The sequence below is a fragment of the bacterium genome (assembly GCA_035691305.1).
GTDB lineage: Bacteria > Sysuimicrobiota > Sysuimicrobiia > Sysuimicrobiales > Segetimicrobiaceae > DASSJF01.
In genome coordinates this window covers 1-55,966 of sequence record DASSJF010000009.1, presented here as the reverse complement: position 1 = coordinate 55,966, position 55,966 = coordinate 1, and the positions used below count along the sequence as shown (strand labels likewise).

The 55,966-nt window shown below is 70.2% G+C and carries 50 protein-coding genes and 1 riboswitch; of the genes, 16 read left to right on the top strand and 34 right to left on the bottom strand.

All coding sequences use genetic code 11. From position 1 onward, the window contains the following. Together VFL28_01835 and sufC are read right to left on the bottom strand one after the other, a co-directional pair. Positions 1–333 (bottom strand): Fe-S cluster assembly protein SufB (locus tag VFL28_01835; GenBank protein HET7263380.1); only part of this gene is annotated, 333 nt, incomplete at its 3' end. Positions 334–347: 14 nt separating this feature from the next. Further along, on the bottom strand, positions 348–1,184 hold the full coding sequence (sufC, locus tag VFL28_01830; GenBank protein ID HET7263379.1) for a Fe-S cluster assembly ATPase SufC: 837 nt from the start codon (positions 1,182–1,184) through the stop codon (positions 348–350). A 281-nt stretch (positions 1,185–1,465) separates the two neighbouring features. On the opposite strand from sufC, the gene VFL28_01825 reads away from it, so the two are divergent. After that, complete coding sequence (locus VFL28_01825) at positions 1,466–2,305, top strand: cyclase family protein (GenBank protein HET7263378.1); 840 nt, start codon at positions 1,466–1,468, stop codon at positions 2,303–2,305. 4 nt (positions 2,306–2,309) lie between these two features. Here the strand turns inward: VFL28_01825 and pyrE are convergent, their stop codons facing one another. The 9 genes from pyrE to nagA all read right to left on the bottom strand — a co-directional run bounded on the left by pyrE (position 2,310) and on the right by nagA (position 11,187). Then, the gene (pyrE, locus tag VFL28_01820; protein ID HET7263377.1) at positions 2,310–2,846 is read right to left on the bottom strand and encodes an orotate phosphoribosyltransferase; all 537 of its coding nucleotides are present in this window, start codon (positions 2,844–2,846) and stop codon (positions 2,310–2,312) included. Further along, positions 2,843–3,454, bottom strand: coding sequence for a TetR/AcrR family transcriptional regulator (locus VFL28_01815; GenBank protein HET7263376.1), 612 nt, complete (start codon positions 3,452–3,454; stop codon positions 2,843–2,845). Before VFL28_01815 ends, pyrE begins: the two co-directional genes overlap by 4 nt. A 99-nt stretch (positions 3,455–3,553) precedes the next feature. Continuing rightward, positions 3,554–3,898 (bottom strand): metallopeptidase family protein, encoded by a 345-nt coding sequence (locus VFL28_01810; protein ID HET7263375.1) that lies wholly within the window; start codon positions 3,896–3,898, stop codon positions 3,554–3,556. Between the two features lie 8 nt (positions 3,899–3,906). Further along, a complete protein-coding gene (locus tag VFL28_01805; GenBank protein ID HET7263374.1) occupies positions 3,907–4,179 on the bottom strand; it encodes a NifU N-terminal domain-containing protein in 273 nt (90 codons plus the stop codon). Positions 4,180–4,181: 2 nt separating this feature from the next. Then, positions 4,182–5,849 carry a Stk1 family PASTA domain-containing Ser/Thr kinase gene (gene pknB, locus VFL28_01800; protein HET7263373.1) on the bottom strand — a complete coding sequence of 556 codons (1,668 nt, stop codon included), beginning with the start codon at positions 5,847–5,849 and terminating at the stop codon, positions 4,182–4,184. Beyond that, complete coding sequence (locus VFL28_01795) at positions 5,846–6,745, bottom strand: nucleotidyltransferase domain-containing protein (protein ID HET7263372.1); 900 nt, start codon at positions 6,743–6,745, stop codon at positions 5,846–5,848. Before VFL28_01795 ends, pknB begins: the two co-directional genes overlap by 4 nt. Positions 6,746–6,838: 93 nt before the next feature. Then, positions 6,839–8,287 carry a 4-hydroxyphenylacetate 3-hydroxylase N-terminal domain-containing protein gene (locus VFL28_01790; protein HET7263371.1) on the bottom strand — a complete coding sequence of 483 codons (1,449 nt, stop codon included), beginning with the start codon at positions 8,285–8,287 and terminating at the stop codon, positions 6,839–6,841. Further along, positions 8,274–9,899, bottom strand: coding sequence for a long-chain-fatty-acid--CoA ligase (locus VFL28_01785; protein ID HET7263370.1), 1,626 nt, complete (start codon positions 9,897–9,899; stop codon positions 8,274–8,276). The genes VFL28_01790 and VFL28_01785 overlap by 14 nt, the downstream gene beginning before the upstream one ends. A 142-nt stretch (positions 9,900–10,041) precedes the next feature. Further along, on the bottom strand, positions 10,042–11,187 hold the full coding sequence (gene nagA, locus VFL28_01780) for an N-acetylglucosamine-6-phosphate deacetylase (GenBank protein ID HET7263369.1): 1,146 nt from the start codon (positions 11,185–11,187) through the stop codon (positions 10,042–10,044). A gap of 209 nt (positions 11,188–11,396) precedes the next feature. Here nagA and VFL28_01775 point away from each other — a divergent pair, with 209 nt between their 5' ends. Genes VFL28_01775 through VFL28_01735 form a run of 9 tightly spaced genes read left to right on the top strand, consistent with a single transcriptional unit; the run spans position 11,397 to position 20,392 of the window. Further along, positions 11,397–11,873 (top strand): GNAT family N-acetyltransferase, encoded by a 477-nt coding sequence (locus VFL28_01775; protein ID HET7263368.1) that lies wholly within the window; start codon positions 11,397–11,399, stop codon positions 11,871–11,873. Between the two features lie 51 nt (positions 11,874–11,924). Next, on the top strand, positions 11,925–13,448 hold the full coding sequence (locus VFL28_01770) for an ABC transporter substrate-binding protein (protein ID HET7263367.1): 1,524 nt from the start codon (positions 11,925–11,927) through the stop codon (positions 13,446–13,448). 37 nt (positions 13,449–13,485) lie between these two features. Further along, positions 13,486–14,436, top strand: a complete 951-nt coding sequence (locus VFL28_01765) for an ABC transporter permease (protein HET7263366.1) — start codon at positions 13,486–13,488, stop codon at positions 14,434–14,436. After that, complete coding sequence (locus tag VFL28_01760) at positions 14,433–15,335, top strand: ABC transporter permease (GenBank protein ID HET7263365.1); 903 nt, start codon at positions 14,433–14,435, stop codon at positions 15,333–15,335. The genes VFL28_01765 and VFL28_01760 overlap by 4 nt, the downstream gene beginning before the upstream one ends. A 30-nt stretch (positions 15,336–15,365) precedes the next feature. Beyond that, a complete protein-coding gene (murQ, locus tag VFL28_01755; protein ID HET7263364.1) occupies positions 15,366–16,265 on the top strand; it encodes an N-acetylmuramic acid 6-phosphate etherase in 900 nt (299 codons plus the stop codon). Further along, complete coding sequence (locus VFL28_01750; GenBank protein HET7263363.1) at positions 16,265–17,479, top strand: anhydro-N-acetylmuramic acid kinase; 1,215 nt, start codon at positions 16,265–16,267, stop codon at positions 17,477–17,479. Before murQ ends, VFL28_01750 begins: the two co-directional genes overlap by 1 nt. A gap of 28 nt (positions 17,480–17,507) precedes the next feature. Further along, positions 17,508–18,629, top strand: a complete 1,122-nt coding sequence (locus VFL28_01745; protein HET7263362.1) for a serine hydrolase — start codon at positions 17,508–17,510, stop codon at positions 18,627–18,629. 50 nt (positions 18,630–18,679) lie between these two features. Continuing rightward, positions 18,680–19,690 (top strand): BadF/BadG/BcrA/BcrD ATPase family protein, encoded by a 1,011-nt coding sequence (locus VFL28_01740; GenBank protein HET7263361.1) that lies wholly within the window; start codon positions 18,680–18,682, stop codon positions 19,688–19,690. Positions 19,691–19,702: 12 nt separating this feature from the next. Then, entirely contained in the window at positions 19,703–20,392 is a 690-nt protein-coding gene (locus tag VFL28_01735; GenBank protein HET7263360.1) for a putative N-acetylmannosamine-6-phosphate 2-epimerase, read from the top strand. Between the two features lie 21 nt (positions 20,393–20,413). On the opposite strand, the gene VFL28_01730 is transcribed toward VFL28_01735, so the two are convergent. From VFL28_01730 to VFL28_01670, 13 genes are all read right to left on the bottom strand, one after another. Beyond that, positions 20,414–21,328: a CehA/McbA family metallohydrolase gene (locus tag VFL28_01730; protein ID HET7263359.1), complete on the bottom strand. Its 915-nt coding sequence runs from the start codon at positions 21,326–21,328 to the stop codon at positions 20,414–20,416. Beyond that, entirely contained in the window at positions 21,325–22,839 is a 1,515-nt protein-coding gene (gene glpK, locus VFL28_01725) for a glycerol kinase GlpK (protein HET7263358.1), read from the bottom strand. Before glpK ends, VFL28_01730 begins: the two co-directional genes overlap by 4 nt. Positions 22,840–22,851: 12 nt before the next feature. Beyond that, positions 22,852–24,201, bottom strand: a complete 1,350-nt coding sequence (locus tag VFL28_01720; protein ID HET7263357.1) for an ABC transporter substrate-binding protein — start codon at positions 24,199–24,201, stop codon at positions 22,852–22,854. A gap of 41 nt (positions 24,202–24,242) precedes the next feature. Then, a complete protein-coding gene (locus tag VFL28_01715; GenBank protein HET7263356.1) occupies positions 24,243–25,052 on the bottom strand; it encodes a carbohydrate ABC transporter permease in 810 nt (269 codons plus the stop codon). Further along, positions 25,049–25,933 carry a sugar ABC transporter permease gene (locus VFL28_01710; GenBank protein ID HET7263355.1) on the bottom strand — a complete coding sequence of 295 codons (885 nt, stop codon included), beginning with the start codon at positions 25,931–25,933 and terminating at the stop codon, positions 25,049–25,051. Before VFL28_01710 ends, VFL28_01715 begins: the two co-directional genes overlap by 4 nt. Then, the gene (locus VFL28_01705) at positions 25,930–26,697 is read right to left on the bottom strand and encodes a glycerophosphodiester phosphodiesterase family protein (protein ID HET7263354.1); all 768 of its coding nucleotides are present in this window, start codon (positions 26,695–26,697) and stop codon (positions 25,930–25,932) included. The genes VFL28_01710 and VFL28_01705 overlap by 4 nt, the downstream gene beginning before the upstream one ends. Before the next feature lie 80 nt (positions 26,698–26,777). Further along, on the bottom strand, positions 26,778–28,910 hold the full coding sequence (locus VFL28_01700; protein ID HET7263353.1) for a S9 family peptidase: 2,133 nt from the start codon (positions 28,908–28,910) through the stop codon (positions 26,778–26,780). 17 nt (positions 28,911–28,927) lie between these two features. After that, positions 28,928–31,060: a transglycosylase SLT domain-containing protein gene (locus VFL28_01695; GenBank protein ID HET7263352.1), complete on the bottom strand. Its 2,133-nt coding sequence runs from the start codon at positions 31,058–31,060 to the stop codon at positions 28,928–28,930. Between the two features lie 147 nt (positions 31,061–31,207). Beyond that, positions 31,208–33,457: a phosphodiester glycosidase family protein gene (locus VFL28_01690; GenBank protein ID HET7263351.1), complete on the bottom strand. Its 2,250-nt coding sequence runs from the start codon at positions 33,455–33,457 to the stop codon at positions 31,208–31,210. Between the two features lie 139 nt (positions 33,458–33,596). Continuing rightward, positions 33,597–35,000: a DUF4340 domain-containing protein gene (locus tag VFL28_01685; protein ID HET7263350.1), complete on the bottom strand. Its 1,404-nt coding sequence runs from the start codon at positions 34,998–35,000 to the stop codon at positions 33,597–33,599. After that, positions 34,997–36,448 (bottom strand): GldG family protein, encoded by a 1,452-nt coding sequence (locus tag VFL28_01680; protein HET7263349.1) that lies wholly within the window; start codon positions 36,446–36,448, stop codon positions 34,997–34,999. Before VFL28_01680 ends, VFL28_01685 begins: the two co-directional genes overlap by 4 nt. A 4-nt stretch (positions 36,449–36,452) precedes the next feature. Next, positions 36,453–37,214, bottom strand: coding sequence for an ABC transporter permease subunit (locus VFL28_01675; GenBank protein HET7263348.1), 762 nt, complete (start codon positions 37,212–37,214; stop codon positions 36,453–36,455). Beyond that, positions 37,211–38,176 carry an ABC transporter ATP-binding protein gene (locus tag VFL28_01670; GenBank protein HET7263347.1) on the bottom strand — a complete coding sequence of 322 codons (966 nt, stop codon included), beginning with the start codon at positions 38,174–38,176 and terminating at the stop codon, positions 37,211–37,213. Before VFL28_01670 ends, VFL28_01675 begins: the two co-directional genes overlap by 4 nt. 114 nt (positions 38,177–38,290) lie before the next feature. On the opposite strand from VFL28_01670, the gene VFL28_01665 reads away from it, so the two are divergent. Together VFL28_01665 and VFL28_01660 are read left to right on the top strand one after the other, a co-directional pair. Beyond that, complete coding sequence (locus tag VFL28_01665; GenBank protein ID HET7263346.1) at positions 38,291–39,880, top strand: alpha amylase family protein; 1,590 nt, start codon at positions 38,291–38,293, stop codon at positions 39,878–39,880. A 401-nt stretch (positions 39,881–40,281) separates the two neighbouring features. Beyond that, positions 40,282–40,836, top strand: a complete 555-nt coding sequence (locus VFL28_01660; protein HET7263345.1) for a manganese efflux pump — start codon at positions 40,282–40,284, stop codon at positions 40,834–40,836. A 57-nt stretch (positions 40,837–40,893) separates the two neighbouring features. Here VFL28_01660 and VFL28_01655 read toward each other — a convergent pair whose 3' ends face one another. From VFL28_01655 to VFL28_01640, 4 genes are all read right to left on the bottom strand, one after another. Beyond that, positions 40,894–41,307 (bottom strand): type II toxin-antitoxin system death-on-curing family toxin, encoded by a 414-nt coding sequence (locus VFL28_01655; protein ID HET7263344.1) that lies wholly within the window; start codon positions 41,305–41,307, stop codon positions 40,894–40,896. Between the two features lie 616 nt (positions 41,308–41,923). Further along, positions 41,924–42,127, bottom strand: coding sequence for a cold-shock protein (locus tag VFL28_01650; protein ID HET7263343.1), 204 nt, complete (start codon positions 42,125–42,127; stop codon positions 41,924–41,926). A 54-nt stretch (positions 42,128–42,181) separates the two neighbouring features. Next, on the bottom strand, positions 42,182–43,315 hold the full coding sequence (locus VFL28_01645; protein ID HET7263342.1) for an FAD-dependent oxidoreductase: 1,134 nt from the start codon (positions 43,313–43,315) through the stop codon (positions 42,182–42,184). Beyond that, positions 43,308–44,588: an FAD-dependent oxidoreductase gene (locus VFL28_01640; GenBank protein ID HET7263341.1), complete on the bottom strand. Its 1,281-nt coding sequence runs from the start codon at positions 44,586–44,588 to the stop codon at positions 43,308–43,310. The genes VFL28_01645 and VFL28_01640 overlap by 8 nt, the downstream gene beginning before the upstream one ends. Before the next feature lie 178 nt (positions 44,589–44,766). Between VFL28_01640 and VFL28_01635 the strand changes: the two genes are divergently transcribed. Beyond that, positions 44,767–45,204, top strand: coding sequence for a phage holin family protein (locus tag VFL28_01635; GenBank protein ID HET7263340.1), 438 nt, complete (start codon positions 44,767–44,769; stop codon positions 45,202–45,204). Beyond that, entirely contained in the window at positions 45,171–45,398 is a 228-nt protein-coding gene (locus VFL28_01630) for a hypothetical protein (protein HET7263339.1), read from the top strand. The genes VFL28_01635 and VFL28_01630 overlap by 34 nt, the downstream gene beginning before the upstream one ends. Before the next feature lie 22 nt (positions 45,399–45,420). Here VFL28_01630 and VFL28_01625 read toward each other — a convergent pair whose 3' ends face one another. The 4 genes from VFL28_01625 to VFL28_01610 form a co-directional block, all read right to left on the bottom strand. Next, positions 45,421–46,374: a sugar kinase gene (locus VFL28_01625; GenBank protein HET7263338.1), complete on the bottom strand. Its 954-nt coding sequence runs from the start codon at positions 46,372–46,374 to the stop codon at positions 45,421–45,423. Positions 46,375–46,389: 15 nt separating this feature from the next. Next, positions 46,390–47,034, bottom strand: coding sequence for a bifunctional 4-hydroxy-2-oxoglutarate aldolase/2-dehydro-3-deoxy-phosphogluconate aldolase (locus tag VFL28_01620; protein HET7263337.1), 645 nt, complete (start codon positions 47,032–47,034; stop codon positions 46,390–46,392). Positions 47,035–47,055: 21 nt separating this feature from the next. Continuing rightward, positions 47,056–48,153 carry a sensor domain-containing diguanylate cyclase gene (locus VFL28_01615; protein ID HET7263336.1) on the bottom strand — a complete coding sequence of 366 codons (1,098 nt, stop codon included), beginning with the start codon at positions 48,151–48,153 and terminating at the stop codon, positions 47,056–47,058. A 207-nt stretch (positions 48,154–48,360) separates the two neighbouring features. Then, positions 48,361–48,828, bottom strand: a complete 468-nt coding sequence (locus tag VFL28_01610; protein HET7263335.1) for a GNAT family N-acetyltransferase — start codon at positions 48,826–48,828, stop codon at positions 48,361–48,363. 125 nt (positions 48,829–48,953) lie between these two features. Between VFL28_01610 and VFL28_01605 the strand changes: the two genes are divergently transcribed. Then, positions 48,954–50,765 (top strand): diguanylate cyclase, encoded by a 1,812-nt coding sequence (locus VFL28_01605; protein ID HET7263334.1) that lies wholly within the window; start codon positions 48,954–48,956, stop codon positions 50,763–50,765. 123 nt (positions 50,766–50,888) lie between these two features. Next, complete coding sequence (locus VFL28_01600) at positions 50,889–53,198, top strand: PAS domain S-box protein (GenBank protein ID HET7263333.1); 2,310 nt, start codon at positions 50,889–50,891, stop codon at positions 53,196–53,198. Between the two features lie 170 nt (positions 53,199–53,368). Then, a riboswitch (cyclic di-GMP riboswitch) is annotated at positions 53,369–53,455 on the top strand. A gap of 409 nt (positions 53,456–53,864) precedes the next feature. Here VFL28_01600 and VFL28_01595 read toward each other — a convergent pair. Next, positions 53,865–54,242 (bottom strand): cupin domain-containing protein, encoded by a 378-nt coding sequence (locus VFL28_01595; GenBank protein HET7263332.1) that lies wholly within the window; start codon positions 54,240–54,242, stop codon positions 53,865–53,867. A gap of 135 nt (positions 54,243–54,377) precedes the next feature. After that, positions 54,378–55,385: a plastocyanin/azurin family copper-binding protein gene (locus tag VFL28_01590; protein ID HET7263331.1), complete on the bottom strand. Its 1,008-nt coding sequence runs from the start codon at positions 55,383–55,385 to the stop codon at positions 54,378–54,380. Positions 55,386–55,966: the final 581 nt, after the last annotated feature.

The following is a 55,966-nucleotide window of genomic DNA, read 5'->3' as shown; positions in this document are numbered from 1 at the left end:
GATGCCGAGGCGGTCGAAGGTCTTCTTGATGTTCTCGGGCACCTCGTCCCAGGTCCGGCCCTGGTTCTCCGCGGGCTTCACGTAGTAATAGATGTCGTTGAAGTCGATCTCACCGACGTTGCCGCCCCACGTCGGGTTCGGTCTCTTCTCGAAGATGCCGAGCGAGTGGAGGCGGAACGCCCGCATCCAGTCGGGCTCGCTCTTCATGTGGGAGATCATCTCCACGATCTCGCGATCCAGGCCCTTGCGGGACTTGAACGCGTACTGCTCCGGGTCGTGGAATCCATACTTGTACTGGTCGAGATCGATGCCCAGCGGGTTGGTAACGGCCATCGCCTCTCTCCTTTCTAGTGCTTCACCCAGAAGACCTTACCGGCGCTGCGAACCTCGCCCTCACCGGCGACTTCCGCGGCGACTTTCTCGTACTGCGCGCGAATCCCGTCGTATCCGATCTGGTCGAGCTCCTCGGCCAGCCCCTCGGTCCCGGACGTCACGATCCGCCCGTCGAACATCACGTGCACGCGCGTCGGCCGGATGTACTTGAGGATCCGGGGGTAGTGCGTGATGACGAGCACACCCATCGTCTTGCCGGACAGCTCGTACATGCGGTTCACGCCGGCGGCCACGATCTTCACCGCGTCGACGTCGAGGCCGGAGTCGGTCTCGTCCATGATCGCGATCTCCGGCTCGAGCATCGCCATCTGGAGAATCTCCGCGCGCTTCTTCTCGCCGCCGCTGAAGCCTTCGTTGACGTAGCGGCCGAGGATCGTCGGGTCGACCTGCAGCTCCTCGACCTTCGCCTTGACGAGCTTCTGGAACTCGGCGAGGCCCATCAGCTTGTCCTTGTCCATCCCGCGCCGCGCGCTCACCGCGGTGCGGAGGAAGGACGCCATCGTCACGCCGGGAATGCTCACCGGATACTGGAACGCGATGAAGAGCCCCCTGCGGGCGCGCTCGTCGGGGGGGATCGCCAGAAGGTCTTCGCCCTTGTAGAGGACCTCGCCGCGCTGGACTTGATAGAACGGATTGCCCATCAGGACGTTGGCCAGCGTGCTTTTGCCTGAACCGTTGGGGCCCATCAGCGCGTGAATCTCGCCCGATCCGACGGTCAGCGACGAGCCCTTCAGAATGACCTTGTCTTCAACCTGCGCCCACAGATCCTTGATAACGAGCTCGGTGCTCAACGGCCCCCTCCGGCCGGCAACCCCGCCTTTATAGGCCGGGGCGGAGGTGCCGGGATTCTCGACTAGTTTAGTCATCTTTCCACTGCCTACTATACTACGGCCGGGTGCCAATTTCCAGGGCCGGCGGGAACGGTCGCGCGGCATCCCCTCGGGGCCCGTCGAAATAGCTCCTCTCGGGCGGCCCCGCCGGCCCTCCAAACGGGCACCCCGCCGCGGCCCGCCCGGAACCGGGCGGGCCCGCGGCGAACGTGCAGTCAATGCTCGGTCGGGAGGTGGAATCAATGCCGCGGCACGAGGACGTCGAGGCGTTGGTTGGGGCGGTCACGAAACGCAAGATCTACGACCTGGAACAGCCGCGGACGGCGGCGATGCCCGTCCACGAGGCGCACCGGCCGGGCTACATTTATCAGCTGCACCGGCGGCACGAGGACACCTACGACCCCGAGCGGTTCGGACCGCGCAGCGGCGCATCCGGCATGCTGGTCATGATGGAACACACCGGCACGCACATCGACGCGCTGTCGCATCAGGCGGCCGACCTGTGCCTCTTCGGCGGCGTCAAGCTCACCCCGAAGATCGAGAACTCCCGCGGGTTCAAGATGCACGGCGTCGAGACGATGCAACCGATCGTCGCGCGCGGCGTGCTGCTCGACGTCTGCGCCGCCCTCGCGCACAAACTCGGGGAAGATCCGCTGCCGGCGCACTACCGGATCACCGGCGACGACCTCGAAGCGGCGGCGCACCGCGCCGGGGTCAACGTGCGGCCGGGCGACGCCCTGCTCGTACGGACCGGCTACGGCAAGATCTGGGATGATGCGCCGAGATATCTCGCCGCCGCCGGCGTGGGCCGCAGCGGCAGCGAATGGGCGGCGGACCACAAGGTCGCCTGCGCCGCCTGTGACAACATGACTTGGGACGAGACCGAGGAGCGGGACCCGAAGACCGGCGGCCAGTTGTTCGCGCACCTGCATCTCATCGCGCGCTGCGGCATTCCGATCATCGAGAACCTCAACCTCGAAGAGCTCAGCCGCGACGGATGTGCGACGTTTCTCTTCGTCTGCGCGCCGCTCAAGTTCGTCGGCGCGACGGGCTCGCCGGTGCGGCCGATCGCCATCGCCTGACGCGCTACGGCTTCCACTCCGCCAGGTCGTAGAGCGCGTCGAACCGGAAGCCGGCGCCCTCCACGCCCTCGCGCCCTCCCTCGTGCCGGTCGATGACGGCGAGAATCGCAAGGACCTTGGCCCCGGCTTCTTCCACCGTCCGGGCCGCGCGCACCGACTGCGCCCCCGTCGTCACCACGTCCTCGAGGACGACGGCGCGGTCACCCGCTTCGACGCGCCCTTCGATCGTCTTGGCGGTGCCGTACTCCTTGGCGCCGGGCCGCACGATCGCAAACGGCAGCCCGGTCTCGAGCGCAACCGCCGTGGCGAGCGGCACGCCGCCGAGCGCCGGTCCGATGAGGCGGGTCGTGCCCGCGGGCAGCATCCCGGCGAGCAGGCGCGAGATCTCTCGCAGCAGCTCAGGATCGGTTTCGAACAGGTACTTGTCGATGTAGTACGAGCTGCGGCGGCCCGAACTCAGCACGAACTCGCCGTGAAGAAACGCCGCCCGGGCGAGGCGCGTCCAGGTCCGGGCGCGCGCGTCTGGTTCATCCGCCCTCACGGCGCCGCCGACGGCGTGGGCACGAGACCGACGCTGTTCAGCAGCAGACGGGTCAGCGGCGCGATGACGTCCTCGAGCGGCGCGGGCCGGCCGGTGTTCAGCCAGCGCACGACCACCTCGCCGATCGCGCCGATCCAGACGTACGCGGCCAGTTCGGTGTCCTGGGGGTCGATGCGGCCGTCCTGCACGGCCCGGTCCAGGTACCCGCGCAGGATTTCCACCAGCATGCCTTTGAGCGCGATGCGCTTTCCCTGAAACTCGGCGCCCGCCATCGGCCAGTCGAGCAACACGATGCGCGCGAGCGCGCGGTGAACCTGGAAGCTGCGCACGAGGGTCGCGATCGCCGCCTCGACCTGGGCGACAAGTCCGCGCCCGTGCTGAACGGCCAGTTGCATCTCTTGGGCCAGCGTGGACACGTAGTCCTCGACGAGAGAAAAGAAGATTTGTTCTTTGCTCTCGAAGTAAAAATAAACGGCACCCTTGGAGGTGCCGGAAGCCTTGACTATGTCGTCGACGACCGACCCGTGGAACCCCTTACTGGCGAACACCTGAGCGGCTGAATCGAGTATTTTCCGGCGAGTATCTTCTCGTTGCTGCGTTTTACTCAATCGCTCTACGGCTGACGCCAATTTTTCCTCCCAGACTGACTGGTCAGTCTCCCCACGGCAGTATACACCCTCCCCCCGCTCTGTCAACTCCGTCTCGCCTCATTCTTCCATCTCCTCGTCGCTGAGCCCGAAGTGGTGACCGACCTCGTGGATGACGGTCTTGCGAACCTCGTCGATGATCTCGGCGTCGCTTCGGCAGATCGCCTCGATGTTCTGCTGGTAGATCACGACGATCTCGGGGAGCTCGTACGGCGCCATCGGCGACTGCTCCAACTCGCTCGCGCCCTGGTACAGGCCGAGGATGTCGCCGCCGAGTTCCGCGGCGATCTCGCGCGACGGTCGCGCTTCGACCATCACCGCGACGTTGCGGAGCCGTTCGGCAAAACGGGGGGGCAATCCGTCGAGGGCCTGCGCGACCAGACGCTCGAATGCGGCGCGGCGCACGACCCGGTTCAGGCGAGGTGCTGCCGGATCAGCGACTCGGCGCGCGGTACGACCGCGTCCCAGTCGGCGCCTTCGGTGCGGGTCACCGTGATGAAGTCGTTGAGGAAGAACACCTGCCGCACCCCGGCGATGCCGAGCAGCTCGCGCGCGAGCGGCACCGCCGCGGTCGCGGCGTCGGTGAAGGTCTGACTGCGGCCTTCGGTCACGCGCCGGTTCACGACGAACTTGAGCGCGTTGACGTTAGGCGTCGGCTGCACCGTCACCGTTAGCGGAGCGTCCATGCTCACCCCCCGTGCTCGTGATCGCCGGGATCCTTCGGCCCTTTGTTCTGCCCCGGCGGTCCAAACGGGAGCGAAAACGGCGGCGCGCCCTGGCTCACGAGCACGTCGACGCCGCCGTTGGACGCGAGCTGCGCCCCCGGCAGCTGGAACTGGTAGATGATGCGGCCGGACGTCACCTGGTCGTCGAAGGTGTAACTGACTTGGCCGAGCCGGAGGCCGACGTGCTCGAGGATGCTCTCCGCCTGTTGGATCGTCTGTCCGCGCAGGTCGGGGACGAGCCCCGATCCCTCGCTCACGGTCAGGCTGATAACGGTGCCCTTCGCCACGTCCGTGCCGGGCGCCGGATCCTGCGTCAGCACGACCCCGAAGGGCGCCGTGGGATCCTGCCGCTTGGCCGCGACGAGCAGGCCGAGCCGAAGCTTCTGCGCGGTGCCACCCGCGTCGGCCACGGTCCGGCCGATCAGGTTCGGGGTGGAGACATGCGCGGCGATCCACGCGGTGCGGTAGGCCGCGGCCAGAATCGTCAGGCCGAACGCGACGCAGATCGCCGCGACGGCAGCCCGTGCCGCGACCACTCTCGAAGGGGCCCGTCCGGGCAGCCGCATCTGCGCGGTATCGGACGAAGCGTCCGGACGATGCGTCGGAGCCGCGGGAAGTGCGGAGGTGCCCGCCACTTCCCCGGCGGTCGGTAGCGCCACGGTGGCGCCGTCCGCCGAGGCCCAACCCGCCGGCGCGTCTATCCGGGTCGTCACGTCGACCGGCGCCGCGACGGCGTCCAGCAGCGCGATCCGCTCCGAGGATCCTCGCGCGCCGCCCGCCGCGCCCGCGGCGACTTCCGCCGCCGCGGGCGGCGCCGCAAGCAGCCGATGCAATTCCTGCGCCAGCACGGCGGCGTCGGGATAGCGGTCCGCCGGGGTTTTGGCCAGCAAGCGCTCGACGACCGATGCCGTCTGCGGCGACACGTCGGGCCGCACGTCGCGGACGTTCGGTGGCGCCTCGTTCAGGTGTTTGAGCGCCACCGCCACCGGCGCTTCGCCGGAGAACAGCGGGCGGCCGGTGAGCATCTCGTAGAGGACGACGCCCAACGCATACTGGTCGGACGCGGGGCTCGCGGCGTCGCCCCGTGCCTGCTCCGGCGAGAGATACGGCGCCGACCCCATCACGGTCCCGGTGCGGGTCAGCGACGTCGTGTCGAGCGAGAGCGCGATGCCGAAGTCGGCCACCTTTACGTGGCCGTCCTCCGTGAGCAGAATGTTGTGCGGCTTGACGTCGCGATGCACGACGTGCCGGCGGTGAGCGTAGGCGAGCGCGTCGGCCGCCTCGGCGGCGATCGCGAGCGCGTCCGCTTCCGGGAGCGGGCCGTCGCGCTGCAGGCGCTCGCGGAGCGTCCCCCCGCCCACGTACTCCATGGCGATGAACTGCCGAAGCCCGTCCTGGCCCCAACCGTAGACGCGCACGATGCGCGGGTGCGTGAGCCCGCCGGCCGAGGCGGCCTCGTGGCGGAACCGGCGGCGGAACGCCTCGTCGTGCGCGAGAACGTCGGCGAGCACCTTGACCGCGCACGGCCGGCGGGTTTCGCGGTCCCACGCGCGGTAGACCGCCGCCATGCCGCCGCTCCCGAGCGGCTGCTGCAGCTCGTAGCGCCCGTCGAGGACGTCCGGCGCCGTCAATGCAGCCGCTGCGTCGCGACGAGTCCGGGCAACTCGGTGGCCCACGAGGCGCGCCTGGCAAACGCGATCACGGGCGGCAGGTAGCCGCGGATCAGGGTGATGACCCGCTCCGGCGACGCGAGGCCGCTGCCCGTGAGGAGGGTCCAGCGCGTCTCCAGCATCGCCGCGAGATGGAGCGACAGCTCGGTGGAGATCATCCCGATGTCGGCGAGCGGCAGAAAGACCTCCCACCGCCGCGACGGCCGCGGGATCGCGTACGTCATCAGCATCGCCTTCGCGATCCCGGTCGCCGCGCCGCTCGCGTTGCTGAAGACGCCGACGAGCTGGGCAACCCGCTCCGCGTCCCGGGCCGCGGCGTCGACGTCGCGGGTGAACATCTCGAGAATCGGCACCGAGGTCAGCACGCGCGCGAGCCGCCAGCCGATCCGGATCGGATCGAGCGCGCGGGCCGTCTGGCCGCCGGTACGGACGGGCTCGTCCGCGGACGCGCCGAACCCGCGCGCCTTGACGATCGTCTCGTGCGCCTCCTCGAGCAGCCGCGGCCGCTCCTGGTCGAGACGCGCCGCCATCTGCCGGCCGAATGCGTCGCGCGCCCCCGGGTCGTTGTCGGCGAGCACGCGGCCCCACGTCAGCACTTCGTAGACGACCGGGAGGATGTGCGAATTAAGCCCAAACGGCATGAGCACGCCCGGCGCGTCGCCGAGGGGGTTGCCGGTACCGAGCCCCTCGAGATACTCCGTCGCGGCGTCGGCGTCGAGGTCCTCGCGAAACACCAGTCCCACCTCGATGTCCGAGTCGGGCCAAGTGCGCTCGATCGCCGGCTGGCCGTACAGGTACGCCGCGACGACCTCTTCTTCGCCCCCAAAGAAGCGCGCGAGGTTCTCGTACGCGTTCATTCAGGGCCTGCTCCGTCCGCCCGCCGCATCACTAGTAAGATACCACGGTCTGCCCGCCGTCCCGCGGGGGAGCGGCCGCCGGCGCCGCGCGCGTCATGACGTCGCGGGCGCCACGCCCGCGGCGGCGGCGGCCAGGCGCTTGACCCGCTCGATTTCGGCGTCCTGCAGGACGGTCAGCTTCTGCGTCTCGAGAGAGCCCTCCGCGTGGATCGCAAGCACCTCGAGGTAGCCCCCGAGGTCGGACGCCACGAGATCGCGGAGCAGGTTGATCACCCGAAGCCGCTCGCCGGCGCCGACGCCCGCGCGCCCGCCGAGCGCGCGGTCGAAGAGGCGCCGCACCTCCGGCCGCGCCCAGTCCTCTTCCATCGGGCCCGTCACAAGGAGGCCGCCGGCCAAGTCCTGCACATCGCGGACCGCGTCGTGGTAGCCGCGCGCGAAGTAGTACTTCGCGGCGTTGGTAAGCGCCACGTCCGGCACCGCGACGCCGTCGACGTCGCGGGCGCCCACCGCCGCGGCCGTGCCGATCCCCCGCGTCGTCTGCAGGTACAGGGTCAGGCGCGCCAGCTTCTCGCGCACGTGCGCGGCGCCGAGCAGCCCGTGGTAGTCGGCGATCAGCGCCGCGCCGCCGAGCAGCAGCTCGAGCAGCGGAATCTTGTACGACACCGCGGTGAACCGGTGAAACTCGACGAACGTCCGCGCGAGCGCGCCCGCGGCCCGCCACTCGCCGCAGAGAAAGACGCGGTCCCACGGCACCAGGACGTCGTCGAAGATGGTGAGCGATTCCGTCATACTGTAGCGGCTGCTGAGCGGGTTGTCGAACTCGCTCGTGGCCCCGAAGCCGCGCGCGCTGGCGATCATCGTCAGGCCGGGCGTGTCGGCCGGCACCGCGAAGGCCACCGCGTAGTCGGCGTCGGCCTCGCTCATCGCGCGCGTCGGCACGACGACGATCTCGTTGGCGAAAACGGCGTTGGTGGTGTGCGCCTTCACGCCGCGGACGACGATCCCGTCGGGAGTCTCGCGGACACGCCGCACGTAGGCGTCGGACTCCGGCTGCTCGGCCGGCCGTCGCGCCCGGTCGCCCTTCGCGTCGGTCTGCGCGACCGCCATCGCGAGGTCGCCGTCGCGGCAGTGCTCGTAAAAGGCGCGGACCCGCCCGGCGTACCGGGTCCCCGCCTCCCGGTCGAGGCGGCCGGCCACGATCATCATCGCGAACATCGCGTCCGTGCCGATCTCCTTGATCAGCGGGACGAACGAACGCGCCTCCCGCGTCACGTGTTCGATCAGGTCGCGGCGCCGCAGCAGGTCGTCCGCCGCGCGCGGGATCGCGAAGTAACGGCTCATCGGCTCGCCGTCCGGCGCCGGCGCGGTGAGCAGCGCGTCGCCCGGCCGCGCGTGTGCGAGGCGAAAGTCGATCGCGACGTGCCGCGCGCCGCGGCCGAGGTGCGGGTGGCGCGTCACGTCTTCGACCTGCTCGCCGCGGTAGACGACGCGGCGGCCGTCCCGCAGGCTGGCCAGAAACTCGTCGGCGCTACGCAGAGGCATCGCGGCCTCCTCCGGCCGAGGCGGCGCGCGCCCGCAGCTGGTACTTCTGAATCTTGCCGGTCGCGGTCTTGGGCAGCGCGTCCATGAAGTCGACCGTTTTCGGCGCCTTGAAGTGCGCGAGCCGCTCGCGGCAGAACGCGATCAACTCCTCGGCCGTGGCGCGCTTCCCGGTCCGGAGGACCACGCACGCGCGCGGAACTTCCCCCCACTTCGGATCGGCGCCCGCGACGACCGCCGCTTCGAGCACCGCGGGGTGCTGGTACAGCACGCCTTCCACCTCCACCGACGAGATGTTCTCGCCGCCGCTGATGATCAGATCTTTCTTGCGGTCCACGATCTGCGCGTAGCCGTCCGGATGCACGACGGCGAGGTCGCCGGTGTGAAACCAGCCGCCCGCCGTCGCCGCCGTGGTCGCCTCGGGGTCGCGGTAGTAGCCGGGAGTGACGGTCGGTCCGCGGACGACGATCTCGCCGATCTCCGCGCCGTCGCGCGCGACGTCGGTGAGGTCCTCGCGGACGACGCGCACGAGGCCGGCCGCCACCTGGCCGATCCCCTGGCGGGCCTTGAGCGCGGCGCGCTCCGCGAGCGGCAGGCCGTTCCAGGCGCCCCGCCATTCGCAGACGGTGAGCCACGGGCCGGTCTCGGTGAGACCGTAGACGTGGACGATCTCGAAGCCGAGCTCTTCTTCGCACCGCTTGATGAGCGCCGCCGGCGGCGGCGCGCCGCCGACGTACCAGCGCACCCGCTGCCGGGGGCGCCAGCCTTGGCTCGCCGGATCGCCGCCGAGCATGACGAGCACGGTCGGCGCGGCGAAGGCGATCGTGACGCCCTCCGCGTCGATCAGGTGGACGATCGCCGGCGGATCGACGCGGGGCAGGCAGACGTGGCGCGCCCCGGCGGCCGCGACCGCCCACACCCCGCCCCAGCCGTTCACGTGGAACATCGGCAGCGTATGGAGATACACGTCGTCGACGCCGAGGCGGGCGTGGACCAGCACGTCGAGCACGTTGATCGCGGTCATCCGGTGCGTCATGACGACGCCCTTGGAATGACCGGACGTCCCGCTCGTATAGTTGATGCTGATCGGCGCGTTCTCGTCGAGCGCGTCGACCGCGTCGAAGAGCCGGCCGGCCCATCCGGCCGGGGCGCCGGCGATCAGCTCCTCCACGGCCGAGCCGGTCGCGCCCTCCGGGCCCGCGGGCGGCCCGCCGGCCAAAGTCACCACCCCCAGATCGAGCGCGCCCCGCAGCCCGTCGGCGAGAGCGGCGAAGGCCGGATCCGCGAGCAGCACCCGGCAGCCCGCGTGTTCGACGATATACCGGTAGTCGGCGGCGCTGAGCCGGGTGTTCATCGGCACAAGCACGCCACCGGCGAGCGGCACCGCCGTATAGCACTCGAGCGCGTGGTGGGTGTTTGGGGCGAGCACCCCGGCGCGGTCCCCCGGGCGGAGGCCCAGCGTGCGGAGCGCCGCGGCGAGCCGCACGCAGCGATCCGCGAACGCCGCGTACGTGTACCGCTCCGCGGCGTCGACGACCGCGAGGCGGTCTCCGTAAACGTCGGCGGCGCGGCGGAAAAACTGCAGCGGCGAAAGCGGCGCAGGGCCTGCGGGCACGTGGGCCGTGTTCTGCGGTGCCGGAAGCGCCCCCTGCCCGGGTGCGGCCGGCGGCGGGCCCGGCGTACGGCCCGAAATCCGGGCGTGTCGCTTCCTTAGAGATCAGAGCCTCGGCCGCCCGTCAAATGCGGAGCCCGCCGGCTCAGGCGGCGCGCCGGTAGGCGATCTCGCCCCGCGCAATCGTCAACAGCACCTCGCCGTCGCGACCAAGCACGACGAGGTCGGCGTCCGCCCCGGGTGCGATGCGCCCCTTCCGGCGGTGGAGGCCGAGCACCCTGGCCGGATTGAGGGAAGCGGCCTGCACCGCGTCGCGGCGGCTGACGCCGGCCGCCGCGGCGAAATTCTGCACCCCCCGGTGCAGCTGCAGCACGCTGCCGGCGATCGTGCCGTCGGCGAGCCGGGGCACGCCGTCTTTCATCTCGACCGTCTGCTCCCCCAACGTGAACGCGCCGCGTCCCATCCCCGCCGCGGCGATCGCGTCCGTGACGAGCACGATCCGGCCCATCCCCGCCGCGCGCGCGGCGAGCGACAGAATCGCCGGATGCACGTGGGCGTAGTCGGCGATCAGGCCGAGCGCGATCGACGGCGTGACGAGCGCGCCGCCGGCCGCGCCAGGCTCCCGGTGGTGGATCCCCCGCATCGCGTTGAAGAGGTGGGTCGCCATGCGCACGCCCCATCGCGCGGCCGCCTGGACGTCGTCGAACGCGGCATCCGTGTGTCCGATCGCGACGACGACGCCCTGCGCGGCGAGCATGCGTACCACCGCTTCGGCGCCCTCGAGCTCGGGCGCGAGCGTAAACAGACGCAGCGCGCCGTCGAGGCGCCGGACCGTCTCGGCGGCCTCGTCCGCGTCGGGCGCGCGCAGCGCGTGCGCAGGATGCGCGCCGCGGCGCAAGGGATTGAGGTACGGCCCCTCCATGTGAATCCCGAGGATCTCGGGGCCCGGGGCCGCGCGGCGCATCGCGATGGCCGCCGCTTCGCCGGCCCGCCGCATCTCGTCGAGCGGCGCGGTGATGATCGTCGGAAGATACGCGGTCACGCCGGTCGCCGCGAGGTACCGGCCGAGCGTCTCGTACGCCGGCGCGCCCGCCCGCAGGCAGTCGATCCCGGCGCCGCCGTTGACCTGCAGGTCGATCAGGCCGGGGACCAGCGTGGCATCCGGAAACGACAGCGCCCCGGCCGGCGCAGGCTCCGCGGAGACGCGTGCAATGCGGCCGTCTTCGATGGCGACAACGCCCGGGGTCAGATCGCGGTCGGCGGCGAGCACCGTCCCGGCGGACACGATCATCGCCGTGTGCTTCCGGCCCGCGTGGAACCGCTCCTGCGGCGGGCGTCCGCGTGAAGCATCATCGGGCCGCGTCCGATCCGCAATAGGGATTCCCTCCGATCGGAGGGCGCCGTCCGGTCCGCGACCCTAAACGCGGCGCGCCCCGCGGCGCCCGCACGCAGGCTGTGCCCGCCGTAACGCAGAAGGGTTACGGCGGGGATGGTTTCGTGATGGTTCGATCGCTGCGCGCAGAAGACGTGGAAGCATGCGCGGCCGTCATGTCCGGTCTTCCGCTGTGGCGCGAGTATGGGGTGACGATCCGGGAGGCGCGCGCGACGTTCACCGCCGCGCTCGGAGGCGCGGCGCAGGTCCAGGTGGCCGACGACGGCGGGCGGGTCGTGGGGTTCGTGGAGTACCTCGTACACGGGACGTTTGGACACAGCGGCTATGTCTGGGCGGTCGGCGTCGCTGCGGACGCGCAGGGGCGCGGCGTCGGCGGGCGGCTGATGGACGCCGCCGAGGCGAAGATCTTCGAGGCCGGGCCGAACGTGTTCTTGCTCGTCAGCGCTGCCAACGCGGGCGCCCAGCGGTTCTACGAGCGCCGCGGCTACCGGCGCATCGGCGAGATCCCCGATTACCTCCGGCCGGGGGTGACGGAGATTCTCTATCGCAAGACGCAGGGCCCGATCCGCGCGACCCATGCCTGAACTGCCCGGCGATCGGGAAGCGGGTGGCGTGCCACACTGTGGGGGTGCGGTATGAACGCGAAACGGCTCGGCTGGCTGCTTTTGGCGCTCGTGGTGGCGCTGTCGGTCCCGGTTCTGGGGGCCGGCGCGGCGCCCGCCAAGGTGACGCTCACGTTCGGGGTGGACCAGGAGGTCGTCGGCCTGGACCCCAACAAGGTCACGGCGTTTTCGTCGTTCCGGCGGATCGATCTGCTCTACAATAAGCTCGTCACGTACGACGCCGGGCTGCACGTCGTCGGCGATCTCGCCGAGTCGTGGGACAACCCCGACGCCCGCACCTACGTCTTCCATCTGCGACACGGCGTGCAGTTCCACGACGGCGCGGAGATGACGAGCGCGGACGTCGTGTACACGCTGAACCGGATCCTCGATCCGAAGACGGCGTCGCCGGGCCGCTCCTACATCGACGTGATCGACGGCGTGACGGCGCCGGACAAGTACACGGTGCGGATCCACCTGCAGTATCCGCTCGCGTCGCTGCTCTCCGGCCTGGCGTCCGGCAACGCCGCGATCGTGGAGCGGTCCGCGGTGGAGCGCGCGGGAGACTTGCAGAAGACCGAGGCCGGCACCGGGCCGTTCATGCTGGCGGAGTGGGTGCCGGACAACTTCATGCGCCTCGCCCGCAACCCGCGCTACTTCAAGCGCGGCATGCCCCGGGTCGACGAAGTGGTGTTCCGGGTCATCCCCGAGCAGGCCTCGCTGCTCGCGGGCCTTCGGTCGCGCAGCCTCGACATGGCCACGATCTCGGACGGCAGCGTCGTCAAGCAGGCGCAGGCCGCCGGCACGCTCAACGTGCAGCAGGCGCCGAGCCTGAACCTCCGGATCTTCTCGTTCAACACGACCCGGAAGCCGTTTACCGACCCGCGGGTGCGCGACGCGATCGCGTTCGCGATCGACCGCCAGGCGATCATCAACGCCGCGGAGTTCGGCCTGGGCGTCGTGAGCGGCCCGATCCCGGCGCCGGACAAGGTGTGGGCGCTCCCGGTTTCGAGCTTTCCCGAGTACCACGCGAACCCCGCGCGCGCGCGGCAGCTGCTGCAGGAAGCCGGGGCCGCCGGCGCGTCCTTCAACATCACCGTCTCGCCGACGTACGAAGGCGGCCTCGCCGTCGCCCAGGTGATCCAAAGCCAGCTCAAGGCGGTCGGCCTCAACGCGAACATTCAAAACGTGGAGTGGGGCCAGTACATCAACCTCTGGGTGAAGCGGGACTTCGACTCGATGGTGGAGCTGCGCGGCGGCGATCCCGACCCCGACCGGTTCCTGTACCGGACGTTCTACAGCACCGGCGCGGTCAACAACTTCCTGTTCAAGGACGCGGCGGTCGACAAGCTGCTCGACCGCGGCCGCGTGCATGTGACCGTCGCGGAGCGCCTCCCGATCTACCACGACGTCGAGCGCGCGCTCGTCACCGGCGCGCCGGCGGTGTTCCTGTACACGCCGATGGAGTCGCAGGTGATGCAGACGTACGTGAAGGGCTTCCGGATCATCCCGACGGGCGCCCTCAATTACCTGGAGCAGACGTCCGTCGCGCGGTAGCGTCGCCGATCGAGGACGGTAACGGGAGCCGGCCGGACTGAGCGCGTTTCTCGCCGGCCGGCTCCTCACGCTGATCCCCGTCCTGTGGGGGGTTTCGATCGTCGTCTTTCTCCTCATTCACCTCCTGCCCGGCAACGCGATCCAGATGTTCCTCGGCACGCAGGTCGCGATGACACCCGCCCAGATGGACGAGCTGCGGCGGCTCTTCGGCCTCGACAAGCCGCTGGCGTTGCAGTACGTGGACTGGATCACGCACCTGCTGCGGGGGGACTTCGGGGTGTCGCTGCGGACGAGCCGCCCGGTCCTGCCGGACATCCTGCGCCGGCTGCCGCTCAGCGGCGAGATCACGCTGCTCGCTCTCGTGATCGCCCTCGTCATCGCCGTCCCCATCGGGATCTCCGCCGCCCTGCGCCGGGGGTCGGCCGTCGACGCGGCGATCCAGCTCGGCGGGCTCGCCGGCCTCAGCATCCCGAACTTCTGGCTCGCCACGATGATGCTGCTGGCGCTGGGCAACGTCGGGTCGATCGCGTCGATCGGAATCTACGTCGGTTTCTTCGCGGATCCGGTCCGCAACCTCGCCGTGATGCTGCTGCCGTCGTTCTCGCTTGGGATCGCGCTCGCCGCGGTCATGATGCGGTTTATTCGCTCGTCGCTGCTCGAAGTGCTCGGGCACGACTACGTGCGCACGGCGCGCGCCAAGGGGCTCCGCGAGCAGTTGGTCCTCTACCGGCACGTCCTGCGCAACGCGCTGATCCCGGTGATCACCGTCGTCGGGTTCCAGGCCGGCTACCTGCTCGGCGGGACCGTCGTCATCGAGGAGGTCTTCGCCCTGCCCGGCATGGGCCGGCTCGCGCTCGCGGCGATCGACCAGCGCGACTACCCGGTGGTGCAGGGCGTCGTGCTCGTGATCGCCCTGCTGTTCGTCCTGGTGAACCTCGCGGTCGACCTGACGTACGCCCTCGTCGATCCTCGCGTGCGGTACGGATGACGCCCGCGTCCGCCTCCGCGCTCGCGAAGGCCGCCGCCGCGCGCCGGCAGGGCGCGCCGCTCCGGCGCCGTGCGACGTTCGCCGAGCGCTTCGTGCGCACCCCGCTCGCGATGGCCGGCGCTGTGATCGTCGCCGCGTACCTCGCGGCCGCCGTCGCCGCCCCGCTGCTTGCGCCGGACGATCCGCTCGTGATGCACAGCCAGTCGCTGCTCGCGCCGCCGGGCGGCGCGCATCCGTTCGGCACGGATCAGTTCGGCCGCGACCTGCTGGCGAGGCTGCTCTACGGGGCGCGGTCGTCGCTCGCGGTCGCCTTCGGCTCGGTCGCGTTCGCGCTGGCGGCGGGCGGCGTGACCGGCCTGTTCGCCGGCTACCGGGGAGGCGCGCTCGACAACGTCCTCATGCGCGCGATGGATGTGATCTTCGCCTTCCCGGCCGTACTGCTGGCGATCGCGATCATGGCGGTGCTCGGGGCGGCCGTCCAAAACGTCATCCTCGCGATCGGCATCGTCTACACGCCGCAGTTCGCGCGCGTGATCCGCGCGAGCACGATCGAGACGCGCGGCCTGGAGTACGTCGACGCGGCCGGGGCGCTCGGCGCCGGCACGCGGCGGATTCTCGCGCGGCACATCCTGCCGAACATCACGGCGCCGCTGATCGTGCAGACGTCGCTCAGCCTCTCCTTCGCGATCCTGACCGAATCCGCGCTGAGTTTCCTCGGCCTCGGGACCCAGCCGCCCACGCCGTCCTGGGGCAACATGCTCGCGGAGGCGCGCCGCTTCATGGTGATCGCGCCGTGGACCGCGATCACGCCGGGCGCCGCGATCGCGCTGATCGTGCTCGGCTTCAACCTGCTCGGAGACGGGCTGCGCGATCTGCTCGACCCGCGCCTGCGCCTGTGATCCGCCACTCGATAGTCCGGAGGAGCCGCGATGTCCGCGCCTGAGCGCAACACCGAAGCCGCCAACCCGGCGACGCGGGACCTCGACCTGCTCCCGGTGCTCGAGCAGGCGCGTCTCATGAACGCCGAGGACCGCCGCGTGCCGGCGGCGGTCGCGGCCGCGCTGCCGGCCGTCGCGACCGCGGCCGCCCGGATCGCCGAGGCGCTCGCGCGCGGCGGCCGGCTGCTCTACGTGGGCGCCGGCACGAGCGGCCGGCTCGCCGCCCTCGACGCCGCGGAGTGCCCGCCGACGTTCGGCACGGACCCCGAGACGGTGCAGGCGGTCATCGCGGGCGGCGAGCGGGCGATGACCGAGTCGGTCGAAGGCGCCGAGGACGACGCGGCGGCCGGCGCGCGCGAAATGGACGCGCGGCGCGTGGGCGCGACCGACGTCGTCGTCGGCGTCGCCGCGAGCGGCGAAACGCCGTTCACGGTCGCCGCGGTCCGCCGCGCGCGCGAACGCGGCGCGTGGACGGCCGGCGTCGCGTGCAACCCGGGCTCGTCGCTGGAGGCCGCGTGCGATCTCGCGATCGTCCCGGTGGTCGGCCCCGAGGTCATCGCGGGCAGCACGCGTCTCAAGGCCGGCACGGCGCAGAAGCTCGTCCTCAACATGCTGAGCACCCTCGCGATGGTCCGCCTGGGCAAGGTCTACGGCAACTTGATGGTCGATCTGCGCGCGACAAACTCGAAATTGCGGCGCCGTGCGGCCCGCATCGTGGCCGCGGCGTCCCGATCGGGGGAGGACCGGGCGGCGGCGGCGCTCGCGCAGGCCGGCGGGCGCGTGCCGGTCGCGATCGTGATGCTGCGGCTCGGCGTGGACGCGGAAGCGGCGGCGGACCGACTCCGCCGCGGCGGCGGATCGCTCCGCCGGGCACTGGGGGAGGCGGACTGATGGGGTGGCCCTGGCTCGACGCGCTGATCGCGAAGCCGACGAAGCGCATCGTGGGACTAATCTCGGGGACCTCCGCGGACGGGATCGCGGCGTCGCTCGCCGACATCACGACCGGGGCGGACCCGGACCGGCCGCGGGTGGCGCTGCGGGACTTCCGGATGACACCGTTCCCCGAGCAGGTGCGCGAGCGCGTGCTGCACGCGGTCATCGAGCCGCTCACGACGCAGTCGCTGGCGCAGCTCTCGTATCTGCTCGGCGAGCTGTTTGCCGAAGCGGCGCGCGCCGTCGCGGGGGCCGCCGAAGCGGGGCTCGACGGCGTGGATCTCATCGCGTCGCACGGCCAGACCGTGGCTCACGTCGGGGTCCCGGATCCGGCCGACCGCTGGAGCCGCGCCGCGACGATGCAGATCGCCGAACCGGCCGTCATCGCCGCGCGGACCGGCCGCCCGGTCGTCGCGGACTTCCGCTCCGCGGACATCGCCGCGGGCGGACAGGCCGCGCCGTTCGTCCCGTACGCCGACCTGCTGCTGCTCGGCGCGCCCTACGGACGCATCGCGCTCAACCTGGGCGGCATTGCGAACTTCACCGTCCTGCCGCCGCACCCGCGCCGGGACGACGTTTACGCGTTCGACACCGGACCCTCCAACATGGTGATCGACGGGCTCGTCCGGCACTTCTCCGGCGGCGAGGAGCGCATGGACCGCGACGGCCGCCGCGCGGCGCGGGGCACGGTGCGCGCCGACGTTCTGGCGGAGCTGATGCGGGATCCGTTCGTCACCGCCCCGCCGCCCAAGACCGCCGGGCACGAACAGTACGGGGCGGCGTTTCTTCGCGCGCTGCTCGCGCGGTGGGGCGACGTCCCGCCGGACGACCTGATCGCCACCGCGACGGCGTTCTCCGCGGACTCGATCGCCTGGAACATCCGGCGGTACGTGGCGCCGGCGCACTCGGTGGAGGAGTTGATCGCCTCCGGCGGCGGAACGCGCAATCCGGTGCTGATGGCGCGCCTGGCCGAGGCAGTCGCGCCGATCCGTGTACGCCGCATCGACGACGTCGGCATCCCGGGCGACGCCAAGGAAGCGCTGGCCTTTGCGCTGCTGGGACACGCGAGCCTGATGGGCCGGCCCGGCGCCCTGCCGCGGGTGACCGGTGCCAAGTACCCCGCGATTCTCGGCACCTGGACGTGGCCGCCGATCAACCGGCCGAAGGCGTGATCCGGGCCGCCGTCCCGCCGCGGGCGCCGTGAGCGCCGGCCGGTTCGCCGAGGCGATCCGCCGTCTCGAGGACGCCGCCGGCGTCGCGTATCCCGGCGCGGTACTGGGGGTGCTGTGGCGAGGCGAGGTCGCGGTCCGCCGCGCCGCCGGCCGCACGGCGGCGCGTGATTGGGCGCCTGCCGCCACGCCGGAGACGATTTACGATCTGGCGTCTTTGACGAAGGTGACCGCCACGCTGCCGCTCGTGCTGCAGGCGGTGGCGGAAGGCCGCGTTGCGCTCGACGATCCGGTGCCGGACCACCTCCCCGAGTGCCCCCACCGGAACATCACGCTCCGGCAGCTGCTGACGCACACGTCGGGGCTGCCGGCGTGGATTCCGTTCTATCTGCGCACGATGGGGGGCGACGCGATCGTCCGCGGCGCGGCGGCCACGCCGCTCGAGGCCCGGCCGGGCTCGCGGGTGACCTACAGCGACATCGGCTTTGTCCTGCTCGGCGAAATCGTCCGGCGCAAGTTCGGCGCGCCGCTCGACGCGCTGGTACAGGATCGCCTCTTCCGGCCCCTCGGGATGGCGCACACCGGGTATCGGCCGGTGCGCGCCGCGCCGGCCGGCGGCGATCCCGCGATCGCGCCGACCGAAGACGGGACGACCATCGAGCAGCAGATGACCCAGGGTGCGCAGTGGGCCGCCGCCGGCCGCCGCCACACCTGGCGGCGGTATCTCATCTGGGGCGAAGTGCACGACAGCAACGCCCACGCGATGGGCGGCGTGTCGGGCCACGCGGGACTCTTCGGCACGGTGGACGACATGCTCGCCTACGCGCGGATGTGGCTCGCCGGCGGCCGGGGCCCGCACCAGCGGGTGCTCGAGCCCGCGCTGGTCGAGACGGCGGTCGCGCCGCAGACACCCCCGCCGAACGTCCGCGGGCTCGGGTGGGCGCTCACCGGCGGCCAGGGGTGGTGGCGAGACGCGCTCTCGCCGCGCGCGTTCGGCCACACGGGCTTCACCGGCACGTCCATCGTGATGGATCCGGAACGGGATCTCGCGATCGTGGTGCTGAGCAACGCGGTCCATCTCGGGCGCGACCGCACCGGCATCATCAGCCTGCGGCCGGAGATCGCCGCGGCGGTCGCGCGCGCCATCGCCTAGATCCTGCTCCGCGGAAGGACCGCCTTCCGGCCCCCACGAAGCCGCACCCGATGGACTATTTTCTCGGCGTCGACGGGGGCGCGTCGGGCACGGCCTGCGCGGTGGCCAGCGCCGACGGCGCAGTCCTCGGCATCGGGCACGCCGGCCCGAGCAACCACATCCTGGCCCCGGGCGGCCGTGAACGCGCCCGGGCGGCCGTGCGCGACGGGGTCGGACACGCGCTCGCCGCCGCCGGACTCGGGCATGTAAAGTTTCGCGCGGCGCAGTTCGGGATGACCGGCATCACGCGGGACACGGAGCAGGCCCGCGTGTTCGCCGAGGTCGTCCGCGAAACGCTCGAGGCGGCGCTCGTCCGCATTGAAAACGACGCGGTCATCGCCCGCGCCGGCGCCCTGGCCGGACGCCCGGGCGTCATCGTGATCGCCGGCACGGGATCGGTCGCGTACGGTGAGGATCCGCACGGCGGCCGGGCGCGCGCCGGCGGCTGGGGCTACATCTTCGGAGACGACGGCAGCGGATTCTCGATCGGCTGCGGCGGGGTGCGCGCGGCGCTCCACGCCCGCGACGGGACCGGCGAGCCGACCGTGCTGGGCGAGCGCCTCGGCGACGCCGCGGGCATGCCGGCGGCCGACATTCCGATGGCGTTCTACGAGGGACGGATCGACCGCTCGAGGATCGCGGCCCTCTCGCGCGTCGTGGCGCGCGCCGCGGAAGAGCACGACGCGGTGGGGCGCCGTCTCATGGAGGAGGCGGCCGCGGCGCTCGCCCGCCTGGCGGCCGCCGTGATCGCGAAACTGCGCTGGCCCGACGGCCCGGTCGCGGTCGGGCCGGTCGGCGGCGTCTTCGAAGCCGGCCGCACGATCCTGCGCCCGCTCGGCGAGGCCCTCGCCCGAACGGCGCCGGCGGCGATACTGGTGCCGCCGCGGCTGGAGCCGGCGGCCGGCGCGGTGCTGCTTTCGATGCGCGCGGCCGGCCTGCCGCTTTCGCCCGCCGTGCTCGCACTGCTCGCCGCGACGTGGGAGCTCCGCCTGGTCGGAGCCCCGGCCGGCGGACGTGCCTGAGCGCCGAACACCGTGAAGACGCCGCCGCTGCTCGAGTCGCTGCGCGGCCGTCTGATCGTCTCCTGCCAGGCCGTCGCTCCGAGCCCGCTCCGCCGCTCGGACATCATCGCCGCGCTGGCGGAGTGCGCCGCGATCGGCGGCGCGGCCGGGTTGCGGATCGACTCGCCCGAGGATGTGGCGGCGACGCGGGCCCGGGTGCGCGTGCCGATCGTCGGACTGTTCAAGCGGCGGGCGGGCTCGCCGCTCTACATCACGCCGGCGTTTGAGGACGCGCAGGCGATCGCGCGGGCCGGCGCTGAAATCGTGGCCGTGCAGGCCACGCGCGAGCGCGCCCGGCACGGCGACCCGCTCCCCCAGCTCATCGCGCGGCTCCACGCCGAATGCGGCGTGCTGGTCATGGCCGACGTGTCGACGGCCGACGAAGGCGCGACCGCCGAGGCGGCCGGCGCCGACGTCGTGGCAACGACGATGGCCGGCTACACGCCGCACAGCCGGCAGATGCCCGGCCCGGATCTGCGCCTGGTCGAAGAACTGGCCGCGCGTGTGTCCGTGCCGGTCGTCGCCGAGGGGCGGATTCAGACGCCGGAGGACGCCGCCGCGGCGCGCCGCGCCGGCGCGTGGGCCGTCGTCGTCGGGCGCGCGATCACGATGCCGGATGCGATTACGGCGCGGTTCGTCCGGGCGGTGGAGGAGGCGATATAGCCGGCACGACGTGCGGGGCGCTCATCGCTCCACGAACAGCGGGTTGGTCCAGGCCATCCCGCCGTCCGGCGCCACCACCTCGATCCGGAGATACTGTTCCCGCCCCCGCAGCGCGAACGACGCCTCGCGGAGGGGCGCGCCGTCGCCCTGGACGCGCCCGCCCCAGCGCGTGTCGCAGACGAACCGGACTTCGGTCGCGCCCGGCGGGGCGATGCGCACCGCGGCGGTCCCGCCGTCGAGGGTTACGTCCTCGAGCACGACCCCGGTCGATGCGTAGAAGGACCCCGCGGCCAGCCCCTCCGTCACGGCGGCGGGCGTGAGCGCCTCCGCCCGCAGCATCGTCCAGCCTTTGCCGTGATCGGCAAACTTCCAGTGGGCGTCGTCGTTGGCGGCGCCCAGCAGCGGCCGGCGGCGTGCGAGACAGTCGTCCCAGTGCACGCTGCTGTACCCTTTCCGGATATCCTCGTCGACGTTCGCGTTGTAGACCTCGATCCCCGCGATATCCCGCAGCGGCACGAGGTCGTCGGCGACGATCCCGGTCCAGTACGGGTGCGCGACGAACACGACGGCGCCCGCGGCGCGCAGGCGGTCGACCACGCTCTGGGCCGGCATCGCGTACCGCGCGGCGGTGTCTCTCGGCACGTCGATCATCTCGCGCAGCCCGATGCCGAGGATATGATACGCGGTGCCGACGCCGGTCCGGCCGGCATCGACCTCGACTCCCGGCACCAGGACGAGCTTCCCGGTGGCCGCGGACTTCGGCGGAGCCGTCACGCGATTGTGGTCGGTGATCGAGAGAAAGTCATAGCCGCGTTGCGCGTACCACGCCACGACGTCGTCGCCCGAGCGCGCGCCGTCGGACTCGGTCGTGTGGCAGTGCCAGACGCCGCGGTACCACCGTCCCGGACGCGAAAACGGATTGAGCAATCGGCTCACGGCTGCGCCCCCTTGGTCCATCCGCGCGCGCGGTCCACCGCGCGCCGCCAGCCCGCGTAACGCTCGTCCCGCTCGGCGGCGGAGATCGCCGGCCGGAACGTCCGGTCGGCGGCCCACCCCGCGCCCGCGGCCTCGATCGACTCCCACACGCCTTGCGCGAGACCCGCGGCGTAGGCGGCCCCCAGCGCGGTGGTCTCGCCCACGGCGGCGCGCACGATGGGGAATCCCAGCAGGTCCGCCTGCAACTGCATCAGCACATCGTTGCGCGAGGCGCCGCCGTCGACGCGCAGCGCCGAAAGCCGCAGGCCGGTCTCGCGCTGCATCGCCTCAACCACGTCCCGCGTCTGATAGCAAATGGCCTCGAGCGTGGCGCGAACGAGATGGGCGCGTGTCACGTACCGTGTGAGCCCGACGATCGCGCCGCGGGCCGTCATGTCCCAGTACGGCGCAAACAGTCCGGAAAACGCCGGCACGAAATACGCGCCGCCGGTGTCCGGCACGGACGCCGCGAGCGCCGCGGTCTCCTCGGCCGTGCGGATCAGGCCCAGGTCGTCCCGCAGCCACTGCACCGCCGCGCCGGCGATCGCGATCGATCCCTCGAGCGCATACGCCGCGTCCGGCGGGAGCACGTAGGCGACGGTGGAGACGAGACCGGCCGCGCTGCGGGCCGGTTCGGCCCCGGTATGCTGCAGCAGGAAACAGCCGGTGCCGTAGGTGTTCTTCGCGTCCCCCGGCCGGTAGCACGCCTGGCCGACGAGCGCGGCCTGCTGATCGCCGAGCGCGGCGCAGACCGTCACCGCTTCACGAAACGGCCCGTCGCGGCGCGTCTCGCCGTACCGCGCGCTGCTCGCGCGGATCTCCGGCAGGATCGCCGGCGGGATCCGGAACATCTCGAGCAGATCCTCCGCCCACGTGCGCGCGCGGAGGTCCATCAGCATCGTTCGCGAGGCGTTCGTCGCGTCCGTAACGTGCGCGCCGCCGTCGGGCCCGCCGGTCAGCCGCCAAACGAGCCACGCGTCGATCGTGCCGGCGCACAGTTCGCCGCGCTCGGCGCGGGCGCGCGCGCCGGAGACGTGGTCGAGGATCCAGGCGAGCTTCGTCGCCGAGAAATACGTCGCCATGGGAAGGCCGGTACGCTCTCGAATCGTCTCCGCCGATCCGTCGCGAACGAGCGCCGCACAGGCGTCGCGCGTGCGGGTGTCCTGCCAGACGATCGCCGGATAGACCGGCCGGCCCGTGGCGCGCTCCCACACGACCACGGTCTCGCGCTGGTTCGCGATGCCGACCGCCGAAAGCGGCCCGCCCGGCGGAGCGGCGCGGTCCAGCGCCTCGGCGACGACGCGGCAGGTCGCCGCCCAGATCTCTTCGGGGTCGTGCTCGAGCCAGCCCGGGTGTGGCGCGGACTGTCGGTGCTCGGCGTAGGCGCCCGCCAGCGGGCGCCCGCGGTCGTCGAAGACGATACAGCGGGTTCCGGTGGTCCCCTGGTCGATGGCCGCGATCCGGGCCGGCACGCCCCGCCGCCGCTACGAGATCCGCATCGTCCGATTGTAGCCCGTGATCGCCTGATCGATATCGCGCGCCGCGTCGTCGAGCGCCTGCTTCGCCGGCTTCCGGCCGAGCACCGTCGCCTCGATCGCGTCCTCGACGCGCTGCCGGGCTTCCGGAAACACACCGAGCAGCGCCCCCTGGGTCGCGCGGTTGATCGGGCTGCTGCGCAGCTCGCTGATCGCGGTGAGGAACTGCGGGCTCTTCGCCAGCGTCTCCTGGGCCGCAGGCTCGCGATACGCGTCACGCCGGATCGGGAAGTAGCCCGTGCCGGCGTACCACGCGGCCTGCTGCGGGGGCGCGCTGATGAACTTCACAAACTCCCACGCCGCCTGCTGTTCCTGCGGCGGCCGGTTCTTGAGGATCCAGACCGAGGCGCCGCCGACGATACTGCCCCCCGACGCGGCCGACGGCGGCTTCGGGAAATAGCCGGTGCCGATCTCGAACCGTCCGCCGGCCTGGGTGAGCAGGCTGCGCAGCACCGCGGTCGAGTCGAAGGTCATCGCGGTCTGTCCCGCCGCGAACGCCCGCTGGCTGGCGGCGGTCGGCCGGCCGGGATTGGCCGCGACGCCGGCCTTGACCATCCGCGCCCACCAGTCCAGAATCCGCGCCCCCTCTTCCTCCTGGTTGAAGACCACCGCCGTCGGCGCCGCATCGCGGCCGTTGCCGTGGTTGCAGTAGAGCGCGCCCTGCCGCGCCAGCAGCTGCTCGAAGAACCAACCGTAGATCGCGAGCGTGATGCCGGACCGCGTCGCGCCGCTCTGCACGAGCCGCTTCGCGTAGTCTTCGATCTCCTCGAATGTCCGCGGCGCACGGTTGGGATCGAGTCCGGCCTTCTTGAACAGATCCTTGTTGTAGTACAAGATGGCGCTCGACGTGTTGAACGGCATCGAATACAGCCGGCCGCCGACCCGGTAGTACGCCAGGATGTTGGGCTCGAGCGGCCCGAGGTCGAACTTGTCGCGGTCGATAAAGTCCTGCATCGGCACCGCGCCCTTGCTGTCGAACATGAACCGCGTGCCGATGTCGTACACCTGCACGACGGCGGGGACCGCGGTCGACTGCATCGACGCGCGCAGCTTGTTGATCGCGTCGTCGTACGTTCCCTGAAACTGCGCGTCGACCTGGATGTCGCGGCGCGCGGCGTTGAACCGGCTCACGAAGGCCCGCACCACGGTCTCGCCGAGGGCACCGCCCATCGAATGCCAGAACACGATCCGGGTCGGCGCCTGCGCCGCCGCCGGCCGCGCCCAACGTCCGCCGGCCGCCAGCCCCGCCGCCACCGCCCCCGTGCCGCGCAGAACGGTCCGTCTTGTCAGCCGCTTCACCGCGTTCGCCCCCTTTTGTGCAGCGTCGGCCCGCGCCGATATCAGCCTTTCACCGCGCCGGCCGTCAGTCCTCGAACCACGTGCCGGTACCCGGCCAGGAACACCACGGCGGTCGGCAGGACCATCAGCACGACCCCGGCCATCACAAGGCCCCAGGAGACCGACTCCTGCGACTGCAGCAGCGCGAGTCCGATCTGTACGGTGCGCATCGCCGTCGAGTTGATCACCAGGAGCGGCCACAAATACTGATTCCAGGTCGACAGAAACGCGTAGATCCCGAGCGTCGCCAAGGCCGGTCGCGCGAGCGGCAGCACGATCGTCCACAGGAACCGCCGGCGCGTACAGCCGTCGATCCTCGCCGCGTCGGCGAGTTCACGCGGGATCGTGAGAAAGAACTGGCGCAGCAGGAACGTGCCGAACGCCGTCGCGAGAAACGGCGCCACGAGCGCGGGATACGTGTCCAGCCAGCCGAAGGCCCGCACGGTCAGGTAGTTCGGTATCAGCGTGACCTCGAGCGGCACCATGAGCGTCGCGAGAAACGCGAAGAACAGCGCGCGCCGGCCCGGAAACTCGATGAAGGCGAAGGCAAACGCCGCGAGCGACGACGTCAAGAGCTGTCCCAGAGTCACGGCGCCCGACTGAATTGCCGAGTTCAGCAAGAACCGGCCGAGCGGCGCCTTCGTCAACGCGTCGGCGTAGTTGTCGAGGACCGGCGCCTGCGGCCACAACGACGGCGGGTAGCGCCCGAGTTCGGCGCCGGACTTGAGGCTCGTCGACACCGCGAACAGCAGGGGAAAGAGCACCACCGCGGCGATCGCGATCATGCCGGCGTGGCGCACGCCGCCGTTCACTGGTACGTCACCCAGCGTTCGAAGACCGTAAACTGCAACCCCGTCAGGACCAGCATCAGGCCGAAGAGGACCATCGCCTGCGCGGCGGCGAGGCCGAAGCGAAAGTTGACAAACGCGTTCCGGAAGATGGAGTAGACGATGACGTTGGTCGACTCGACGGGGCCGCCCTGCGTAAGGATGTTGATCTGGCCGAACGACTGCAGGACCCCGATCGTCCCGACCACGCCGACGAAGAACAGCGCCGGCGAGATCGCGGGGACCACGACGTGGCGAAACACGCCCCAGCCGCCGGCCCCGTCGATGCGGGCGGCTTCGACGAGCTCCTCCGGCACGCCCTGGAGCGCCGCCAGCAGCACGACGACGTTGAACCCGAGGTCCTTCCAGACCGTCGCCGCGGCGACCGCCGGCAGCGCCCACCGCGGGTCGGTGAGCCAGCCGATCGCCGGGGCGTGCGCGAGGCTCAGGAAGTAGTCGAGGATGCCGACATTCGGATCGAACAGCCACGCCCAGATCAGCGCGGCCGCGGCGATGCTGACCGCGATCGTAAATGAATAGGCCGTGCGGTAGACTACGATGCCGCGCACCGGCCGGTTGGCCAGCAGCGCGAGCGGCAGCCCGATGACGATGCCGGCCGGGACCGTGTACAACGCGAACAGGAAGCTGACGCGGAGACTGTTGAGAAACGCCGGTGACCCGAGCAGCCGCGCGTAGTTGCCGGTGCCGGCGTAGAGGCCGAGCCCGCCGAAGGGGTCGGTTTCGTACAGACTCATTTGGGCGTTGCGGAGCAGCGGATAGAAGACGAAGAGTACGAAGACCGCCAGCGACGGGACGAGGTAGGCCAGCGCCGAGACCAGCTCCTGCCGGCCGCGGCGCCTCGTCACGTCCGCTCGAGCACCCGCGCGAGCAGCCGGACGTCGTTCGAAGTGACGCCGTCGACGCCCCACCCAAGACAGCGCCGCATCGGCTCCTCCTCGTCGATCGTCCACGGAAAGACCCCCAGCCCCGCATCGTGCGCCGCGGCGACGGCATCCTCGGTGAGCAGCCGCCACCGCGGGCAGATCGCGTCCGCGTCCGCCGCCCGCGCGGCCGCGACCGGGTCCACCGGCCGCGCGTCGTACACGACGCCGGTCGCCACCTCCGGCGCCGCCGCCCGCATCGCCCGGATCGCGGGATGATCGAAGGACATCACCAGCGCCGCGCCGAGCATGCCCCGCCGCCGCAGCGCGTCGGCGATCTGCCGTTCGATCCCCTCGTAGAACACCGGGCCGTGCTTGATCTCGAGCAGCACCGGCGCGCGGTCCCGCATCAGGTCCAGCACTTCGTCGAGGGACGGGACGCGCTCGCCCGCGAACTCCGGCGCGAACCAGCGGCCGGCGTCGAGCCGGCGGAGGTCCTCAAACAGAAACGACCCGACGGCCCCCCGCCCGTCCGTCGTCCGCTCGACCGTTTGATCGTGGATGACGACGAGCCGTCCGTCACGCGTGCGCTGCACGTCGCCTTCGACGGCCGGGGCGCCGGCGTCGAGCGCCAGGCGAAACGCGGCGACGGTGTTCTCAGGCGCCTCGCGCGACGCGCCGCGGTGCGCGACGCCGAGGGCGCGCCCGCCGGGGCGCAACCGCCGCCACCGCGCGCCGGACGGGCTCACCCCCGCCACACCATCCGGCAACCGAGTAACTCCACGAGTGGAGTTCGTGAAAGTTCGGCGAAGAGACGTCGCAGCCGCGTCTACTTCGCTTTCTTCCTGGCGCCGCCGCGTATCCGCGCGGTCCGGGGCTCCGCCGGCTGTTCGTCCTCCGCCTCGTCGCCGGCCGCCTCTCCGCCCGATGATTCGGACGCGGCGGGCTCCGCCGCGGGCGACGGTGTGGAGTCGCCGGCGCGCCGGCCGCGCCCCACGGTCCCGCCGCGCCGTGCGCCGCGCCCCCGAGGGGCGTTGTCCAGATTCTCGATCGGGACCGCTTCGACCGCGTCGGCCAGCGCGAACCCGAAGATCTGCGAGTAGAAATACGCCTCGGCCTCGAGCGTACGCTTGATGTGCTCCGCCCGGCGAAAACCGTGCTGCTCGCCCGGGTAGGCGATGTACGCGACGGGAATGCCCTTCCGCTTCGCCGCTTCGAAGATCATCTCAGACTGGTTCGGCGGGACGATTTTGTCCTCGAGTCCCTGAAACAGGATCAGCGGAGCCCTTAGCTGCGCGATGGACTGGATCGGCGACCGTTCACGGTAGCGGTCGAGCTTCTCGGGATACGGCCCGATGAGGTGCTCGTCGTAGCGCGACTCGAACTTGTGGGTCTCTTCGTGGAACACGACGAGGTCGCTGATGCCGAAGTAGCTCGCGCCGGCCGCGAAGAAGTCGCGGAAGCACAGCGCGGCCAGGGTGGTGTAGCCGCCGGCGCTGCCGCCGTGAATGAAGACGCGCTCGGAATCGGCGGCGCCGCGCCCGATCAGGTGGCGCGCCGCGTTGATCGAGTCGTCCACGTCCACGACCCCCCACTGTCCGTAGAGCCGCTCGCGGTACGCGCGCCCGTAGCCCGTGCTGCCGCCGTAGTTGACGTCCACCACCGCGAAGCCGCGGCTGGTCCAGTACTGCGTGCTCAGGTTGAGCGTCCCCGACACAGCGCCCGTCGGTCCGCCGTGCACGCTGACGATCAGCGGCGGCCGCTCGTCCGCGGGCGCGGCGGCGTCCGGGTTCGTCGGCGGATAGTACAGCGCATGGGCGGTGACGCCGCCTTCGGTCGAAAATTCGATGGCCTCCGGACGCGACAGATATGAAGCCTCCACCGGCGCGTCGGCCGACCTGCGCAGCACGTCGACGCGGCGGGCCCGAAGGTCCGACAGCACGATCGACGGAAAATCCGTCGGCGAGCCGCCGATGAACGCGATGCCGGGGCGGCCGCAGCGGATGCTGTCGAGCGCGGTGTACGGCAGGGCGATCGGCTCCAGCACGCCGCGCGCCGGATCCAGCCACGCCAGGCGAGACCCGCCCTCCGCCTTGTACGCGCAGACGAGCCGCCCGTCGGGCGCCACTGCGTACGTCGCCTGGCCGAGCCGCCAGGCCGGCCCGCCGAACTCCGAGGCCGTCTTGAGCACCGGCTCGACCTTTCCGTCGCGCCAGCGGTGTGGATTCCACCAGCCGCCGGGGTCCGCGAGGAAATACAGCGTGCCGTCCGGGCCCCATTCCGGCTGGAGTATCGATTCGTTGGGCCCGCCGGCGACGCGCCGGGCGCCGGCGACGGTGCCGTCGCGCGCGAGTTCACCGACCCACAGCTCCGTGCCGTCCCAGGGCATGTTGGGGTGGTTCCACGTCAGCCAGGCGAGGCGTGACCCGTCGGCCGAGAGCCGCGGCGCCGAATAGAAGTCGTTGCCCGAGACCAGCACGCGCGGCGCCACGCCGCCGCGGCACGAGACGCTGACGATCGAATTGACGGCCTCACGGTCCGATGCCGTGTGGTCTTCCCGTACGCACACCAGCCGGTCGCGGCGCAGGTCGACGACGAGGTCCGCGTACCGGTACTCGCCCTCCGGCGTGATCGCCGACGGCGGTTCGCCGGGCCCGCAGCGATACAGCCGCCCGTCGTCAAACGACGAGAAGAACACGACGGCCCCGCGCACCGCGTACGCGCCGCCGCCGTACTCGTGCACCCGCGACCGCGCGTTGAAGGGCGCGGGCGTGACATCGGTGATCTTGCCGGCCGAGGTGCGGCGCACGACCACGCAGCGGCCGCCCTCCGCCGGCCGGCCTTCGATCCAGTAGACGTCGTCGCCGTCCAGCATGACCTGTTCGAGGCCGATGCCGGACGCGGCGACGAGATCGGGGGTAATCGGCGACGGCCACGAGCCGTACGGCAGCGTGCGGGGCATGAACTTCCTCCTTGGAGCTACTGGGTCGCCGCGGGATGCCCGTTCTGGTAGAGCCAGCGGTACATCGCGGCCGACTGCTCGACGGTCTTGACGTAGCCGCGCGTCTCGCCGTACGGGATCTCTTCGACGAATGTATCCGGGTCGGCGCCGGGCCGCGCCGCCTGCCACTGCCGGACCGCGTTGGGACCGGCGTTGTAGGCGGCAAGGGCGAGATCGACGCGGCCGAAGCGCATGAGCTCGGCCTTGAGGACCGCGGCGCCGAGAGCGATGTTCGTCGCCGGGTCGACGAGTCCCCGCTGATCGGGCGTCGTCATGCCGAGGCTGCGCGCGGTGCTCGCCGCGGTCCCGGGCATCAGCTGCATCAGCCCGTAGGCGCCCGCGGACGACACGGCGGAAGCATCGAAGCGGCTCTCCTCGCGGATCACGCCCGCGATGAGGTTCGGATCCACCCCGTCGCGCGAGGCGGCCTGCGCGATCGCCGGCCACAGCGCGCGCGGGTACAGCGCCTCCCACAAGACGCGCGGCAGGCGGTGCGGCGCCGGTGTCCCGAGCGCATCGCGCGCATCCTCGGCGACGCCGATGCCCCGACGCGGTGCGTCGAACTGAGTGTAGCGCACGCTCAGCAGCGTGAGGACGGCGGCACGGGATGCCGCGGGCGCGGCGGCCGCGGCCGCTTCGAGATCGCGCGTCGCGTCGTCGGTCTGTGCGAGCGCGTCCAGTTCGCGAAACCGGTCGAGCGACGGGATCGTGCCGGGCGGCACCTCGGGCGCGTTCGCGTCGATCGCGGCGCGCGCCGCTTCGTTGAGACGGGCGGCGGCGGCCTGACCGTAGTAGGTGTCGCCGTACAGCGTCGCGGCGCGGCGGTAGTTGTCGGCGGCCCAGTCGGCGTGCCCGGCCAGCGCCGCCGCGCGGCCGGCCCAGTACCACGACGCGCCAGCGGCGTCGGTGCCGGCCGCCGCCTCCGCGGCGTGGAGCCATGCGGCGCGCGCGGGGGTCCACCGCCCGCCGCGGGACAGCAGCCAACCGACCTGCCACAACGCCCGGCTGCCGTACCACGTCAGCGGAAACCGGTCGCCGGCCTCCTGATAGAGCGCGATCGCGGGTCCGGCGGCGCCGCGCTCGGCGCGCGTCTCCGCGATCAGGTAGAGTCCGCGCGGCGCGAGGGACGACTTCGGATACTCGGCGGCGATCCGGCGCGCGTATCCGAGCGCCTCCGCGTCCCTCCCCCCGGCGAGCGCGATCCGCATCAAGTAGAACAATGCGTCGTCGGCGTGGGTCTGGCGCAGCGCGGCGTCCTGCTGGAACCACCGCGCCGCGACGGAGAAGTGCCGCTGCCGGTACGTCAGCACACCGAGCATGTAGAACGTGCCGTCGTCGTAGAGCCACGCGCGCGGCATCGACAGCACGCGCTGGAGATCCGCGTACGCCGCGGCGCCGTCGCCGGCATCGAACTCGCTCTTCGCGCGCTGGTAGAACACGTCCACCGGCGTCGTATCCGGCGGCAGCGGGTGCGCGGCGGCGAGCGCGGCGAGGCGGGCATGCGCGGAGGCTGCGAACGGAGTCGTGGGAAAGGCGACCGGGATCCGGCGGTACGCCTGCGCGGCGTCGGCCCACCGGGCCTGCGCTTCGAGCGCCTGCCCCATGTCGAACCAGGCCTGTGGGGCGTGCGCGCCTTGTCCGAACTGCTCGAGGTACTGGTGAAACGCGCCGGGAGCGTTTGCGGCGCGCGCGCCCCAGAGGCTTTCGGCGCGCCAGAAGACCGCGAGTCCGCGCATCGTGGAATCCGGGAACCCGGAGATCATGTCCGAAAACGCCGACGCGGCATCGTCGAATCGGCCCCCGTTGAAGTCCGCGACCGCGACGTAGTATTCCGCGTGGTCGGCGAGGATCGGGTCGGCGCTCGCCGCGTGCCGGAACGCCGTGGCGGCGTCCTCGTAGCGCTTCTCCCCGAGATCGATGACGCCGAGCAGGTACGCGGCCCGGCCGCCGGCCTGGCCGTCTTCCTGCGCGAGCGGCTCGAGGGCGGCGCGCGCGCTCGCCGGATCGCCCCGGCGGTACGAGTCCACCGCGGCGGCAAGGCGGTCGGAGGCCGGTACGCCCCGGGCCGGCGCAACGGCGAGGAGCGCGGCGCACACGAGCGCCGCGGACACCGCGGCCGCCGCTCGGTTTCGTCTTGGTCGTGGGTTCATACGGTGGTGATCCTGCGTGATAGGTTTACCCCGGTCCAATGCGGCGCGGACGCCCCTCTTCCCTGTCCCCGGCCGCGCCGCGAGACGGCCGCTTCGCGGCGGGCGACGCTAGTGGCCGTACAGCGCGCGCAGTCCGCTGAGATAAATCTCTCCGCTCGGCGTCTTTGTCGGATCGGTCTCGACCACGTACACGTACGTCCAACGGATCGGATACGCGACGCCGCTCGGCAGCGACGCGGCCACCTGCCTCCACCCGGTCCAGTCCACGTGCCGCGCGAACGTCACCGTTCCGCGGTCGCCCTTCGCGTCGGTGTAGGCGCCGCGCAGCCACGCGCCGTCGCCGTCGCCGTAGACCCACACCGACACGCCGGTCGGTTCGCCGGGCAGCGGCAGGTCGGTCTCCACGTACGCGGCGCGGCTGCCCTGACCGTCGAGGTGAAACTGCAGGCGCAGCGACTGACGGTTGTCGTGGGTCGGGGTTGCGACGATCGACACGTCCCCGGTCACGGTCTGCGGCGGATACCCGCGGAACGACGCCTGCTCCTCGAACGCCGGAATCAGCCGGGCCTGCGGACCGCCGACCGACACACGCACGTCGGCGGCGGCGCCGGCAAGCCGCACCGTCAGCACGCCTGTGCCGGTCGCCGTCCCGGCGACGAAGGTCCCAGGCGCCTGCACGGCGCCGAGCGACGGCGGATCCAGTTGCCACGCGACCGATTCTTGAGGCAGCGCCACCAGACGTCCGGTGGAGTCCAACCCCGACACGCGCAGCGGCGCGCTCTCACCGACGGCCACCGAGACCGAGCCCGGCGACACCACCAGCCGCGCGAGGCGGGTGACGACCGAGACCGGCGCGCTCCCCGAGGCGCCGCCGCTCTGCGCGGTGACGGTGCCGTCCGCGGGCTGGGCGCCGCCGACGATGCTGCCGTCGCCGCCGACGAACACGAACTGCGGCACGGGTTGCCGCGGGCCCGCGGGTCCGCGGGCCGGTGGGCCCTCGATCCGGAGCAACCCGCCGGACGCGGCGAACTGCACGGGCCCCGTCAGCGGGACGGGATTGCCCTGCGCGTCCACGCCGATTGTAGGCGGCGTCACGCGCGCGCCCGGATAGAGCACCAGCGGCTGATTGTAGTTCACGAGGACGCGCACCGGCGGCCCGGGGGTCGCGGTCGTATAGACCAGGACCGCGTCGGCGACGGGCCGCTCCTGTCCGTCGGACGGGGAGTTGACGATGGACGCCTGCTGTTGTCCGGGTATCCGGACGACCATCTCCGCCGAGCCGCCGCTGTCGAACGCCATCGCCTGATAGGCGCCCTGCCGCTGCATGTACGCGGCGAGCTGCGGCCGGGTGAGCCCGATGCTGAGCCACGGCTGGCGGCCGTCCGCCTCGACGAACGTGAGGAAGCGGCCGTCCGGGCCGATGCCCACGGCCGCGGCCGGATACCGGATGTTGCGCTCGCCGGCCGCGGGCGGGTCGGGGTCTTCCACGATCTGTCCGCCGTCGACGAGGATGGGACCCCCGCCGACCGCCACTTGCGCGTTGTGCCAGTCGGGATCCGTCGTCAGGTTGACGGTGAGCGACGCGCCGGCGTTCAGTCGCCGCTGGATCCAGTCCGCGCCGGTGCCGCGGCCAAGCAGGACGATCTCGCCCTGCGGGAACGGCGCGAAGAACGCCTGCTGCGGCCAGATCTGCTTGACGAAGTAGCGGCCGCCCGGGGCCGCCGCCGAAGGATCGGCGGGCGACAATTCCGCGACCATCTGGCGCACGCCCGCCTCAGGCGGCGGCGCGCCGTAGCCGCGCACGCTCGAGATCACCATGACGCCGTTCTGCGGCAGGCCGGCGTTGAAACTCTCGAGCGGCTGCGTCTCTCCCGTGTCCGTCACGACGTTGCCGGTCCAGCGGTAGCGAATGATGCGCGCGGCGCCGTCACGGCCGATCGTGAGCGCCACGAAGCGCCACGGGCTCCTCAACAACTGGCCGTTGCTGACCACGATGTTGAGCGGCATGCCGGACTGATGAATGTCGAAATAATCGGCGTTGATGCCGGCGACGGCGCCGGCGCGCAGCGCCATCGAGGAGACGGTCTCGTCATCGCTGATCAACTGGTCGTGGGCGACCGTGACACCGAGGTGCACGGCGGGGTTGCGCAGGTCCACCAGCAGGTGATGCATGTCGAGCGGACCGTCGGAGGTCGCCATGGACACGTGCCGGTACTCGACGCCGGCGGCGACGGGAAGCGGCACCACGCTGGACGCCAGCACCGCGGGCCAGTCGGCCGGTCCCGCGCCCCGGGCCGAGGGGGCGACGAGCCCCAGCACCAGTAAGACCGTGAGCACGCGGGCCGTGCCCTGCCGCATCCTCTGCCTCATCGGTTTTGCGCCGTCCGCTGGTAGGTGTGTTCGTGCGCCGAAAATCGCGGGCCATTTCGGCGCACGGACGTCCGCGTCCTTCCCGCCGTGCGTCAGCGCTCGACGGCGGGCGCCGGCCGCACGCGCGTCACGGCGTCGGCGGTTTGGCGGGAGACGCGCCGGGCCGCGGGGCGGTGGGCGTCACGGCGGCCGGTTTGGCCCCGCCCGCCGGCTTCGCGCCGCCCGGCGCAGGCGCCTTTGGAATGGCGAGAAAGGCCGTGATGCGCTTCGGGAAGCCGTCGAACGCGTTCGAGGGCAGGCGGTACTGCAGGCCGAACGCGGGATTCGTGGCGAGCCACGCGCCGGCCGGCCCGCGGTACACCAGCACGCGCAGCGGCGCGCCCGCCCCGCCGTCGGTTTGAATCGCGAACGCGGGCGTGCCCGGCGATCCCGCGGGCAGCGGCTCGACCGTGTCGGCCTCGAGAATGTTGATCGAGGAGAACATGTCGCTGATCTCGCCGTCGGAGAGGCCGCCGCCCGAGAAGCCGGGGCCCTGACGGCGCACCTGCAAAACCTGCTCATCGCGGCTCCACGTTACCGCCGTCAGGTTTTGCGCGTTGTAGGGCAGAAGGCGCTTGCTGACGAGCGCGATCGGCGCCGGCGTCAGCCGGCCGATCAGGCCCGCGTCCAGCTCCAAGACCGTCGGCGCCCCGGCCACCATCCCGTAAGTGAGCTTCCCTTTTGATGCGAAGAGCAGACGCAGCGGGGCCTGCCGGTTCTTGAGCGTGACGTCCACGGTCACCGCGGGATGGTCGAGCCCGTACGGCGCGAGGTCGTGCACCCCATCGTGGAACTTCTTGGCGTCCGACGTGGTGATCGGAAAGAACAGATCGGTGACTTTGAAGTCGTCGGCCGGCCACGGGTGCGGGCCGGCGAGCCGCCAGCGGTCCGGCCCCAGACGCTCCACCGCGAGGGTGCCGGAGTGGGACGTCACGCTGACGCGCTGCACGTCGGCGTTGGGGAAATCCGCGAGTGTCTTCTGGCGCAGATCGTTTGCCGTCTTGGCGAGCGCGTCGTTCGCCGACGCGTCGACGAGGTAGACGGCGTCTCCCGGAACCGCGCGCGCGTAGCGTCCGGTCGAGACCGGCGAGGTCTTCCCGATGTCGACCGAAACCGTCTTGCCGTCCTGCGCGTGGAGGGTCAGCTCCGTGTCCGGCGCCGCCAGGCCGTACGCGGCCCAGTCCGTCGTCTTATCGGCCACCGTCCGCTGCGGCACGATCCCGAGGACCCCGTCCAGAAGATCCGAGACCGCGAAACTCGACGCGGGCGCGTCGAACGGCCGCGTCACGGTCCAGTGGGTGGCGTCCGTCCGGACGAGCTCCACGGTGCCCTTCGCCGTCCGCACCGTCACCTGCGTGATCGCGTTCTTCGACAGGTGCACCAGATGGCGCGCCTCTTCCGCACGCTGCGCCTGGGGGCGGTCGACCACAAGGATGTAGGCGCCGACGAGGGCGGCGATCACCGCCAGCGCGATCGTAACGCGGGGACTCACAGACTGCGCCTGCGGAAGTACACGGAGCCGCCGAGCAGGAGGAGCGCGAGCGGCAGCGCGATCACGCTCCCGACAAAGAGGTAGCGGCCCTGTTGCCCGGAGATGATAAACGGATCGAACGGCGAGACGCGCGGCGCGATGCTGACCAGGTTGCCCGACTGCGTCAGCCAGGCGACCGTGCTCGTGAACAGGTCGCGGTTGCCGACCAGGCCGACGTAGCTGTTGCGGATGAACGAGCTGTTGCCGAACAGCACCGCGGAGCCCTTTGCGGCCGCGGCCTGGACCGCGGCCGGCTTCGCGCCCGCCCCCTTCGACGCCGCGGCGCCTTTGGCGGGCGCGCCGGGCGCGGTCGGCGTGACCGATGCGGCGGGCGGCTGCGGCGCCGCCCCGGCGCCGGCGGCGGGGGTTACCTCCACGCCGAGCATCGAGGCGCCCTTGCGGTCGACGCCCGCCTGGTACGAGATGTCCTTCGCGTCGAGATTCGTCTTTACATAGCTCGCCTCGGAGCTTTTGACGATCGGCGTGACGGTAACGTCTTTCGCCTTCGCGTCGGGAACGAGCGGCGTCGCGACCGGAAACGCCGTCGCCAGATTGAAATTCTGCGTGATGTCGCTGTACGGGTACTGCGTGACGATGGGCACCGCCGGGTTCGCTCCCAGCAGGCGTGACACCGGATCGACCACGAGGCCGCCCGGCGCCGCGACGTGAAACTCCCGGCCGAGCCAGGCTCGGACTCCCGCCGGGCTCGTCGGATCGACCAGCACGAGCAGGTGGCCGCCGTCCCGGTAGTAGCCGTCGAGGGCGTCGAGCACTTGCGGCGGCAGCTCCTGGCTGGGCGAGGCCAAGATCACCGCGGACGCGTCGGCCGGCACCCGCGGCTCTTTAATAAGGAAGAGCGGCTTCACATCGAACCCCTTGCCGGTCAGCGCCTGCTTCACGGTGCCCATGCCGACCCGGGTGAAGTCGTCGAGCGGCACCTCACCGTCCCCCTGCACGACGTACACGCTCTTCTTGCCGGTCTCGAGGACGTGAAGCAGGCCGTTCGTCAGGGCGTCCTCGGTCGCGTCGTCGACGGTATAGGTCACGGCGCCGCGCTGTAGGACGATCTGGCCGTACGACGTCACCTTGAACTTCTGCGCCTCGGCGGGATTGCGGTCGGGATCGACGAGCCGGTACTGGAAGTTCTTCGAGTAGTACTGGTAGGTGCCGAGCAGATCCCGGTAGCGGCCGGTCGAGTCGGCGCTCGGAAACGCGATCGCCTCGGTCGGCCCGGGCAGCGTGCGCAGGATCTTGAGGGTCTGCGGCGAGAGCGAGTGCTCGCGCGTCGCGGTGAGATCCCACCGTGCGTGGTGCTCCGTGCCCAGGTAGTTGAGACCGATGAGCAGCGCGAGGACGAGCAGCGCGGAGACCAGCGCATTGGCGGTCAGCAGCCGGTTGCGGCGGAGCATCAGCCTACCTCCACTTTCGGGACTCGAGCGCGAGCGCGCCGAGGAACAGGAAGAACCCCGCCAAGCTCAGGAAGAACAGCACGTCCTGCGTGTCCACCGTGCCGCTCGAAAACGTGTTGAAGTGCGTGGCCACCGCGAGCGACGAGAGCACCTGCTGGGTGACCGAACCGGTGGCCTGCTGGGCAAAGCCGAGCACCCAGAACAGCAGCAGAAGCGAGAAGCCGATCGCCGCGGAGACGATCTGGTTCTCGTTGAGCGTCGACGCGAACAGCCCGATGGCGAGGAACGCGGCGCCGAGCAGCAGAAGGCCGAGGTAGGTCGCGCCGAGCAAGCCCCAATCGAGCCGGCCGATCACGGCGAGGCTCAGCGGCATGTACGCGCTGATCGCCAGGAGGACGAGGTACAGCACGACCGCAGCCAGGTACTTGCCGAGGATGATCGCGGTGTTGGTGACCGGCGAGGTCGCCAGCAGCTCCATTGTGTGGGCGCGGTCTTCCTCGGAGACGAGCCGCATCGTCAGCACCGGCACAAGCAGGATCATCACGAAGCTGACGTCCTGAAAGAGCGGGCTGAAGATGATGCGCGTCGGGTTGAAGTCGGCCGGCGGCGTGCCCTGCAGCTGCAGCACGTTGGTCGTGTACAGGCCGATCAGCGAGAAGAACAGGAAGCCGGTGATGAGAAAGAACATCGCCAGCGCGACGTAGGCGATCGGTGAGGCGAACAGCTGCTTCAGCTCTTTGCGCGCGATGACGAGCGTACCGTTCATGCCCGGGCTCCCTTCGCACTGCCCTCCTGGGCGGCGCCGTCCTCGTGCGTCACAAGCTTGAGGAAGACGTCCTCGAGGCTCATCGCCAGCGGGCGGAGCTCGAGCAGTCCCGCGCCGGACTCGACGACCGCGCGGGCGACGTGCTCGCGGACGTCGGTGCCGAGGTCGGATTCGACCAGCAACTCGCCGGGCGCCTCGGCCGCCGTCACGTGGCGCACGCCGGCGATCCCGCCGAGGCGCTTCGCGAGATCCGCGGACGGCCGCGCCGCCCGCAGGAGCGTCTTGTCCGAGTTGCGCAGCCGCGCGGCCAGCTGCTCGTAGGTGTCGACGGCAACCACCGAGCCCTCGTTGATCACGATGACGCGGTCGCAGACGGCGGTCGCCTCGGGCAGAATGTGCGTGCTGAGGATGATCGTGTGGGACCCGCGCAGGCCCTTGACGACGTTGCGAATCTCTACGATCTGGCGCGGGTCCATCGCCGACGTCGGCTCGTCGAGGATCAGGACCTCGGGGTCGTGCACGATGGCGTGCGCGAGCCCGACGCGCTGACGGTAGCCGCGGGAGAGGTTGCGCACCAGACGGTCCGCCACGTCGTCGACCCTGCAGAGGTCCATCGCGCGGTCCACGGCGTCGGAAATGCGCCGCCGCTCCACGCGCTTGAGCCGGGCGACGAAGGAGAGGTATTCGCGCGTGGTAAACTCGTCGTAGAGCGGTACCACCTCCGGCAGATATCCGAGATGGCGCTTCGCTTCCAGCGGCTTGTCCACGACGTCGATTCCGGCGATGGATGCCCGCCCCGCCGTGGGCGCCAGAAATCCCGTCAGGATCCGCATCGTCGTCGTCTTGCCGGCGCCGTTCGGGCCGAGAAACCCGAGGATCTCGCCTTGGCGCGCCTGAAACGACACATCGCGGATGGCCCAACGCTCCCCGTAGCTCCGGGAGAGCGACTCGGCCTGAATCACGAGCAAATCCCCCCTTCCAAGCGGACAGCCCCTATCCTAATCGCCAAGTTCCGCCGTTGCAAGGGCGGTCCGCGCCGACATGTCGCCGCGCCCGCGCGGCCGCTGTTGACGGTGATGCTTGCCGCGGCGGTCGCGGCCGTGCTCGCCGCGCCCGCGACCCTCCCGCCGGCCGCCGACGCCGGGCCGACCCCGGTGCCGCGCCTCGCGATGTGGATCGAGCCGGGCGCGAACCTCAAGCAGCTCAGCACCGTGGACGGCGTGCGCGCCGCGCTCGATCGGGCGAAGGCGGCCGGCATCGACACCGTCATGCCCGAGGCGAAGAACGCCTGGGGCTACGCGAGCTACCCCAGCTCGTTCATCCCGTCGCTCGCCGACTCGCCGATCCCGCACTCGGGCCCCGGCGGCGGCTACCCGCCGCCCGCGCAGTGGTATCCGCGCGACTACGATCTGCTGGGGACGATCATCACGGAGGCGCACGCCCGGGGCATCAGGGTCGACGCGGCGGTCAACACGTTCGGCGAGGGCTACTCGCCGATGCGCACCGGGCCGTCGTTCACGCACCCCGAGTTTCAGGCGACCGCGTACGTCGCCTTCCGGCGCGTCGTCTCACCAGACGGTAGTTCCTACGAACTGGCGGGCGTTGATGTTCCGCGGGGACAGGATCAGCTCGTGCTGTACACGCCGGCCGCCGGCGCGGCGAGCCCGGCGTCGCGTTGGGGCGTCGAGGCGGCGGTGGCCGACGGCGCCGTCACCGACCTGCGCGACCGCGCGGCGGGCGATGCGGACCCCGGCGCGGTTGCGGTTCCCAAGAAGGGGTACGTGCTGTCCGGTCACGGCGCCGCAGCGGCCTGGCTGCGCGGCGCGTTCAAGACCGGCGACCGGGTCACGATCGGCGCCGTCGAGACGCGCATGGAGCCGTCCTCGACCCACGACATTTTTGCGTTCGCGAATCCCGCGAACCCGGAGGTCTGGAACTACGAGCTGGCCGCGGTGCGAGAAATCGTGGCGAAGTACGACGTCGACGGCATCGTGCTCGACCGGACCCGGTACGACGACCTGTCCGAGGACTTCTCAGACCTGAGCCGCGCCGCGTTCGAACGAACGATCGGCCACCCGGTCGCGCACTGGCCCGAGGACATCTATACGTACGTCCCGCAGGGCTACTGGGTGACGCGCAGGTTCGGTCCGCTGTATCAGGCCTGGCTCGGCTATCGGGCGCAAACGATCATGGCGTACACGCGCGCGGCGCGCGCAGTGGCCAAGGCCGTGCGGCCGGGCGTCGCGGTCGCCATGTACGTCGGCTCGTGGTACCCGGTCTATTACAATGAAGGCGTGAACTGGGCGAGCCCGAACGTCCGGGCGCCCTACTCGTGGATCGGGGAGGGTTGGGTGCGGGCCGGACTCGCGCCCCTCCTCGACTACCTGATGATCGGCACGTACTACCGGCCGGTCACGACGTGGGAGGCGATCCGCCGCGGCGACGGCGCGCTGATCAGCGTTCAAGGCAGCGCCATGCTCGGTGTCCAGCTCGTACACGGCGACACGCCGGTCGTCGGGTCGCTGCTGCTCACGCTCTACGACGGGAAGCCGGCGACTCTCACGCGTGCGATCCGGATGTCGGACGCGGTCACGCGCGGGACCATGCTGTTCGACCTCGTCTATCTAAATACGCTCAACCTGTGGGACGCGATCCCGAAGCCCTAGACTCGGACCCCGTCCGGAGATAAATCGACCGGACCGGCGCGATCAGTACCGCGCCGGTCCGGTCAACACGTACCTCTCGATTCACGTTCTGCCGTGCGCGGCGGCTCCGGGACCTGCGAGCTCGGAGCGCACCGTATGCGGAGTCTCCTGCCGAACCGTCATCATCCAGCTGTGCCGCTGCGCTGATGGCGGCCGGAAGTGCGGACGTATTACCCGGCCTTCACCTCGCGCGGATACTGGCGGCAGGTCGGACGGTACGGCATGGAGCCGGGTCTACTATGGGCCATCCGCATCACCTCCTCTCATTCACTGGCCCTATCATCGCGCGCGCGTTTCGCGGTGTCAAGGGAGCGGCGGGAGGGCCGCCGCGGTACGGCCGTGGAACCGATCTCTCCGCAGCCATGGCGTTCAAAATCGCCGCGTTCGTGCTTCCCCTCGGCATCGACACCTTTGCCGCCGCCGTAGCGCTGGGCCTGCGGCGCATCCGTCCCCTGCGCCCCGCGGTGTTGTTCGCGCTGTTCGAAACGGTGATGCCGCTGATCGGCATCGCGGCCGGGGACTACGCCGGCCGCCGCTTTGCCGCCGCGGCGGTTTACGCGGGCGGCGCCATCCTCATCGGAATCGGCACGAACATCTTTCGGGAGGCCCGCGGCGCCGAGGAGGGGCCGGCGCACGCCTCGCTCGGAACCCTGCGCGGCACGGTACTCGCGGGGTTCGGGATCTCGATGGACGAACTCGCCGCGGGATTCCCCATGGGGGCGGCGCGGCTGCCGGTCCCGACGGTGCTCGCGGCCATCGGGCTGCAGGCGTTCGTCGTCACCGTCGCGGGCATATGGGCCGGCCGGCGGCTCGGGATTCGGGCGGGCCGCCGCACGGCGCGGGCGGCGGAGACGGCGGCCGCCGCGGCGTTCATACTGCTCGGCATGTATACGATCGCCGAACAGCTTGTGCGATGAGGCGGACCGGTTTTCTTCGATGAATCGACGAAAGGAGCGGATCGCAGAACGTGAGGACTACTTCTTGCCGTTGCTCTTGCGCTTGGAGTGACTCTTGAGCCAAACGGCGATGCCGTCGCGGGTCATGCCGCCCTTGGCGACACCCGTCACGAACTCGACGGCCTCCGACGCCGGACTGAGGGCTAGTCTGTAGCCGGCGCTCTCGAGGAAAAGACGCGTCGCCTCGAGCGCGGTGCGTTTGTTGCCGTCGTGGAACACCTGGTCGCGAATCAGCCGGTCGAGATAGAACGCCGCAAGGTCCCAAACCGTCGGCTGGGGACGGAGGGACATGCGCTGTTGCACAAAATTGACGAGCGAGTCGAGACTCGGTGGATAGACAACGTTCTGCTCTCCGGCGAGATAGAGCCCCCCGGTGGCACGGATCATCCGCTGGTTGACCGTCCTGAGTTGCTCGGTGGACAAGTACTTCATCGTTTGGCGAGCGCCTCCCAAACCAGCCGATTGTCGCGGAGGCTGCGCTCAAGGCTGGAGAGGAACAAACGTTCGCTCAGCATCTCGGCGGGCGGCAGCGGCCGTTTTGGACTGCGTGTGGCGATCTTCCTCGCGCGTGCCCGGGTGGCTCCGGGCCGCACCACTCTCACGCGTCCACGGGCCGGCTTGGCACGCCGTATCGACTTGCGGGCGCCTTTCCGGACGGCAGAAACCCTCGTTCGGGCGCGTTTCTCGGCCGACCGGTGCGCCTTGCCCTGTTTTCCGGACCTTCTGGTCCTCTTTGCCATCTTGGCAGCCCCTCATTTTAATCTATCACGCACCTCAGGCCGCACGCAACATTCTTGCCAAGAGTTGCATCAAGAAACCATCTTTCTGGGTCCGTGATTGAGAAAATTGGCGGTTAAATGCACCAAAATGAGCAATAGCTCATCTAAAACTCCGCCACGGAAGGCGGCCCTTGCCACAAAGGTGATCGAATCGTGGCGACGCCCCCGCAGCCTTCGATCCGGTCTTGGGGCCACGAAGCGAGAGCGCCGGGCCGACGGCCCGGCGCTCTCTCAGCAATTATGGGTGGCGTCTTTTGGAGGTATGGCCGCTAGCCCACCACTCTCACATTCTGGGCCTGCGGGCCTTTCTGGCCCTGTGTGATCTCGAATTCGACGACCTGCCCCTCTTCGAGATTCCGGAAGCCCTCACCGGCGATACCGGTGTAGTGCACAAACACGTCCTTGCCTTCCTCCGGGGTAATAAATCCATAACCCTTCTCACGATTAAACCACTTCACGGTACCCTTAGGCATAGCTACTTCATTCCTCCCCCAGGCCTAACAGCCCAACAAAGTGCCTGCTCCTTACTACGGCCCTGGCGGCGAATCCTGCACCCCCGTCCACGCGCCGGCCGTCGCGGGGGCGAAGCGGCCGGGCGACCAGATCTCCAAGCCCTCGGGCCACCTGTTCCTCGCGACGGCCTCGGCGATCGCCTCACCGATCAGGGGCGACTGGGTCACGGCCTCATCCGCCCCGGCGATCGCGACATAGAAATCCTCTCCGGCGCAGCCGGCGAGGGACCTGCCGTCGGCCCCCGTCGTCGAAACGACGAGCGGCGCGTGGAGGACGCGCGCGCGCGCGATCCCGGGGACGACGCGCACCGCCGCGGCTGCGATCCGGCGCAACGCGTCGAGGGTGGCGCGCAGGTCTTCCGCGGCGGCGTGATCGTCGACGGCGGCCGGAGGATCGAGGACCAGCTCGCCCGCCGGCTCTTGCCGGATTCCGTTGATCGTGTGCCGCACCAGCGGCGCCAGACGGTCCGTCACGCAGATCCGACGGCGCTTCGTGCGCATGGGCAGTACGATCCCGATCTGCCGCATCGCCGCGTGCAGCAGGTCGGCGGATGCCGCGACGATCCGGCGCGCCACGACTTCGTCGCGGCCGGCGCGGATGCGGAAACCGCCGTTTTGTCGAGCGATCCCGACGTGACCGCAGTTGAGATAGGCGGCACCGCCGAAACGCGTGGCCGCCCCGAGCAGGCGGCGAGCCAGCGCGCCGGCGTCGGCCGTGCCGTCGTAAGCGCAGTACACGGCGCCCGCGGCGCGATCCGTCAGCCCCGGCTCCCGCCGCAGCGTCTCATCGCGGGACAGCCAGCAGACCGGCATGCCGGCCGCGGCGGCCTCGGCCGCCCGGGCACGCCCCACCGCCTCCTCGGCGTCGGTAAGCGCCACTGTCATCCCGCCGGTGCGTCGGTATCCGAACGTCCCGATCGCATCCTGCAACCCCGGCAAACGCTCAGCGCCGCGGAGTGCGAGGGTGATGTCCGCCGGTGTCCCGGTTTGAACCGGAACCGCGGCCCACGTTGGGAATCCGCCGCCGGGGCTCGCCGCGTCGACGACTACCGGCGCGATCCGGCGGCGCGCGAGCGCGTAGGCCACGGCCGCTCCGGCGCAGCCCGCGCCGAGCACGGCGACCTCGTAGCCGCGCGTCCGGTCAGGCATGACCGTCGCCCGAGTCCGCATCGGATGGCAACAGTGCTCCGAGCGGCAGCGGCCGCAGCGGCGGCCACAACGCCGGAAGGGGAATGCGGCCCGCGGGCGTTTGGGAAAATTCGCTCAGCCACCGCACCACCGGCCCGCCGCAGCGCCGCCACCGGCATTCGCCGAGACCGCAGCCTGTCAGGGCGGCGAGCGCGTCGGGCGCCACCGCGCCACTCACCGCCGCGTCGCGCAGCGCATCGAGACGCACCCCTTCGCAGGCGCACATGATCGTGTCCGGACGCGGCGTCCACGCTTCGATCGTCTCGTCCGGCACGACGCCGAGCATGAGGGCCTCACGCGCCGCGTGGCGCAAGGGGGCGGACGCGGCGGCCAATCTCGCGCGTGCCTCGGCGATCTTGGCGTCCGGGTCTTCGAGCAGACCGAGCAACCGGAGCGCCGCCCGCGCGGCGAGACGTCCCGACTCGGCGGCGGCCCTCGGTGTATCCACCCCGGCCGCATCGCCGGCGACGAACAGGGCTGGCGTCGGGCCGTGCAGAGCCAGCATGGGGTCGTAGCGCGGCACGAAGCCGCCGAGCAGCGGCTGGTAGACGCACGGAGATCCGGCGAGCCGCGCGAGCTCGATCGCGGGGACGCGCGGCGACTCGACGCAGAGCAGCCGGCACGGAAGCGCGGCCCCGTCGTCGAGGACCGCCTCTTCGACCGCGCCGTCGCCGCGCGCTTCGGTGAGCGCACCGGTGGTCACCGGAATCGCCGCGGGCACGCCGTTCGGCCGGTCGGCCGCCACGAGCGTGACCGCGATCCCCCGCTCCGCGAGGCGGGTCGCGAGCGCCGCATGCTCGCCGCGCGCGACCACGACCGCCGGCCCGGATTCAGCCGTGACGCGGCCGGCGCGAACGGCGTCCCAGCCGGCCTCGAGCGTGAGTACGCCGCGAAGCGTCCACCCGGGGAAGGGGGTCATCACTTCCGGCGCTCCGGTGGCGAGCACGACCGCGAGGGCGGCAACCGTGTCGACGCGCTGCGCACGCAGCACGCCGAGCGCGCGGCCGGCGATCGCCCACACCGGACTGCTCCGCCACACCTCGGCCGTGCCGAGGTTCCGCATGAGACCTTCGGTCAGGCCGCGGGCGCCGGGCACGAGGACCGCGCGGCCGCCCAGCACCGGCCGCTCCTCGATCAACAGGACGCGGGCGCCGGCCGCCTGCACCTCGCCGGTCGCCGCAAGTCCGGCCGGGCCCGCCCCGACCACGGCGACGTGCCGTTCGGTCTCCGTCATGGCTGCTGCCTCAGGACGACGTGGGACATCGGGGACCTACCAGTTCCGCTCTCCGCGCGTCTCCTCCTGCGGCCGCGCAGGTCGCCCGGCGCGTTCCATCGAACGCCATGGCGAAGCGGCGCGACCGAGCGGACCGACCGGGGTCGAAACGGCGTGCCGCCGAACGGAGGCGGGCCTGATGCGGGACGCAATCGACGACGGGCGGCGGACCGCGGGCGAGGACGCGGGCGCTGCGGACTCGACCGGCACGATCCTCCGCCGTCTCTTTCACAACCTCGGCCTCATGACGCAGGTGTACGCTCTCGCCGCGGCCCGGGATCTCCGCCTCGCGGTTCGCGACATCGTGTTGGCGATCGTGCTGCTCGGCACCGTGATGATGCTCGGATTCTATCTGCTCGCGCTGCTCGTCGCCGCGGCCGTGCTGGCGCTCGGCCAGGTGGTGCCGGCCTGGGGCGCGGCGCTCATCGTCTTCGGCGGCGTGGCGCTGGCCATGGGCCTCTTGCTGCTGATCATGGCCGCGCGCCTCCGGCGCATCGTGGCGCGCATGCGCACCACGGTCCAAGCCGCAAAGGAGGATGCCCGGTGGTTCCGCACGCGGATCCTTCGGATCGACTAGCCGACACGCGGCGCGCGATCGAGCGGGACGCGCACGAACTGCGGGCCCGCGCCCGCGGCGCGCGGGCCAAGGTGCTCGGGGCGCTGAGCGGCCTCGCCGAGATTCGCCAGGCGCTGGGAGTCGTGATGCCGCGGCGGCGCGAGCGCGCGCCGGCCGCCTACGACGACGGCGACGGACGGGTCGCCGAGCGGTAGCGGCCGCGCCGCCGCGCGGACCCTACCGCCGGAGGCCGTGCTCCTCGCCGCGCAGCAGCGCTTCGACCTCCCGCAGCGTCGCGCGGCAAAAATCACCCGTGTAGGTCTGCTTGAGCGCGGCGAGCGCCGCGCCGTACCGGAGGCCGTTGCCGGTGCCCCGCGCGAGGTAGCCGTAGAGAAATCCCGCCGCAAACGCGTCGCCCCGGCCCACGCGGTCCACCACCTCCGCACGGAACGCGGACTGCCGCACAACCGTCTCGGCGTCCGCGGCGACCGCCCCCGCCTCGCCGCAGGTCAGAACGAGGACGCGGCAGCGTAGACGGTCCCGCAGCGAGCGCGCGACAGCCTCGGCGTCGCCCCGCGCCTCGAACACGCCGCGCGCGTCCCGGTCGTTCACGAACACGATGTCGAGCCCCGTAAGCAGCGGCGTCAGGATCTCGCGCGCCGCCGCCGGCTGCCACAGCGTCGCCCGGTAGTTGACGTCGAACGAGATCAGCAGCTGACGCGCGCGGGCCTCCGCGATCGCGCGCGCCACGACCTCCCGGGGCCGCTCGCCCAGCGCGGGCGTGATGCCGGTGAGGTGCACCACCCGCGCGCCGTCGAGGAGGGACCACGCCACGTGATCCGCCGCGATCGCGGCGAACGCCGAATGGCGCCGGTAGTAGAACACCTCGCCCGGGCGCGGCGGCGCGGCCGGCTCCAAAAACATCACGCCGGCCGTCCCCTCGGCCGCCCACATGATGCCGGTATCGTCGACGCCGGCGGCGCGCACCGCCTCGGCGATGCGCCGGCCGAGCGGAGTGGCCGGCAGCCGCGAGATCCATGCGGCCGGCGTGCCGAGACGCGCGAGCGCGACGCACACGTTGGCTTCGGCGCCGCCCACCTGCACCGCCAGCGCCGGCGCGGATTCGAGCGACTCGCCGGCCGGCGGCGCGAGCCGGATCATCGCCTCACCGATGCCCACCACGGTCGCCACGCGCGCCGGCCCCCTTCAGTCCTGCTGACTCTGCGCCGCGAGCGCGCGGACGAGGGACTCAACCCGCGTCCGCACGGCGGCGGCGTCGACCGGGCGATCTCCGGGTCCGACCAGCGCCGAGCCGATGCCGACCGCCGCGGCGCCCGCGGCGAACCACTCGGCGACGTTGTCGGGCCGCACGCCGCCCGTCGGCAAGAACCGCGCGGCCGGCAGCGGGGCCCGCACCGCGCGGAGGTGGGCCGGCCCGCCGATGTCCGCCGGGAACAGCTTGATGAGACGCGTTCCGCCCTCGAGCGCGCTTAGGATTTCGGTCGGCGTGTACGCTCCCGGCACGGCCAGCATGCCCTGCCGGCGCGCCGCCTCCACCATGCCCGGCGACAGTGCCGGACTCAGCAGAAACTGCGCCCCCGCATCGAGCGCGCGCCGGGCCACGGCGGCGTCGGTCACCGTCCCCGCACCGACGAGCACGGACGGAAACCGGCGCCTGAGCCGCTCGATCACCGCCGCGGCGCTCGGCACCGTGAAGGTGATCTCGACGATGTCGAGGCCGGCGCCGACGAGGATGGCCCCCAGTTCTTCGGCCCACTCGGCGGATGCGGTGCGGACGATCGGGACGACGCGGGTCTTGAGAATGGCGGCGAGCGCCCGGGATGCCTCCACCGGCGGCCTAGCGAACCCGGGTCAGGGCTCGTCCTGCGAGAGCGTGACGCCGCCCGCGTCGGCGGACTGCTCGACCGGCGAGATGGAGAGGGTCTCCGCGATGGCGGCGAACGGGGGCCGCTCCGCGGAGTGCGCACGCTTCATCCTATACAGCTCCCGGTCGGCGGCCGCCATGAGCGCGTCCACGGCCCCCCCGTCGTCCGGCCAGGTCGCGAGCCCCCACGACAACCTCATCGCCCGATCGCCGGGCTGGCCGGACCCGGTCGCGTCGATCCGCTCCAGCCGGCGCAGGACCGTTTCGGCCTGGTCGCGGTCCGTGTTGGGGAACAGCAGGATGAATTCGTCGCCGGCGAGCCGTCCCGCGATGTCGTGCGCGCGGATCCCCAGCCGCAGCAGGTCGGCCACATGCACCAGCACGGAATCGCCGACTTGGTGCCCCAACGCGTCGTTGATCTGCTTCAGGTCGTCGAGGTCCACGATCGCCACGCTGAGCGGCTGTGCGTCGCGCGCCGCGCGGCTCAGCTCGGCGCCGAAACGCTCCAGAATCGAGCGGCGGTTGGGCAGCTGCGTCAGCTCGTCCGTGCTGGCCAGGCTCCGAAGCTCCCCGTAGAGGCGGGAGACCTCGATCGCACCGGCGAGATAGCGCGCCACGACGGTCAACACGTCGAGGTCTTCCGGCTGGAACGCGTCGACCGCGCTGCGGTGAGCGCTCAGCACCCCGATCACGCGGCCGCGCACCATGAGCGGCGCGTAAATGCCCGAGCGGATGTCGTCCCGCTGCCGGTAGACGCGCGCGTCGCCGTGCATGTCCGGCACGTACAGCGGCTGCCGCGATTCGACCACGGTCCAGTTGAGGCTGCGGCCGTGTGGAACCGTCAGGCCCTTGAACGGAATGCGGAGGCCCGCGGCGCCCACCATCGTGAGAACGTCCTTGGCCTCGTCGATGAGACCCACGGTGCACGAGTCGAACCCTGCTTCTTCGCTGAGCATCTCGAGCGTGCCGTCCACCAGTTCCCCGAAGCTGAGCACGACTGTCAGCTCCGTCGCGAGACGCGCGAGGAAGGCCAGCGCCTTGTCGGAATGACCGCGCAAAGACGACGAGCCGGGCCCCTCCGTCATCGCCGCACCGCGCGCGGTCGCGCCGGCCCGCCGGATGATGCGCGGCGAGCCCGGCCGGCTTGCCGGAGCGCCAAAGAGGTCACAGGGTTTGTACCGCAACGCGTCATGGGGTACCCAATCGAGCGCACTCGAAGTGCCGTACCACGCCTTCTTCCCCTACCCCGTGGGGTTTAGACGCCGCGGGCCGAAACCCCCGCCGGAGCGGAATCAAGTTTCATTCGACCGCACCCACTCGTACAAGACGTCGGGCTCGCCCTCTTCGTTGCGGGATCCGTCGTTGAGGTCCACGACCGCAAACCCCCGGGCCTCGTAGAACGCCCGGGCGCGCACGTTGCGCTGAAACGTAAACAGCCGCAGCCGTCCGGCGCTGAGTTCCTTCGCCCTGGCGAGCAGCGCGCTGCCCACGCCGCCGCCGTAACATCCCGGCCGCACGTAGAGGTGGTCGAGCATGTTCCGCGCCGCGTTGAGCGCGGCGAACCCCAGAATGCGGCCGTCCGCGACGGCCACCCACATGCCGCCGTCGCGAAAAACCCTATGGGCGATCCAGCGACGCGTCTCGTCGTTGGTGTGCAGCTCGGGGAGGTATGGCAGCGCGTCGCGGCGGGATGCGAGAAAGACTTCGGCCACCTCTTCGAGATCCGCCGCGGCCGCGGGCCGCAGCACCGGCGGGGGCATGCCTCAGTCTATCATTTCGAAGACCGCCCGCCGGACGTGACTAAGAACCGGGGGCAGCGGGCATACCATCCCGAAAGGTCGCGTCAGGTCTTCCGCAATTTTGACGGCACGATCGCGGCACGGCCGTGGCGCGAGACGCGCCGAGGATGACAAGGGAGCCGCCGACGATTCGACAGGACACCCAGCGCGGACGGGATACAGACGTGGACCCTGCCGCTAGTTCCGGCAGGCGTCGGGGGCGCGATGCGGCTTGGTCGGATGCCGCGGTCCTCGGCGTCCTGGCCCTCGCTCTGTTCATCAGCGCAGATATGTTCAACCTCCATGAAGTCCTGACCGGCTTGGTCGGCGCGAAAACCATGGAGCGCTATCAAGTCGACGAGTTGTTTATCGTATTCACACTCCTCGGGTTCGGCCTTATGGCCTTCGGGTACCGCCGGTGGCGCGAGACCTATCGAATAATCGTACGGTACGAGGACGCGGAGAGAGACCTACGTGACAGTGAAGGCCGGCTCCGCCAGATTCTCCATGAGCTGCCTGTGGCCGTGCTCGTCCGACGTGCCGACGGATCCGTTGCCTACCAAAACGACCTGGCGGTGAAGCTGCTGGGGGCGTCCCTGGCGGCCTCGCCGCGGGACTCGATCATGGGCGCGCATCTCTACCGAGCCGGATCGCCGGAACCCTACCCTACCGACGCGCTGCCCGATGTGCGCGCCCTCAAAGGCGAACGGATCGCGCTCAACGACGTCGAGGCCCGGCACGGGACCGACATCCGGAATCTCAACAGTCTGGCCCTACCGATCCTGGACTCGCTTGGTCACATTACCCATGCCGTCGTGGTGGCCGGCGACGTGACGGATCAGCAGCGGGCGGACCTGGCCCTTCATGAGACCGCCGATCGTTTGGCGACAACCGTGGCTACCCTGAGCAGGCATACCGCTGACATGAGCGCTCTATCCGAAATGGTACATCTCCTGCAGTTGTGCCCCACGCTCCCGGACGCGTACGCCGTTATCCCTCGAAGCATCCAGCGGCTGTTGCCCGGCGCATCCGGCGTCGTGTATATCTTGGACCCGTCCCGGACGGCGCTCGAGGCCGCCGTGGGTTGGGGTGCGCAAGCACCTGCGGCGCAAGCGTTCAAGCCCGACGACTGCTGGGCGGTGCGGCGGGGGCAGGCGCACGTCGTCGCTGGTCCGGAGGGGGCGTTGGTGTGCCCGCACGTCGCGCACGTACCGGACGGCGGCTATGCCTGCGTGCCGCTAAGGGCCCGCGGCGAGTCGATCGGCGTTCTGTTTGTCGCCGGCCCGCGGCGCCCGTTCGAGGCCGCCGGGGTCGAACGAACGGGGTCTGCCGAAGAAGCCGGCGTATCCGTCGCGCTCATCGGGGAACATTTGGGCCTCGCGCTTGCAAACCTGCGCTTGTGGGAGACTCTGCGGACCCAATCGATCCGGGATCCTCTGACCGGACTCTACAACCGCCGATTCATGGAGGACGCCTTCGAGCGGGAGTTGTACCGCGCCGGCCGCGGTCATCATCCGGTCGGGTGCGCGATGTTCGATCTCGATCACTTCAAACAGTTTAACGACACGTTTGGGCACCAGGCCGGCGATACGTTGTTGAAAGAGCTTGGCCGCCTGCTGCGATCTGTGACACGTCACAACGATATCGTGTGCCGGTACGGTGGCGAGGAGTTCGTGTGGATCCTACCGGATGCGCCGCGCGACGAGACCTTGCGCCGGGCTGAGCAGTTTAGAACCGCCGTCGCGAGTATGACCGTGACGCATCTCGGGCGAGGTTTGGGATCAATTACCGTCTCGCTCGGGATATCGATGTTTCCGGAGCACGGTGAGACGGTGGAAACGCTGCTGCGACTCGCAGACATGGCCCTATACAAGGCGAAGGTGGGTGGGCGGGACCGAATCGAAACCGCTGTTGCGTGAAACGCTGCGCAAGGACCGTCCAATAGTCCAGATTCGCCGGAAAGTGGGCATCTAAGCATCCTGCAAGATAACCATAGGTTTGAGCCGGTTTGACGTCAGACGGCACGTAGGACGGTCTTGCCGATGAAGAAGGGTCCACGGGTTGAGGACGCGATCGGCGCAAACCAACGCGCCGGCAGCCCCCTATCCCACGCCGCGCGGCGATTCAGCGTGAGCCGTACTCCAGAATCCCCGGACGCGTACCGGACTCTCTTTGAGAACCTTCCCGTCGGAGTGTATCGCAGTTCACTCTCGGGCGTGCTGCTCGACGTCAATCCCGCTTTGGTGCACCTGTTGGGGTATCCCGATCGCGAGACTCTGCTGCAAGTGCCGATCAAGGACATACTCCCCGACGCCGGGCAGCGGCGGCAACTCGCTAAAGCTATAGGGCAGACGGGATCCATCTCCGACTTTGACGCCACCCTTCGCCGCGCCGATGGCGGTGCGCTCGCAGTACTCGTCAGCATCTTTGCACAGCGTCGTCCGGACGGGTGCGTGTGCTGCCTTGAGGGCATCGTCGTCGATGTCACGGCCCAGCGGCATCGCGACGAGCGCATTGGGCTGCAGGCGGCAGCGCTTGCGGCTGCCGCAGACGGCATCGTCATCACCGACTCGAAGGGCGCGATCGAGTGGGTCAACCCCGCCTTCACCCGGCTGACCGGCTATACGTTCGCGGAAGCGGTCGGCCGCAATCCAAGACTGCTCAAGTCCGGGCGCCACGATGCGGCGTTCTATGCGACGCTCTGGACCACAATTCAGTCGGGGCAAGTCTGGCACGGTGAAACGACCAATCGTCGAAAAGACGGCACGGTCTATACGGAAGAACAGACAATTGCGCCGGTAGTCGATCGCGCGGGCCAAATTGCCCACTTCATCGCCATCAAGCATGACATCACCGCTCGGAAGAACGCCGAAGAGACGCGGCAGCGACTCGCCGCAATCCTCGAGGCGACACCCGACTTCGTGGGCACTGCCACCGCGGACGGCAAACCGATGTATCTGAACCGCGGGGGCCGGCGGTTGCTCGGTGTCGGGGACGAGAGCGTCGAGGACTTCGCGCAAGAGACAATCTTTGACGCCTACCCGGAGCGATTGAGAGAGTTCATTCGGCGCGACGCTGTTCCCGCGGCGATACGTGACGGACAATGGCACGGCGAGTCGACGTTGTTGCGCCGCGATGGGGGCGAGATTCCCGTCTCTCAGGTTTTGATCGCACACACGGCGCCGGATGGAACCGTGGAGTTCCTCTCCACAATCATGCGCGACATTACGGAGCGGAAGCAGACCGAGGACCAATTACACCGCCAGGTCGAGCGGTTGGCCGCGCTTCGGGAGATCGATATCGCGATCACGTCGAGCACGGACCTGCGGGTGACCCTCGACGTCATTCTCGACAAGATCATCACTCTGCTGGAGGTCAACGCCGTCGACGTCTTGTTGTTGAACCCGCATACGCAGACGCTTGACTATGCGGCGGGCCGCGGTTTTCGCACCGGCGCGCTCGGGAAGACGCGGCTGTGGCTGGGTCAAGGGCACGCCGGACAGGCGGCGATTGACCAACGGCCCGTAATTGTTCCCAATTTGGTGGACACCCCGTTGCTCCGCGCGTCGTTGATCGCCGGCGAAGGGTTCATGGCGTATGTAGCCGTCCCCTTGGTCGCCAAGGGGGTGGCGAAGGGTGTCCTGGAGTGCTTCACCCGGGTGCCGAAGACTTTCGATGCGCCGTGGCTGGATCTATTGGAGACATTTGCCGGGCAGACGGCGATTGCCGTGGACAATGCGACGCTCTTAAGCGACCTAACGCGGTCCAATAACGATCTCACGTTGGCCTACGAGGTCACGCTGGAAGGATGGTCGCGTGCCCTTGATTTGCGCGACAGCGACGCCAAGGGGCACAGTCAACGCGTATCCGAGATCACGTTGCGGGTGGCCCGCGCGCTCGGCATGAGGCCGGCGGAACTCGGGCACATCCGGAGAGGAGCGCTCTTGCACGATATTGGCAAGATGGGGATCCCCGATGCGATTCTCCTGAAGCAAGGTCCGTTAACCGACGAGGAATGGCAGATCATACGGCGCCATCCGGCGTCCGCCTATGAACTGCTACAGCCGATCCCGTACCTGCGCGAGGCTGTCGATATCCCCTATTGCCACCATGAACGGTGGGACGGCAGCGGGTACCCTCGGGGCCTCCGGGGCGAGCAAATTCCCGTCGCCGCTCGGATTTTCGCGATCGCCGACACTTGGGATGCTCTGCTAAACAATCGTCCGTACCGCGCAGCCTGGAGCCATGAGCGTGCCGTGCGACATATACAGGAGCAAGCAGGGAGAGCCTTCGACCCCAAGATAGTGGACGTGTTTCTCAACCTTGAAAAGACCGGGGATCTTGCGGTGTAAGAGCGGTCGCCACAAAAATCGCGAGTGTTTCGACGAAAGATCCGTGCAGAGATCGGTGAAATATCTCCCGCGCAAATCAGACCGCGGACGAGGGAAGATCGGGCGTGTGCTCGATGTGGCGGTCCTTTCATAGGGCCTAAGATCGTACCAAGACAATCACATACGGGCACCTCGTCTAAGGGCAAACCCAGGGTAACCTGGGGACGCAAAACCACGGGACAGCCGGCAACCGCCGGCGCGTCAGCCGGGTCGCCGAGGGCCGGTCTTAATGACAGGGGGCCTCATTGTATGGGTCCGACCGGCACGGTGTCACCGGCCAGCGCCAGAAACTTGCCTGCGGAACAGGGAGGCCGACCGTGGGCCACAGACCATCGCCTTGAGGAATCACCGGACGCGCTATTGACTTCGGTGGTCATTGTGTGGACGGCGATCTGTTCGGTTCTGACAGTCTATGATCTGTATCTTCTCGGAATGGCCCTGTGGCAGAGTGTTGTTCTATGATCGTCACCGCGGGGGCTGTGGCCGCAGTGGATAAAAAAAGTGGCTGTCAGCTGACCTAATCCCCTGCAGCGCCGCGTGCCGCAGGGCGCCGCCTCCAGCAGCAACAAGGAGAGCGAGCCAGGATGCCTGACCCGCTCTCTTTCTTCGGTAAAGGCCTGCTGCCGTTCAGCTGGGTTTCGCGAAGTGCTCCGCGCTCATCACTTCGATTCCGACGAACGGCTCCCCACCCTCTACCCAGGCGTCGTGCCCCGGTGGGATCGTGTAGGACATCCCGGACGTGATTGATCTCTGGGTGCCGTCGTTCATCTTGATCGTCAGGCGACCAGAGACGGCATAACCAACATGCGCCATCTGACAAGTGTCGGTCTTGACGACCGGCTTAATGCATTCCGACCACCGCCAGCCGGGCTGAAGGGTCATCCGGCCCAGCGTGAAGTCCCCCAGCCGGACAACTTCGAGACGTGTCTTGTTTGGAGCCCGTACTTCGTCCGGCGTATCGTGCGACTTTGTCTCCAGTTTCTGGACCTTCATCCCATTCGCCACGGCGCTTCCCCCTGACACTCAAAGTGACTTCGGTCGTTCGTCGGTGCAACTTAGCGTTCATCCGCGACGTCGCCTGGCATCGGCCTCGCCAACCGCGTGGTGTTCATCCCTCGATCATTCGGGGGCTGCGAGACTTTACCGCACCACGACCGTCGCTTTCATCCCGAAGCCATCGTGCACAGCGCAGACGTACTCGAACGTGCCCGGCTTCGTGAATGTGAGGCTGTAGCTCCGAACGCCTGGGCCGTCCGTCGTCATGAACCCGGAATTGTAGAACCCCGCGCCGCGGTGAACGCCGCCGCCCGACGGGGTCATAACCTGCGGTGTGACCAGCAGCGTGGGCGGACCCTGCTTCGCCGGGATCATCGTCGCGATGTCGAAATAGCGCTTCCCGACGCCAAACGAAACCGTGTGCAGTTCGGTCGGGTCTTGCATGACCCAAGTCACGGTATCGCCTCGGTTGATCGTCAACGTTTGGACGGGGAACCGATACACTGTGACCCCGTCGTGCATCGAGCCCGGGAGGCTCATGGTGTAGGTACGCTTTCCGCCGGTCATCGCAACCGTGGGCTTCATTGCCGCCCGAAGGGCCGCGGCCTTGGTCAGCGCCGCCTGCGCCTGCGCCGTCGCCATCTGATCGTATTGTGCCTGCGTCATCGGATAGGGACTGCCGGCCGGCTGGACGGTAACGGTCCCCTCCATTCCCGGGTGAAACATGCAAAGGTACTTGTAGGTCCCGGCTTTCGTGAAGCTCGCCGTGTAGCTCTTCGGAGCCTGCGGATCGGTCAGCAGCGCACCGCCGCTAATAGTTCCCGCACCGTCGTACGGTTTCTTCGGCGATGCAAAGAACACGACCGGGTTCCACAACACCTGCCCCTTGCTCTTGCCGGGAATGATCAGGTCCGGCGCCTTCCCTCCCGCGGGGAAGAAGATGGTGTGCTCGGAGGCGGCCAGTGTCCACTGGACGGAATCCCCCTCATCGACGGTGATCTCCTTCGGGAGAAACAGCAGCGCCTGATCCGCTTGGTTCGTGGCCGCGGCCCCGGCCCGCACGATCCACGTCTTCGCGGCGCTCGCCCGAGGCGGTAGCGGAACGAGTAACAGCAGCCCAACGGCCAATACAATGCCGATCAGTCTCCTCATTAGCACTCCCCCAATTGATGTATCCGCCGATTTCGACACAAAGCGCATCGAGCGAACGGAGCGCCCGCAAGAGCGCACTGGCTCCGCTAAGCGGAGCGCCTATGGATCTCTGATCTCTGATACTGGTGGGATCAGACGGGAGGAGCGAGAGCGTAAGGCCGCAGTCGTATCGTCGCGCGCGGGCGTGCCCCATCGAACCAACCTAAGGCACGATAGAACGCCGGCGCTCGGGGGCCGGCGGTCGTTGCCGCCACTTTGACCCGACGCGAGGAGTGCACTCCAAAAACAGGTCGCCGTGGTCTCTGATGGAACCAATCGACGACTACCGGCGACCTACCCGTGCCGATCCGGAGCGCCGAATCAATGCCGGCGCCTTCCGTCGTCGAAGCCGTGGATCGGGACGGCAAGAAACCGGCCAAACTACCGGCATAGAGTGTCTCTGCGGCACCACGCGCCGGAGGCAGCGGCGCCGCCACCGCGACCACCAGGGCGAGGAGAACAAAAGACCCGGAGGATCTGGACAATCTCATTCGAGCGGTCTTTTCGCCGCCGGTTCCACAGCACCTAGCAGCTCAGACCGC

What these genes read in the sequence shown, in the direction of transcription:
- VFL28_01760 (HET7263365.1), top strand. Translation starts at nt 14,433, where the DNA reads ATGACGCCCGCGTCCGCCTCCGCGCTCGCGAAGGCCGCCGCCGCGCGC.
- VFL28_01655 (HET7263344.1), bottom strand. Translation starts at nt 41,307, where the DNA reads ATGAAGTACTTGTCCACCGAGCAACTCAGGACGGTCAACCAGCGGATG.
- murQ (HET7263364.1), top strand. Translation starts at nt 15,366, where the DNA reads ATGTCCGCGCCTGAGCGCAACACCGAAGCCGCCAACCCGGCGACGCGG.
- VFL28_01590 (HET7263331.1), bottom strand. Translation starts at nt 55,385, where the DNA reads ATGAGGAGACTGATCGGCATTGTATTGGCCGTTGGGCTGCTGTTACTC.
- VFL28_01790 (HET7263371.1), bottom strand. Translation starts at nt 8,287, where the DNA reads ATGCCTCTGCGTAGCGCCGACGAGTTTCTGGCCAGCCTGCGGGACGGC.
- VFL28_01740 (HET7263361.1), top strand. Translation starts at nt 18,680, where the DNA reads ATGGACTATTTTCTCGGCGTCGACGGGGGCGCGTCGGGCACGGCCTGC.
- VFL28_01660 (HET7263345.1), top strand. Translation starts at nt 40,282, where the DNA reads ATGGCGTTCAAAATCGCCGCGTTCGTGCTTCCCCTCGGCATCGACACC.
- VFL28_01635 (HET7263340.1), top strand. Translation starts at nt 44,767, where the DNA reads ATGCGGGACGCAATCGACGACGGGCGGCGGACCGCGGGCGAGGACGCG.
- VFL28_01825 (HET7263378.1), top strand. Translation starts at nt 1,466, where the DNA reads ATGCCGCGGCACGAGGACGTCGAGGCGTTGGTTGGGGCGGTCACGAAA.
- VFL28_01795 (HET7263372.1), bottom strand. Translation starts at nt 6,745, where the DNA reads ATGAACGCGTACGAGAACCTCGCGCGCTTCTTTGGGGGCGAAGAAGAG.
- VFL28_01680 (HET7263349.1), bottom strand. Translation starts at nt 36,448, where the DNA reads ATGCTCCGCCGCAACCGGCTGCTGACCGCCAATGCGCTGGTCTCCGCG.
- nagA (HET7263369.1), bottom strand. Translation starts at nt 11,187, where the DNA reads ATGATCGTGTCCGCCGGGACGGTGCTCGCCGCCGACCGCGATCTGACC.
- VFL28_01750 (HET7263363.1), top strand. Translation starts at nt 16,265, where the DNA reads ATGGGGTGGCCCTGGCTCGACGCGCTGATCGCGAAGCCGACGAAGCGC.
- VFL28_01600 (HET7263333.1), top strand. Translation starts at nt 50,889, where the DNA reads ATGAAGAAGGGTCCACGGGTTGAGGACGCGATCGGCGCAAACCAACGC.
- VFL28_01805 (HET7263374.1), bottom strand. Translation starts at nt 4,179, where the DNA reads ATGGACGCTCCGCTAACGGTGACGGTGCAGCCGACGCCTAACGTCAAC.
- VFL28_01650 (HET7263343.1), bottom strand. Translation starts at nt 42,127, where the DNA reads ATGCCTAAGGGTACCGTGAAGTGGTTTAATCGTGAGAAGGGTTATGGA.
- VFL28_01770 (HET7263367.1), top strand. Translation starts at nt 11,925, where the DNA reads ATGAACGCGAAACGGCTCGGCTGGCTGCTTTTGGCGCTCGTGGTGGCG.
- VFL28_01640 (HET7263341.1), bottom strand. Translation starts at nt 44,588, where the DNA reads ATGACGGAGACCGAACGGCACGTCGCCGTGGTCGGGGCGGGCCCGGCC.
- VFL28_01700 (HET7263353.1), bottom strand. Translation starts at nt 28,910, where the DNA reads ATGCCCCGCACGCTGCCGTACGGCTCGTGGCCGTCGCCGATTACCCCC.
- VFL28_01675 (HET7263348.1), bottom strand. Translation starts at nt 37,214, where the DNA reads ATGAACGGTACGCTCGTCATCGCGCGCAAAGAGCTGAAGCAGCTGTTC.
- VFL28_01665 (HET7263346.1), top strand. Translation starts at nt 38,291, where the DNA reads ATGCTTGCCGCGGCGGTCGCGGCCGTGCTCGCCGCGCCCGCGACCCTC.
- VFL28_01775 (HET7263368.1), top strand. Translation starts at nt 11,397, where the DNA reads ATGGTTCGATCGCTGCGCGCAGAAGACGTGGAAGCATGCGCGGCCGTC.
- VFL28_01615 (HET7263336.1), bottom strand. Translation starts at nt 48,153, where the DNA reads ATGACGGAGGGGCCCGGCTCGTCGTCTTTGCGCGGTCATTCCGACAAG.
- VFL28_01690 (HET7263351.1), bottom strand. Translation starts at nt 33,457, where the DNA reads ATGCGGCAGGGCACGGCCCGCGTGCTCACGGTCTTACTGGTGCTGGGG.
- VFL28_01610 (HET7263335.1), bottom strand. Translation starts at nt 48,828, where the DNA reads ATGCCCCCGCCGGTGCTGCGGCCCGCGGCCGCGGCGGATCTCGAAGAG.
- VFL28_01645 (HET7263342.1), bottom strand. Translation starts at nt 43,315, where the DNA reads ATGCCTGACCGGACGCGCGGCTACGAGGTCGCCGTGCTCGGCGCGGGC.